This is a genomic window from Gordonia sp. GONU, assembly GCF_024733855.1.
GTDB lineage: Bacteria > Actinomycetota > Actinomycetes > Mycobacteriales > Mycobacteriaceae > Gordonia > Gordonia amicalis.
This window is the reverse complement of record NZ_JANRHB010000003.1, coordinates 288,358-344,991: the sequence shown is the minus strand read 5'-3', so window position 1 is coordinate 344,991 and position 56,634 is coordinate 288,358. Positions and strand designations below refer to the sequence as shown.

Genomic DNA, 56,634 nt, shown 5'->3' with positions numbered 1-56,634 from the left:
TCCAGGGCGGACTGAACCCGCATCGTCTCGCCGAGGGCGATGACCATCGGGATCAGTTCGCGCCGTTCGTCGATGACCTCCTGGACCTTCAGCAGTGCCTGCGTCGGCTTGTCGCGTTGCTTCGGCCCTTTCGGCAGGGTGTCGATGAGCTCGTACAGCTTCGAGCCCGCCTTGGCGAGATCGTCGATGTCGACGAGATGTTCGGACATCTCGCCGTACAGCTTGAGGACGGATTCGGTGACGGAGGCCGGAACCTTCTTGGTGTTCAGTTCCCCCGGCCACGACGACACGAGCGAGAACGCGAGCTGCCAGAGTTCGGTCTCGGTGAGCAGCGTCGACGACGGTTCGACGGGCAGGAGCAGGCCGTAGTCGGCGATCAGCCGGCCGGCGTACGCGTGATAGGTGCTGACCTCGGGGTCCGCACCGCGCAGGCGCGCGGCCAGCGAGCCGTCCGGGTCCCAGGTCCGCAATGCCGGTGCACCCGAGAGCATCGACAGCCGGCGTCGGATGCGCGCACCGAGTTCACTGGCGGCCTTGCGGGTGAATGTGAGTCCCAGGATCTCGTCGGGCGCCACCACCTGGTTGGCGACGAGCCACACCACGCGCGACGCCATCGTCTCGGTCTTGCCCGCACCGGCACCGGCGACGACGAGCATCGGTTCGACCGGCGCCTCGATCACCGCGACCTGTTCCGGGGTCGGGTCCGGGAGGCCGAGCGCCGCAGCCAGCGACTTCGCGCCGATCATCGCCCTGCCGGTCGCGAGTCCATCGGTCTGGGTTCCACTAGTCATCGGTCACCGCTTTCCCGGGGATCTTCGCGGGGCAGCTGGTCGAGAGGTTGCAGTGCACGCAGCCCGGGTTGGGTGTCGCGGTGAAGGTCGGACCGATGCTGGCCCGGGCCGCCCGGCGGACCACGCCGATCCACTCGTCGAGCAGCTCCGGCGTCAACGGTGACTGGACACGTTCGGCCGCACCGGAATTGCGGTTCGCGGTGGACACGTAGACAAGGCGCGCACCGCCCGGTGGGACATCACCGAACTGCGGCACTCCCCCGTGCGCCAGCGCGACCTGGTAGGCGGCCATCTGTGCGTGTTCGTCGGCGTCGGCCTTGGTGATCGGGGTCTTCGACGTCTTGACGTCGACCACCACCGGACGGCCGGCCGAATCGGTCTCGAGGCGGTCGACCCGGCCGCGCAGCCGCACGTCGGGGGCGTCCTCCTCGCCGGGTTCGCCCGTGGGACCACCGGGAATGGTTGCGTCGACGGGTAATTCGACGCCCACCTCGTCGAGGTCGGCCCGCGAGATCCGCAGCCAGTCGCGGAAATGGCCGAGCATGTTCTCGGCACGTTCGAGTTCCCGCGCCGAATACCAGCCCGCACCCGTGTCGACCCGGTCCCAGATCCCGCGTAGCGCCGCGGTCACCTCGGCCGGATCCAGCTGTCCCGCGACGGCCTGCACCAGCGTGTGCACCAGGCTGCCGGTGAGCGCCGGTGTCCCGTCGCCGTCGCGGCCGCCGTTGCGTTCCAGCACCCAGCGCAGCGAACAGCGGTTCAGCGCTTCGACATTCGACGGCGACAGCACGACGGGTCCGTTGTCCGGTGTCCACAGCGGCGCGTCGGTGCTGGGTGCGGCCAGCCCGAACCAGTCGCGCGGATGGGCACCCGGGATGTCGGAGTCGGCGAGCACGGCGAGCAGGCGGGCGGCCGCGCGCGTCCGCTCATCGGGTTCGTGCGCACCGGCCATCACGACCGACCGCAGCGTGGCGACCAGCGACGGCAGCGACAGCACGCGGTCGACGCCCGGGTCGAGCTGGAGTTCGGCCTGCGGCGACTCCTCGTCGGGATCGTCCACGAGGTCGGCCAGTTCGGTGAGAAAGCGAGACGGCGAGGCGTCGCCGCTGCCGTCCTCCACGGCCGTCACCAGCAGCCTGCTGCGCGCACGCGTACACGCGACCAGGAACAGCCGCCGCTCGTCGGCCAGGGCCGTGGCGCCACGGGCGACGGTGTCGACCGCGCCGGCGTCCATGCCGTCGAGGATGTCGACCAGCGCGCCGGTGGAGAGCACGCCGCCCCGGCTGCGCAGCGACGGCCACAGACCGTCCTGGACACCGGCCACCGCGACGACCTCCCACTGCCGGCCCACCGCGGCGTGCGCGGACAGGACGGTCACCGATTCGGTTGCCGCCGTGGCGGTTCGGCTGTCACGCGGGATCTGCAGCTGGGAGAGGTAGTGGACGAACCCGGCCGGCCCGGCGGCGGGCAGCGTGTCGGCGAAGTTGGCCGCCGCCTCGAACATCGCCATCACCGCGTCGAGGTCGCGGTCGGCCTGCTCCCCGGCCGGACCGCCGCGGACCGCCGACGCCGCCCAGCGCCGCTCCAGACCGGTGGCCTGCCATGCGGCCCACAGCGTCTCCTCGACGCCACGGCCGGCATCGTGGGCCCGCTGTCCGGCCGCAACCACGTCGAGCACGCGTGCCAGTGGGGCGGCCTCGGTCTCGGTGAGGGCGCGCTGGTACCGTGCGCCGAGCTCGGGGTCGAGGAGGGCGCGGGTGAGCGAGGTCAGCGACTCCGGTTGTGCCGTCGGGTCGCGCTTCTCGTCGAGGCGTCGGATGCCGCGCCGCAGACGCCGCATCGCGCCGGGATCGGCGGCACCGACCGGACCCGACAGCAGTGTCAGGGTGTCCTCGGTGGTGAACAGCTCGAACTCCGGGATCGCCTCACCACCACGTGCCGTCGGATCCTCGCGCCGGGCGGCGACCACCCGCAGCACCAGCATCAGCGCGATCACCGCGCGCTGCCGGTGCAGCGGCAGATCGCTCGCCGGTGTCGTGACCGGGACACCGGCCGACCGGAACGCGCGTCGGAGCGGGGGCAACGCCAGCGACACCGACCGCACGATCACCGCCATCTGCGACCACGGGACACCGTCGAACAGATGCGCCCGGCGGAGGAGGTCGGCGATCGCGGTGGCCTCCTTGGCCGTCGAACCGTAGACGCGTACGGCGGCGACGTCGCGCGGCACGTCGGCATCGTCCTCGGCCCGTACCGGCTCCGGGTACGCGTGGGGGCGCGCACCGGGAAGACGCGCGGCGATCGCACGCCCCAGGCGAGCGAGGTCGGGGTGGGAGCGGAAGTCGTGTTCGAGGACGATGTCGCGATCCGATCCCGGGTCGGCGAGCTCGTCGGCGAAACGCGGACTGGCTCCGCGGAAACCGAAGACCGACTGATCGGTGTCGGCCGCGATGACCGTCGAGGTGGTGCCGGTGCCGACCAGCCGGATCAGCTGTGCCGCCTGGGGATCCAGATGCTGCGCATCGTCGACGAGAAGGTGGCGGATGCGGCGGCGTTCACCGCTCAGCAGTTCCGGGTCGGTGGCGAAGGCCGACAACGCCGAACCGATCAGCTCGGCCGCGTCGACGGCCGGCGCCGATGCACCGGGGGTCTCGAGTCCGACTGCGCCGCGCAGCAGCATGTTCTGCTCGTACTGGGCGTAGGCGCGGGCCGCGGCGGTCCACTCGGGGCGTTTGTGTTCACGGCCCAGCGCCGCGAGTTCCTCCGGTCCGACGCCGCGTTCGGCGGCCCGCATCATCAGGTCACGCAGGGCCTGCGCGAAACCGTCGGTTCCCAGGGCCGGCCGTAGATGCGCGGGCCAGTAGTCCGCCCCGTCCTCGATGTCGCCGGCGAGCAGCTCACGCAGCACGACGTCCTGCTCCGAACCGGTGATGAGCCGCGGGGGCGGGTTGCCGTGTGCGCTCGCCTGCAGGCGCAGGATCGCGAAGGCATAGGAGTGCACGGTGCGGACGAGGGGTTCGCGGAGCGCACCGCCCAGCACCCGCCGTCCGGCTGCGTTGGCCGAGAGCACGCGCCGGGTGATCTCCTCACGCAGCGCAACCGCCGCACGACGACTCGACGCCAGGACGAGCACCGATTCCGGATCTGTCGCGGGGTCGAGCAGGCGCGCGACGGCGGCGTCGACGATCAGTGCCGTCTTGCCGCTGCCCGGTCCGCCGTGGACCCGGATCGGCCGCCAGGCCTGCTGTTCCGCGCTGCCCGGACTGCTCGCGGCCGGGTCGATGACCTGCGCGATCACCGGCGGCCACGTCCGGGGACGGTCCGTCGCCTCCGGAGCCGCGACGAGTCGTGCGCGCAGGGCGCTGCGTGGCGCCGTGGTGCCCGGTTTCCGACTCATGGGCTCCATCGAATCATGTGCCACCGACGCACCCGTCGGCCCCGAGGTGTCACGCGGGTGGGTCGGGCTCCGGACCCGCGCATACGGCAGGATGGACGGGTGACAGCTCTCAACACGTATGTCTTCGGCGGCGGCTCGGCGGAGAGCACCCCGACGGTTCTCGCGATCCACGGGCTCACCGGCCACGGTCGCCGCTGGGAGCCCCTGGCCCAGCACCTGGGTGGCGTCCGCATCGTCGCACCCGATCTCATCGGCCACGGTCGTTCACCGTGGCGTCCGCCGTGGAGCATCGAGCACCACGTGCGTGCTCTGTCGGCGGTCCTCGACGAACACGTCCCCGACGGTCGTCCGATCGTCGTCGTGGGTCACTCGTTCGGCGGTGCGCTCGCCCTGCATCTGGCGAACCGCCGGCCCGATGCGGTCAAGGGGCTCGTCCTCCTCGACCCCGCGCAGGGCCTCGACCCCGAGTTCGCGCTTCAGGTCGCCACCGACAGTCTGGACAACTGGGACTACGCGGACGTCGACGCGGCACGCTCTGCCAAGCGGTCCGAGGGCTGGGCGGATGTCCCCGACGACATCATGGAGGCCGAGCTCACCGAGCACCTGATCCCCCGCCCGCACGGCCGGGTGGGCTGGCGGGTCAGCGCCCCGGCGGCCGCCGCGTCGTGGAGTGAAATGGCCAGGCCCGCAGTACTTCCGCCGCCGGGCGTGCCGACGAAGATCGTCGTCGCCGACCAGGTGCAGCCGTCGTTCGTCCGACCCGCGTTCCTCGAGGCCTGCGCGAGCGAACGCGGTGGCGACGTCACGGTGCACCACGCCGACTGCGCGCACATGGTGCCGTTCCTCGAACCGGAACTGACCGCGACCCTGATCCGCTCACTGCTCTGAGGGCCTGCGCCGATGGCTGCGATCACCGAGGAGCAGGTGGAGACCGTCCGCGCGCTGGTCGCGGCCATCCCGGCCGGGCAGGTGAGCACCTACGGCGACCTGGCCGGCGCGGCCGGACTGTCCAGCGCGCGGATCGTCGGCTGGATCATGCGCACCGACACCGCCGACCTGCCGTGGCACCGGGTCGTTCCCGCGAGCGGTCGTCCCGCACCGCATCTCGCCACGCGCCAGCTGGAACGACTTGCCGCGGAGGGCGTTCCGATCCACGACGGACGGATCCGATTGCGCGAGTGCCGGTGGGAGATCCCCTGACCCGTCAGGCCGGGGTGCGCCGATACGGGCTGATCGCCGCACGCATGCGCGTGACGATCAGGTCGACGATGCGCGGGTCGGGGCCGAGAGGTGCGGCCACCGCGTCGGCGCCGCAGGTCTCCAGACGCTGGTGGAAGAGTCCCGGCGCGAGCAGGTAACTCGCGATCACCACGCGGCGACCCGTGCGGCGCGCACATGCGACCGCCTCCGGCACCGACGGCTGCGCAGTGGTGATGAATCCGACCTCGACTCGCCCACCGATCAGCGATTCCAGTTGCCGCGCAGCCAGATACACCTGTCCGCAGGCACTGGAGTCCGACGATCCGGCGGCCGCGAGGACCACCGCGTCGCCCGGCTCCCAACCGGCCTCGGCCAGCCGCAGGCGGGCCACCGCCGCGATCGACGGGTCCGGGCCGAGCGCGCGGGTCACCACGGTGTCGGACCGGCCCGTCAGCGCGACGTGTTCGGGGATGTCCTTGCGGACGTGGTAACCCGACGCCAGAAAGGCCGGCACCAGCACGGCCGGACGGTCGAGGTCGGCGATCACCTCACTGGGCGTGGGCCCGAGTACGTCGACGAACGCGGTGCGGGTCACACCGATCCGCGCGCTGACAGCCTCGGCGATCTCGGCGATGACGTTGACGCCGTGCGGATTACGGGTGCCATGGGCGACCAGCACCGGACTGACGTCGCGCAGGCGGTCGCCGTGCGGGAGCCGTACGTGGTTGTCTCGCATGTGTTCTCCCCAGGATGTGTCATTCGTCTTCGGCGTCGTACTCGAGGTCGACGGCCAGGCGGTAACCGCGTTTCACGACGGTCTGGACCATCTTCGAATCCCCCAGTGCCGCACGGAGCCGCGCGACCGCGACCTCGACGGCGTGGGTGTCGGAGCTGTCGCCGGGCAGCACGGCGAGCATCTCCTGCCGGGACACCACCCGACCGGGATTGCGCGCGAGCAGTTTCAGGAGCAGCAGGCCCGTCGCCGACAGGTCTTTCAGTTCGCCGTCGACGACGACGGCCTGCCCGCGGATCGCGGTGTCGTGTCCGGCGACACGCAGCACATGGGTGCGGCGCGGGAGTTCGTCGGTGATCAGGCGCGCGAGCGCACCGAGCCGGAACCGGCGCGGATATGTCGTCGGGATCTGCAGCGCCTCCAGCGGACTGGCCGTCACCGAGCCCACACACATCACCGGTACCGCGGTACGCAGCGCGTGGACGAACTGCTGCAGCTTCCCGAGTTCCTTGGCGCGGGTCAGGATCGACGCCGCGGCCGGCGCACTGGTGAAGGTGATCGCGTCGAGGTCGCCGCGCAGCACCGAGGCGATCATCTTGTCGATGCGCGCCACATCCGGATGCATGTTCCAGCGGTAGACCGGGATCGGTACGACCTCGGCCCCTGCGGCGCGCAGGACGGTGCAGAAGTCCGGCAGCGGTTCCCACTCGCTCGTCGCGCCGTGGAGTTGCACGGCGATCCGTACACCTTCGACGCCCTCGGCGAGCAGGTGATCGAGCACCTCCGAGGAGGATTCGCTCTCCGGCGACCACTCCTCCCGCAGTCCCGCGGCGCGGATCGCGCCCTTTGCCTTGGGGCCGCGCGCGATCAACCGGCTCTGCGACAGCGAGTGCAGCACGTCCTCGGCCCTGCCCCAGCCGTCTGCCGCCTCGATCCAGCCCCGGAACCCGATACCGGTGGTGGCGACCATGATCTGCGGCGGCGAGACGATGATCTCCTCGGTCACCCGCTCGAGTTCGGTGTCGTCGACCAGCGGCAGGATGCGGATGGTCGGCGCCTGCACGACCCGCGCACCGCGTCGTTCCAGCAGCGCGGCGAACTCCTCGGCCCGGCGGGCGGCGGTGATACCGATGGTGAATCCGGTCAGTGGCAACGGGTCTGCGGGCAACGGGTCGTTGCCGGTCGCGTCACCGGGATTGATGGCGTTCACGCGGGAAAGAACACCTCGACGATCCGCTCGACGACGCGCACTCCGTAGCTCGCCACGGAGACGGACTCATCGTCCAGGCAGACACCGGTCCGCAGCGCGAACACCTGCTTACCGAGGGGCGAGGCCACCGTCGGCTCGCCCGCGCGGTCACCGGTGAGTCCGCGCGAGAGCACCGCGGCGCGGCCGAACGGGTCGATGTTGCCGATCGCGTACAGGCGGGAGCGGCCGGGTGCCGCCTCCCGGTCGGTCTCGGCGGCGGGCAGCCGGAACAACGCGGCCTGCTCTCCGCGAGGACCGAGCACCGCGACCCCGCGTCCGACGATCAGGTCGTCGATCGAACAGGCCCTCACCCAGATTCCCTCGACCGCGCCGGACCCGTCGACAGCGAAGGGACACTGTCCGGTCTCGTCTGGTGCGATGGTCATGTCGGCACTCCTTCCTTCACCGGCGCCGCGTCCACGACCGCCCCGGTGTTCGCGTCCGCTCCCGGACGTACCTGCGGCATGTCGAGCAGCACCGGCACCTTGCGCTCGTACTCCGCGAACCGGATGGTCGGGTCGACCACGTCGGGTGCGTTCACGAACGACACGAACCGCCTCAGCTTGTCCTCGTCGCCGAGCACCGCCGCCCATTCGTCCTGGTATCCGGCGACGTGCCGGGCCATCGCGTCCTCCAGTTCGGCAGCGAGTCCCAGGCTGTCGTCGCAGACCACCGCCTTGAGATGGTCCAGACCGCCCTCCAGAGACTCCAGCCACGGGGCGGTGCGCTGCAGTCGGTCAGCGGTACGGATGTAGAACATGAGGTACCGATCAATGTAAGCGACCAGGGTGTCGTCATCCACTCCGCCGGCCAGCAGCTGCGCATGCTTGGGGGTCTGCCCCCCGTTGCCGCCGACGTAGAGGTTCCAGCCGTGTTCGGTGGCGATCACGCCGACGTCCTTGCCGCGGGCCTCCGCACACTCGCGGGCACATCCCGAGACCCCGAACTTGATCTTGTGCGGCGACCGCAGGCCCCGGTACCGCTTCTCCAGGAAGACCGCCATGCCGACCGAGTCCTGCACGCCGTACCGGCACCAGGTGGAGCCGACGCAGCTCTTCACCGTGCGCAGGCTCTTGCCGTAGGCGTGGCCGGACTCCATCCCGGCCTCGACGAGGCGTCGCCAGATCTCGGGCAGCTGGTCGACGCGGGCGCCGAACAGATCGATGCGCTGACCGCCGGTGATCTTGGTGTACAGGCCGTAGTCGCGGGCGATCTCGCCGATCACGATGAGCTGCTCGGGCGTGACCTCACCTCCCGGCATGCGCGGCACCACCGAGTACGACCCGTTCTTCTGCATGTTCGCGAGGAAGTGGTCGTTGGTGTCCTGCAGTGCGGCCTGTTCGCCGTCGAGGATGTGCTCGCTCGACGTGGAGGCGAGGATCGAGGCGACGGTCGGCTTGCAGATCTCGCAGCCCTGCCCGGTGCCGTAGCGGTCGATGAGCTCGGAGAAGGTCCGGATGCCGGTGACCGCGACGATCTCGAACAGCTCGGCGCGAGACTGGGAGAAGTGGTCGCACAGCGACTTGCTGAGCTCGACGCCCGACGCGGAGAGCAACTGCTTGATGCTCGGCAGGCAACCGCCGCAGGTGGTGCCGGCCGAGGTGCAGCCCTTGATCGCCGCGATGTCGCAGGCCCCCTCGGCGATCGCCGAGCAGATCGATCCCTTCGACACCCCGTTGCAGGAGCAGATCTCGGCGTCGTCGGGCAGCGCGTCCATTCCGACGCCGGTGCCGCCCTCCGGCGCGATCAGAGCCGCCGGGTCGCCGGGGATCTCCCGGCCCACCATCGGCTTGAGCAGGGCGTAGGCCGAGGCGTCGCCGACGAGGATGCCGCCGAGCAGGGTCTTCGCGTCGTCGCTGACGACGATCTTGGCGTAGCGGCCCGCCACCGCGTCGTGGTAGGTGATCTCGAGGGCGTTCTCGGTGGTCGCGAACGCATCGCCGAAGCTCGCGACGTCGACGCCGAGAAGCTTCAGCTTCGTCGACATGTCGGCGCCGGGGAAGGTCGACGAGCCGCCGAGCAGGCGGTCCGCGACGACTTCGGCGGTCGAGTAGCCGGGAGCGACCAGCCCGTAGCAGCGCCCCTCGACCGCGGCGACCTCGCCGATGGCGAAGATGTTCTCGTCGTCGGTGACGCAATCGGTGCCGACGAGCACGCCGCCGCGCTCGGCGACCGCGAGGCCGGCGTCGCGGGCGAGCTGATCGCGGGGCCGGACGCCGGCCGAGAAGACGACCAGCGAGGCGTCGATCAGCGACTCATCCGAGAGCGTGACGCGCAGCCCGCCGTTCTCGGCGTCGGCGATCTCGGAGGTGCCGACCCCGGTGTGGACCTCGAGACCGAGGTCGGTGACGAGGTTCTCCAGGATCGCCCCGCCGCCTGCGTCGATCTGCATCGGCATGAGCCGCGGCGCGAACTCGACCACATGCGGCTTGAGGCCCATCAGCCTGAGCGCGTTGGCCGCCTCGAGTCCGAGCAGGCCACCGCCGACGACCACGCCCGTGGCCCCCGGGCCGGCCGCGTCGGCGGCCGCCCGGATGTCGTCGAGATCGTCGAGCGTGCGGTAGACGAAGCACCTGGGGTTGTCGTGACCCGGGACCGGCGGTACGAAAGCATAGGAACCCGTCGCGAGCACGAGTGCGTCGTAGGCGATCTCGCGTCCCGACGACGTGACGACGCGGCGCTGCGGCCGGTCGATCGCGGTGACGGCCTCACCCAGATGGGTGACGACGAGTTCGTCACCGTCGTAGGTGTTGCCGTCCAGTGCCAGCGAATCCCGCTGCCATGCGCCGACGTAGGAGGACAGACCCACGCGGTCGTAGGCCGGTTCGGTCTCCTCACAGACGATCTCGACGCGCCACCGGTTGTCGGTGTCACGCTGCCGCATCTCCTGCACGAAGCGGTGTCCGACCATGCCGTGACCCACCACGACGACGGTGCTGCATCCCGCGTTGGTCTCGCTGCTCATTGTCTACTCCCTGTGCCTTGCCTGGTGGTCGAGTTGCGCCGCGCGCGATCTCAGGCCAGCGCTTCCTTGGTGACCGGCTCGCCGGTGGTGGCGGTGCCGGCGCTCACGGTGTCCGCGACCGGCAGATCGGTGGTCTCACCGACGACGATCGGGCGCCGTGCGTAGAACCACCAGGTGACCACCGCGGCCACCACGTAGAAGGTGAGGAACACCCAGAATGCCTGTGTGGCCGACTGATTGGACTTGTAGCTGGACCGCAGTACCAGGTTGATGCCGACACCGCCGAGGCCGCCGGCCGCACCGGCGATACCGATGAGCGCGCCGGACATGCTGCGCGACCAGGTGGTCTTGCCGAAGGCGTTCAGACCCGACAGCGACTGCGCCTTGTGCTCCCAGATCGTCGGGATGATCTTGTACACCGAACCGTTGGCGATCCCGGAGAGCAGGAACAACAAGATGAACCCGGTGATGAAGGCCGCGAGGACACCTCCGCTGATCACCTTGCCGTTCGCATCGGCCGACATACCGGCGATCACGAGGATCGACGCCGATGCGGCCATCGCGATGAAGCAGTACAGCGTCACCTTGCCGCCGCCGATGCGGTCGGCGAGCTTACCGCCGTAGGGACGTGCGACCGAACCCAGAAGCGGTCCGATCCAGGCGATCTGGGCCGCAGCGAGGGCGGGCTTGGATGCGCCGGCCGAGGTGAAGCTGATGTTGAGGACCTGGCTGAACGCGAAACCGAAACCGATGAACGAGCCGAAGGTGCCGACGTAGAGCAGGCAGATGAGCCAGGTGTCGCGGTACTTGAGGCAGTCGATCATCGACTTGCCGCTGGCCGTCTGATGGTCGAGGTTGTCCATGTAGATCGCGGCGCCCACACCTGCGATGGCAAGTGCCACAAGGTAGATCGCGCAGACGATCTCGGGCTGGTCGGCGAAGAGCCAGATGACCAGCAGACCGATGACCTGGACGACCGGGACACCGATGTTGCCGCCGCCGGCGTTGAGTCCGAGCGCCCAGCCCTTGAGACGCTGCGGGTAGAAGGCGTTGATGTTGGTCATCGAGGAGGCGAAGTTGCCGCCGCCGAACCCGGTGATGGCCGCGACCGCCAGGAACCAGCCGAACCCGAACTCGCCCGGGTTCATCATCAGCATCATCGTCAGGCCCGTCGGGATGAGGAGCACGATGGCCGAGAAGATCGCCCAGTTGCGTCCACCGAACTTCGCGGTCGCCTGGGTGTAGGGAATGCGCAGGCACGACCCGACGAGGGTCGCGGTCGCGGCGATGACGAACTTCTGATCCATGCTGATGCCGTACTCGGGGCCCATGAACAGGGCCATCACCGAGAACAGCGACCAGATGGAGAATCCGACGTGTTCGCAGATCACCGACCAGACGAGATTGCGTTTGGCGATCGCGGCGTTGCCGTTGTCCCAGGCGACGCGATCTTCCGGATCCCAGTCGGTGATGGTGTGGTCACGAGTGAGCTGTGCTCTGAGGTCTGCGAAGGCCATGCGTCCCCGTCTTCCGATGCTTGGTGGTCACTGCACGAGCAGTGCGGGCGGTCATCTGTGACACGACAGCGGGCTGTCGTGTCGGACGCCGACACCGATGTCGTGCGACTGACACCAAGCATGTGGGGAGCGTGTTGCGGGGATTTTCCGCGAGGTGACCGGACCGTCACGTTGTTCTCACTTCGCCGCAGAGTGGGTGTGAGAACACTGACAGACCCGATGCAGGGCTGTGAGCTGCGGTTATACGAGCAAACGTACCAGCTCGACGACCCGCTGCAACCCGGGCAGTGCGCCGGAGGTGGAGCGCGGGTGCAGCGCGTGGACCGCCAGCCGGAACATCGTCGCCCGCAGCATCATCTGCGGCCACTCCGGCTGATCCGACCACCGCTGGACGAGTTCGGTGTCCGCGCCACCCCAGGCGAGGGCGTCGACCACCGCGACCGCGGCCGCCCAGGGGGCGGGCCGCCAGTACGGGACGATGTCGGTGATGCCGGGTGCCGCGGCACCGGCGAAGAGTACGGTGCCGAACAGGTCGCCGTGCACGACCTGAGACGGCAGGTCGACCGGCTTGCGAAGCTTCGCAAGGGTTCTCAGCATCTCGACGCTCTGCACGCCGTCGGGTGCGGTCGGCTCGGCCATCCCCGCGGCCCGCGCCGACCGCAGCGGGACGTCCTCCCACGCGGCACGGTCGGCCGCGGTGAAGACGTCGACGTCGGTGTGCGGCGGCGCGGGGGGCTGCAGGAGGAAGCGCGGACGTTCCAGTGCGGCGGTGGCCTCGTGCAACCGGTCCGCGACGAGGACGACCTCGTCGTGCCGCGGCTCGGGGGTCCCGGCGATGTAGGTGTCGGCACGCCATCCCGAGACGACGTAGCGCCCGTCGGTCGCGCGGAACGGCCGTGCGATCCGCATACCCTCGACGTACAGCGTCTCGCGGACCGAGGCCGACCAGGCGGCGCGCGCGTGATCGGGCACCAGCGACAGCACGACCTCACCGACGCGCCAGCCACCGACCCAGGAGTCGCCCATCGCGACGGGCGGATGCGCGGTGAGCCCGAACGTGTTCAGCACATGTTCGGGCGGCTCGACGGTATTCACCAGGCCAGATTACCGAGCGCCGTGGACCGATTCGGTGAGGCACGCGGTGCCGCACCCGAGATGCGGCGACCGCTGCCCCGACGCGGACACGGTCAGTAGACCGGCAGCGTCTTGTCGACCTGGTTGGCCCAGGCGGTCACCCCGCCCTGGAGATGCGTGGCGTCGGCGAAGCCTGCCCGCTTGAGTGCGGCGAGCGCCTCGGCCGAGCGGATGCCGGTCTTGCAGTACAGAACCGTCGGACGATCCTGCGGCACCTTCGCCAGGCCCTCGCCGGACAGGATCTCGCCCTTCGGGATGAGGGTCGCTCCGTCGATCCGGACGATGTCCCACTCGACCGGCTCGCGTACGTCGATGATCGCGAGCTTCTCCCCCGCGTCGATCCTCTGCTTGAGTTCGACGGCGGTCAGCGTCGATCCGGCCGCGGCGTCGGAGGCCTCACTGGACACCACGCCGCAGAAGTCGTCGTAGTCGATGAGGCCGGCGATGCGCTCACCCTCGGGGTACTTGCGGATCTTGATGGTCCGATAGGTCATGTCGAGGGCGTCGTACACCATGAGCCGGCCGAGCAGCGGCTCGCCGATGCCGCAGATGAGTTTGATGGCCTCGGTGCCCATGATCGAACCGATCGAGGCGCACAGGATGCCGAGGACACCGCCCTCGGCGCACGACGGCACCATTCCGGGCGGCGGGGCCTGCGGATAGAGGTCGCGGTAGTTGATGCCGCGGCCATCGGGGGCGTCCTCCCAGAACACCGACGCCTGACCCTCGAAGCGGTAGATCGACCCCCAGACGTACGGCTTGTGCGCGAGTACCGCGGCGTCGTTGACCAGGTAGCGGGTCGCGAAGTTGTCGGTGCCGTCGAGGATGAGGTCGTACTGCGAGAACAGCTCGACAGCGCCTTCGGGTTCGAGACGCTCGTCGTGGAGGTTCACCGTGACGTACGGATTGATCTCGAGGATCGAGTCCCGCGCGCTCTCGGCCTTCGGGCGCCCGATGTCGGACTGGCCGTGGATGACCTGGCGCTGCAGATTGGACTCGTCGACGATGTCGAATTCGACGATGCCGATGGTGCCGACACCCGCCGCGGCCAGATACAGCAGCGTGGGCGAGCCGAGTCCGCCGGCGCCGATCACGAGCACCTTCGCGTTCTTCAGGCGCTTCTGACCGTCCATCCCGACGTCCGGGATGATCAGGTGGCGGCTGTAGCGGGCCACCTCTTCATTGCTCAGTTCGGCTGCCGGCTCCACGAGGGGTGGCAGCGACCCGGTGAGCGACCCTTGCGACGACACGAACGCCTCCAGTATTCGGCGAGTACACGGACTCTTGGCACAACCACTGCGGTGGCCGGCTCATTCCCGTGGGTCAGCGACTGGGAAACGGCCAGGGGTTGGGACGACAGACGAACGCGCGATTGGCCTTCATGTCCGGATCGAGGGCCATGATCTCGGAGTTGGCGGTACCGAAGGACTGCTGCATCATCACCGGCGCGAGCGCGCCGTCCTCGCGGCACGGCTCATGTGCGGCGTAGCCGAGTCCGTGCCCGACCTCATGATTGACGAGATACTGCCGGTAGGCGACGTCGTCGCCCTCATAGGACAGTGCTCCGCGAACCCAGCGCGCCTCGTTGAGGGTCACGCGACCCTGCGGCGGGTAGTAGCAGGAGGTCTCCAGCTTGATCTGGTACCCGCACAGCTCGCGGGTCGTTCCGGTGGAGACCAGGGTGATGCGCAGGTCCGGCTCGCCGCGATCGATGCGCCGGAAGCTCACGCGCCCGTCGCCGATCCAGCTGCGCGGATTGGTCAGCGTCGTGTCGACCATCTTCGCGAAGGTCGGGTCGCCGCCGTAGTCCTGAGGGTTGAGACCGTTCTCCACCTCGACGGTGTAGGTGTATTCCTGGCCGCCGGTGCCGACCTTCTCGCCCGCACCCCGCAGCACCCGGAAGGTCTGCCGGCCCTGCGTGGTGAACGGGCCACCCTGGGGGAGCGTGCCGGCGGGCAGTGCCGCCGCCTGGATGTCGCCGGTCGGGGCACCGATCGGACGCGTCTCGGTGCTGATGTCCGGGTTGCGTGCGGCGGAGTCGGGGTTGACCGCGGCGGTCGGTGCCAGATCGGCGTTCCGGCCGTCCTCGATGGTCACGACTATCAGCGCGATCGTGAGGATCGTCAGAACCGGGATGGCATAGGCGCGCCAGCCGTAGGTCGAGACGAATCGGCCGAGAGCCGACTGCTTCTTGTACTCGGGCTGTGCATCGCGATCCACGCGGGGACGGCCGCTGTCATCGGTCGGGTCCCAGCGCGCACGCAGCGGCTGGTCCGGCTTGGGACGTCCCGACGATCTCGGGCCGACATCCTTGGTGCGCACCGGTCCCTGATCCAGGCCGGGGCCACCATCCTCTGCGCGGCTCACGGACTAACTTTCTCACAGCGGACCGCAGATACTGCGTAGGAAGGTCTCCCGAGTACGATCTTGCCCATGTCGACCGCAACCAACGCGTCCGCAGTGCCCGGACGCAGTACGCGCCTGCCGCGCAGCGCACGGCGGATGCAGTTGCTCGACGCGGCCAGTGAGATCTTCGTCGAGCGCGGCTACCACGCCGCCGGGATGGACGAGATCGCGGTGCACGCGGGAGTGAGCAAACCCGTCCTGTATCAGCACTTCCCGTCCAAGCTGGATCTCTACATCGCGGTCGTCGACTCCCATGCCGAGAAGCTGGTGAGCGATGTGAACACCGCCCTGCGCACCACCACCGACAACCGCAAGCGCGTGCGTGCGGCGGTGGAGGCGTTCTTCGACTTCATCGACCAGGACAACTCCGGCTACCGGCTGATCTTCTCCTCCGACGCCTCCGATCCGGCCGTCATCCGACGCGTCGAAGGTGCCACCGAGGCGTGTGTGGATGCGGTGTACGGCCTGGTCATGCACGATTCCGGACTCGATCCGTACCGCTCGCGCATGCTCGCCTCCGGACTCGTCGGAGCCAGTCAGGTCAACGCGCGCTACTGGCTCGAGGCCAAGCGGCCCGTCGACAAGCAGACCGCCGTCGACACCACCGTCGCACTCCTCTGGGGCGGTCTGTCCCACTTCCCGCGTCAGGCGCCCCAGAACACCGAGACCCAGAACGACGCCGAGACCCCGGCGGAGGACACCGACTCCGGTCCCGCCTGAGAACCACGGACATACGAGAAGGGTCCTGCGCGCACCTCGCGATCATTCGCGGAGGGCGCACAGGACCCTTGTTCGTTGGCTTGTGTCCGGTCAGGAACCGAATCCGACGCGACGGTTCTCCGACGCACCGACCTCGACGTAGGCGATCTTGGTGACCGGGATCAGGTAGCGGGCGCCCTTCTCGTCCACCAGGGCCAGCAGCTGCTGCTTGCCGCCGAGTGCCGCCTCGACCTCGGCGTAGGCCTTGTCGCTGGTCAGCGACGTCGCGATGGTCAGCTCACGCGGGCTGTCGGTGATGCCGATCTTCACTTCCACGGCCATGTGCCGCCCTCCTCCGGTGTCAACAACGCTTGCCGCACAAGGCTAGTCCAGCAGCCGTCAGACGGGACAGCCGCTCCGCTGACAGCGAAAAGCAGCGGGGTGCGCGAGCCCGGTCAGTCGAGTCCGAGATCGGCCATGCGCGTGGCGTGTTTGGCCGCGACCGCGTCGAAGAACCGAGCGACCCCCGACAGCGACGAGGCCCCGGAGAACAGCAGATCGGTGACCTCCTCCTCGGCGGCGAGCACCCATTGCGCATGGGTGATGGCCTCGCCCAGCAGGCGGCGACCCCAGAGGACCAGCGCCGACTTGATCGACGGATCCGCCTCGACCGCGGCCCGGACCTGATCGCGGGCGAAGGCCGAGTTCGCGGTCTCGGCCATCACCTCGGCCATCACCGAGCGGGAGTCGGGCGGGAGCATGTCGGACAGTTCGACGTAGAAGTCGGCGGCGAGCCCGTCGCCGACATAGGCCTTGACCAGAGCCTCGTACCAGGTCTTCGGGGTGGTGGCCCGGTGGTACTGGTCGAAGATCGACCGATAGCGTTCCACGGCCTCGGCGGCGGTGAGACCGGTCATCGTCTCCACGCGCTCGGCAAGCCGGTCGAAGTGGCCGACCTCGGAGGCGGCCAGCCGCGCGATCGCGATCTTGCCGGGCACATCAGGAGCCATCGCCGACTCCTCGATGAGCCGGTGGAAGGCGGCGAATTCGCCGGCGAGCAGCACCGCGAACAGCTTCCCGATCACGCGGTCCTGGCTCTCGATCTCAGCAACCGGCGTGGACGACGGGACGGGCTCAAGGGGGTCGGATGCATGCGCCATGAGGTGATGGTAGCGGCCGCTCCGGAAGCACCAAGTACACTCGACGTCGGTGCACTCCGACGGGACCCCCCCGTCGCTTGCCCGCTGAGCTGCGTGATCATCGCGTGCTCTCCGGCGCGAGCGTGTGGATGCGGCCGATGGGATGTGACGACAACCGCTCGCGAGATTCTCGCGGGATCGAAGAGTTCGTGTCACGACGCCCCGGCCGGATCCCCGGTGCCACTACGACATTTGCGCGCGCACTTTCGAGCTTTCCTCGTGCGCGCAGGAATCACACGCGCGCAAGAGACTGCCCAGAAAGGCAACCACCGCATATGAGCGATTCGGCCGTGCAGACGACCATCGTCGACGACACCCACACCGCCCCCACCTTCGCCGAACTCGGCGTGGACGAGCGTATCGTCTCGGCTCTCGCCGACGACGGCAAGACCCACACCTTCGCGATCCAGGAACTGACCCTCCCGCTCGCCCTCGAGGGTCACGATCTGATCGGTCAGGCCCGCACCGGCATGGGCAAGACCTTCGGTTTCGGCATCCCGCTGCTGCACCGCCTGGCCCACGCCGAGGCCTCCGGCATGCGGCCCCTCGACAACACCCCGCGCGCGCTGATCATCGTGCCGACACGTGAGCTGTGCGTTCAGGTGACCGGCGACCTCCAGGTGGCGGCGCCGTCGCTCGAGGTCACTCTCGCCGACGGCACCCGTCGGCCGCTGAAGGTCACCTCGATCTACGGCGGTCGCCCCTACGAGGCGCAGATCGCCGAGCTGCAGTCCGGCGTCGACGTCGTGGTCGGTACCCCGGGTCGCCTCCTCGACCTCGCCCAGCAGGGACACCTCGTGCTCGGCAAGGTCTCGATCCTCGTCCTCGACGAGGCCGACGAGATGCTCGACCTCGGCTTCCTCCCGGACATCGAGCGGATCATGTCCGCGCTGCCGACGCCGCGCCAGACGATGCTGTTCTCGGCGACCATGCCCGGACCGATCGTCACCCTGGCCCGGACCTTCCTGCACCGGCCGACCCACATCCGCGCCGAGAACGCCAACGACTCGGCGGTCCACGACCGCACGAAGCAGTACGCCTACCGCGCGCACGCACTCGACAAGGCCGAGCTCGTCGCCCGCATCCTGCAGGCCGACGGCCGCGGCGCGACGATGATCTTCACCCGTACCAAGCGGACGGCCCAGAAGGTCGCCGACGACCTCGCCGAGCGCGGGTTCAAGGTGGGCGCCGTGCACGGCGACCTCGGTCAGATCGCCCGCGAGAAGGCCCTCAAGCGGTTCCGCGACGGCGCCATCGACGTCCTGGTCGCCACCGATGTCGCCGCCCGCGGCATCGACATCGACGACGTCACCCACGTCATCAACTACCAGTGCCCCGAGGACGACAAGACCTACGTGCACCGGATCGGCCGTACCGGGCGCGCCGGCCGCACCGGCATCGCGGTGACCCTGGTGGACTGGGACGAGCTGCATCGCTGGGAACTCATCGACAAGGCCCTCGGTCTCGGCATCCCCGACCCCGCGGAGACCTACTCGACCTCCGAGCACCTGCACGAGGACCTGTCCATCCCGGAGACGGCCACCGGCCGCATCGTGGCCGCCAAGCCCGAGCGCGACCCGAACGAGACCCGCGAGACGCGCGAGGACCGGGAACCTCGTAAGCGTTCGACCCGCACCCGTCGTCGTACCCGCGGCGGCCAGACCTCCGAGGGCGACGCCGCGAGCACCGACAGCACGAGCACCGAGACCGCCGAGGAAGCCAAGGGCAACGATTCCGAGGCCTCGGACGAGGGCGGCGAGGGCGCCTCGAAGCCGCGCCGTCGTCGCCGCCGCCGCGGTGGAGCCAAGGGCAAGCCGGCCGGTGAGGGTTCGGGCGACGCGACCCCGGTGTCCGCTCAGTCCGCACCGGCAGCTGCCGAGTAACCCACCACGAGTCCACGCGTGGCACGCGTCAAACCGGAGCGGCGCCGGCCGATCGATCTCGCGGTCACCGCGATCATCGTCGTGCTCGTCGCCGTGTCCGGGCTGATCGCCTGGCTGGTGAGTCCGGTACGTGGGACCACCAGCGTCCAGGCGCAGTCCGCCCCACCCGAGGTCGAACAACCCGCGGCGGTTCCGGACTCCTTCGCGCCACGCTGGCACGCCGCCTCCGACGCCACCGTCACGCCGGCCATCGCCGCTTCGGTGGTCGTGACCGGCAACGGCGGCACCGTCACCGGGCACGACCCGGCCTCGGGGGCGGAGCTGTGGTCCTACCGGCGAGATCTCGACCTCTGCGTTGTCGGCACCGCGTGGACCGCCAGCACCGACCTCGCGCTCGCGGTCTACCGCAACTCCCGCGGCTGCTCGGAGGTCACCGCGCTCGACGCGAAGACCGGGGCCCGCAAGGGCGCCCGGACCAGTGACGCCGACGACCGGCTACGGCTGGTCAGCGACTACGGGTACGTGGTCGCCCAGGGCCCCCGCCGGCTCGAGACGTGGGGCTCGAACCTGGTGCGCGGAATCGAGTACGGCCGGGTGGAGGCGCGCGTCCGCCCGGAGGACGAGGCCAAGCGCAAGGACTGCGTCATCTATTCCTCGGCCATCTCCGGCGACCGCATGTCCGTCACCGAACGCTGCGCCGACGATCCGGGGTATCGGCTGACCGTGCTCGGCGTCCTCCTCGACGACGACGAACGCGTCGAGCAGTACGGGTCGACACTGATCACCGGTGACGTCAGTGGCCCACCGCCGGTGGTCATCGCGATGTCGTCGTCGGGTATCGCCGTCTACGACGGCGGCGCGAGTCCCGCCGAGCCGCCGGCGCTCGGCGGCGACAGCGGACCGTCCATCCGACGCTTCGACTCCGAGGGCGTGGCGACCGGCTCGAACACGGTGTCCGGGGATGCGACACCACCGTCGGGAAGCGTCCCGCTCGACGGGAACGGCATCGTCACCTATTGGACCGGCAAGTCGACGGTCGTGCTGGATGGACAGAGCCTCAAACCGATCTACCAGGTCCCCGGCACGCTCGGACCCGGCCAGGTGATGGCCGGGCAGCTCCTGCTGCCGAGTACGGCCGGGATCAGCGTGCGTGATGTTGCCGGCGGCCGCGAGATCCGTTCGATCCCGCTGACCCGCAACGCCCCGCCGGACGGAGTGGTGAGCCTGCGGGTCCTCGGCGACGTGGTCGTCGAACAGCGCGGCACGACGGTCGAGGCCTTCGGTCCCGCCTGACCTCACCCCTCACGACGCCTCAGAAGTCGAGGGTGCGCACACCCTCCCCCGCGTCCCAGTGCTTCCACAGGTTCTCCGCGAGTTCGCGATATGCGGTGGCGCCCTTGTTCTTCCGTCCGCGCATGACCGAGCTTCCGGAGGCCGAAGCCTCCGCGAACCGGACGGTTCGCGGGATCGGCGGGTTCAGCACCGGGAGCTCGTAGCGATCGGCGACGTCGGAGAGGACGTCGCGGCTGTGCGTGGTCCGAGCGTCGAACAGCGTGGCCACCGCACCCAGCATCGTGAGGTTGGGGTTGGTGATCTGCTGGACCTCGCGGACGGTGCGCAGCAACTGCCCGACACCACGATGCGCGAGCGTCTCGCACTGGAGCGGGACGATCACCTCGTCGGCCGCGGTGAGCCCGTTGAGCGTGAGCACGCCCAGCGACGGCGGGCAGTCGACGATGATGACATCGAAGTCCTGCCCGACCTCGGCCAGCGCCCGCTTCAGTGCGTACTCCCGCCCGGGCCGCATCAGCAGCAGCGCCTCGGCCCCGGCCAGGTCGATGGTGGCGGGCAGCAGGGTCACCTTGTCCTCGGTGTCGAGGAGCACGTCGGCGATCTCCTCGTCGCCCAGGAGCACGTCGTGCACCGAGGACTCCAGCTGGTCGGGATCGTGCCCCAGGGAGAACGTGAGACAGCCCTGCGGATCGAGATCGACGACGAGCACCGACACGTCGAGGTCCGCGAGAGCGGCTCCGAGGGACTCGACCGTGGTGGTCTTGGCGACCCCACCCTTCTGATTGGCAATCGCGAGGATGCGCGTCATGGGCCCCACTGTACGGCTGGTCGGCGCCGAGTCGACATATTAGAGTCGGCGTCGCGGTAACAACTGGGTCAACTGATCGGAATGCCCGATTTCCGCCTCGATCAGGTCAGGGGCCGGGTTCGAGGTCGCCGGCCAGCCACCGGACCGAGGCCGGACTGAACAGCATCACCAGCACCGCGAGGGCCGCCAGGGCCAGCGGCACGCTGAAAACCGGGAGGCCGCTGGTGAACAGGTAGTACGCCACCGGGAGCAGCAGGATCTGGGCGATCATCGCGATCGAGCGTCCCCAGCGCCGCCCCGTCCACAGCGCGATCCCACCGGCGAGGACACCGCCGCCGATGATGCCGAACCAGGCCGCGGTGCCGTAGCCGCTGATGGTCGTCTCCTCATGCCCGGCGAGCGCGCGGATCACCAGGATCACCGCCACCACCACGCCGATCAGGCCCTCGACGGTGGTCACCGCCCCGGCCACCTTGATCTGGGTGGGCGTCGCCGACGGATCGGCGTCGATCTCAAGCCGGTCGTGCTCCGGGCGGTCCTTCTCCGTGCTCACCCGTCCAGGGTATTCGGCGCGGGTCGGGAGAGGCTGTGCACCCCACGCGGGCACATCCCCCGGGCCGGCGGACGCAGGGCGGATGCGCGCCCATGCCACCCACCCCATATCCTCGGGTGTCGTGCGCGTCATGCTCATCGTCAACCCCTTCGCCACCGCGACCAGTCCGGCCGGTCGCGATGCTCTCGTGCACACGCTGAGCGCACACTTCGACCTCGACGTCGAGCTCACCACCCACCGCGGGCATGCCTTCGAACTCGCTGCCCGCGCGGCGGCCGAGGACTTCGACACGGTCATCGTCCACGGTGGCGACGGCTCGGTGAACGAGGCCACCAACGGTCTCCTCGATCCGCCGGGGACGAGTGACCCCTCGCGTCACCGGCCCGCCCTCGCCGTCATCCCGGGCGGCAGCGCCAATGTCTTCGCGCGCACCCTCGGCATCGACCCCGACCCGTTGCTCGCGACCCGGCAGATCATCGAACTCCTCGACGCGGGGGCGAGCCGTCGGATCGGCCTCGGTCACACCGACGACCGGTGGTTCCTGTTCAACACCGGAATGGGTATGGACGCAGTCGTGGTGCATGCGATGGAGGACAAGCGCCATGCGGGCAAGGCCGCCACACCCGCCCGGTATCTGTGGACCACCGTCACCAGCTTCCTCAAGCAGGCGGGCAGTTCGGCGACCTTCGACGTCGAGATCCCCGGCCGCGACCGGATCGTCGGCGCCCGTTTCGGTTTCGTCTCCAACACAAGTCCCTGGACCTATCTCGGGCCGCGCGAGATCCGCACCAATCCGACCACCGGTTTCGACACCGGTCTGGGCGTGTTCGTGGCGACATCGACCGGCGTGTTGCGCAACCTTCCCCTGGCCACTCGATTGCTGACACAAGCAGATCCCAAGGCGCACCATCTGTTTCGGGATGACGACGTCGACGAGGTCCGCTTCGTCGCCGAGGCCCCGATCGACGTGCAGATGGACGGCGACTACATCGGCGCGTTCCGCGACATACGTTTTCGCCATCGTCGCGACGCCCTCAGCGTCATCGCGCCGCCCGCCACCGCATAGGGCAGCGCGGCGATCGCGAACAGTGCCGCCGGGCCCAGATGTGCCGAGCCCGCGGCCCATCCGGCGAACGCCAGGAGCGCGACCACCTCCTCCCCCACGCCGGCGATCGACGTGACCGTCGCCCGCGACGCCGAAGTCAGCCGGTCCTGCAGCACGGCGTCGGCGGCGACCAGCGCCCAGCCGAAGATCCCGAATGCGACGGCCACGCCGAGGACACCGGCCGGGTGACCCCACAGCGCGGCGAGGATCAACAGGACCGCACCGGCTCCCACCGCGGGGCCGACCGCGGCGGAGTCGCGGACGCGCCGCGCCGCGAGGGAACCGCAGATGTCCCCGGCGGCGACCACGATCATCAGCAGTGCGACCGACTGTGGGGTCGGGGCACCCGAGACCGAATCGGCCAGGAAGGACTCGACCAGCAGCGGCAGATACTCATCGAGCGCCGCGACCCAGGTCAGAGCGACGACGAGCATCAGCATCCGGCGGGCGACCGGCTGTTCGCGCACATCGCGCAGCCCACTGCGGAGAATCGCGAGCCACCCCGTCGGCGCATCGTCGACGGCAGCGATGACGGCGCCCGGTGCCACATCCTGTTCGGTGCGTCGCGACCCGGTGCGCCGGGTCTCGGGCAACGCCGCGGATGCGACCGCGCAGAGCACGCATGCCGCGACGCTTGCGATACCGACCGCCGCGTATCCGCCCCACGCGAGCAGGGGCACCGCCAGCGCCGTGCCGCCGATCAGCCCGACCGCGGCGGCCGCGCGCATCGCACCGGCCAGACGCGCATAGTCCGGTGACCTGCAGAGATGCACGAGTTCGTCGTAGACGAGCGCCTGGCTCGTGCCGGAGCGCAGCGAGCCGCCGATCGCCCACAGGACGAAGCCGGCCCCGAAGGAGAGGAACGAGGGAGCGAAAGTCCAGAGCGCGAAGCCGGCACCGGTGACCAGCGGCCCCGCGACGAGCAGGCGGCGCCGTGAGAACCGGTCGGCCAGGATTCCGGTGGGAACTTCGACGACCACCGTCGAGACCGACCAGAGCGCGAACAGGGCGCTGATCTCGACGGCCGACAGCCCGGCCCCGGGAACGGTGGCATCGGCGAACAGAATCGCGTAGACCGGGTAGAGCGGTATCAGGTCCTCGAAGAGGGCGGCGCTCACGGCCGCGGCCGTTAGTCGCCGTTGTGGACTCGGGCCGTCATGGCCGGATCGGCGTGGTGTGGATCAACATCGTCGACGCATGTGAGCAAGAGTACTCGATGGGTCTGTCCACGTCACGGGCTATTTCGTGCCATGTCAGGGGCGCGACCTGCGGAAACTCATCGACAGTTGTCGCGGGGTGCGCGTAGGCTACTACACGGGCGGTGAACCTGCTGTCCGTACCCCCCGTGGGCCCCGCTCTGGCCGGAGTGGTAGGCGCGAGACGTGATGTTGCCCACGTGTTAACCGAGAACCATTGACTTCGGCCGGATTCGTGAAAGTATTCACAAGCAACAACGCGGAAACATACGGTGCGCCCGCGTGAACTGAGAGTTACCAGCCAACAAATCAGCAATCAGCCAATCGAGTGGTGCGCGGAAACGCGCCTGAAGGAGTAGTGGAATGGACTGGCGTCACAAGGCCATCTGTCGCGACGAGGATCCGGAGCTGTTCTTCCCCGTGGGAACCAGCGGTCCGGCCATCGCACAGGTCGCCGACGCGAAGCTCGTCTGTGCACGGTGCCCCGTCACCGCCGATTGCCTCTCGTGGGCCCTGGAGTCGGGCCAGGATGCAGGCGTCTGGGGCGGCATGAGCGAGGACGAGCGTCGCGCACTGAAGCGTCGTACCGCACGCACCCGCACCCGGAGCAGCGTCTAGAGCTCATCCGAGTCGGCGTTCGCCCGGATTCGAAGAAACCCGGCCACGGCCGGGTTTTTTCGTGCCCGGCAACGGTTTTGCCGACCACCCCTCATGACCGCAGGGGAATGTTCACTCCGACTTCGGTTCCCACGCCCTCGGGATTGGCACGGACGTCCAGTTCGCCGCCGAGTTCGATCGAGACGAGCGTCTTGACGATCTGCAGTCCGAGGTGATCCGAGGTGGACAGGTCGAAGTGCTCGGGTAGGCCGGAGCCGTTGTCGCGCACGGCGATCCGGAGGTTACGCACGTCACGTTCGGCGATGACGGCGATCTCGGCGTCCGACCTGGGTGAGCCGTCGAAGCCGTGCTCGATCGCGTTCTGGATGAGCTCGGTGAGCACCATCACCAGCGGCATCGCGAGCTCCGCGGTGAGCACCCCGAGACGGTCGCGATGACGCACCGTCACCCGCGACTCGTTCGACGCGACATCGACCAGGATCGGAACCAGACGATCGACCACCTCGTCGAGATCGACCTCCTCGTCGACGCTGCCGGACAACAGCTCGTGCACCAGGGCGATGGAGGCGACGCGGCGCACGGCCTCGTTGAGGGCCTCCTGCGCGTCGGTGTTGGAGGTGCGCCGGGCCTGCAGACGCAGGAGCGCCGAGACCGACTGCAGGTTGTTCTTGACCCGGTGGTGGATCTCCCGGATGGTCGCGTCCTTGCTGATCAGTGCGCGGTCGCGCCGTTTGACCTCGGTGACGTCACGGATCAGGACCACGGTCCCGGATTCCTGGCCCTTCGGGCGGAGCGGCACCGCCCGGATGAGGACCGTCGCGCGTCGGGCGTCGGCCTCCACGCGCATGCCGATGTCGCGGTACGGCCCGGTCGGTACCTGGGCGACCCCGGCGGCGATGTCGAGCATCATCGCGACGTCGTCGGCCTCGAACGGCTCGGTGACGAGTTGTTTGACGACGTCGGACAGCCTGGTGTGGTTGAGCTCCGCCGTCCAGCCCATGCGGTGGAACGCCGAGAGCGCGTTGGGGCTCGTATAGGTGACCGTGCCGGTCCGGTCGAGCCGGATGAACCCGTCACCGGCCCGAGGCGTCGACAGACCCCGCGGATTGCCCTCCTCGTGCGGGAACGTGCCATCGGCGACCATCTGGCACAGATCGTCCGCGGAGTCCTGGTAGGCGAGCTCCAGGGGCGACGGCAACCGCGGGTGGGTGAGGTCGACGGCCCGCGTCAGCACGCCGATCACCGCCCCGTCGAAACCGACCGGAACCGCCTCCTGCCGCATGGCGGTCGCCCCGAACCAGGTGGGGTCCTCGTCGCGGAGCACCTTGTCGGAGTCGAAGGCGCGGAGCACCTGCGGATGCACCGCGGTGTCGATGACGCGGCCCACCTCGTCGGTGGGAAAGACGGTCGACGCAGTGTTGGGCCGGCACTGCGCGACGGTGACCACGGCGCCGTCATCCGTGCGGACCGACAGGAGGAAGTCCGCGAAGGAGAGGTCGGCCAGCAACTGCCACTCGGCGACCAGACGCTGCAGGTGCGCGGCAGCCGCGTCGGAGAGCGTGGTGTGCTCGGCGAGCAGGTCGGAAAGGGTCGACATGGGGATGCTCCGGGGTCGCGGACCGGCGGGCGGGCGGTGGCGGGCTACTCGAAGGTCGCGATGACGTCGCCGGCCTGGATGACATCGCCCACCTGCACCTTGATGTCGGCGATCGTGCCCGGTTCTTCTGCGAGAACAGGGATCTCCATCTTCATCGACTCCAGCAGCACCAGGCTGTCACCGACCTCGATCTGCTGTCCGGGGACGACCAGGACTTCGAGGACACTCGCGACGATCTCTGCCACCACGTCTTCTGCCATGCACATAAGTTAGCCCACGTGATGACGGCCGACGATCGGTCGGGGCCACGTCGGCGCCGGGCGATGACCGACCGGGTTTTGGCACGTGGGAGAATGCCTGAGACACTGTGATGTCCCCATCCGCCGGCAAAAGGAGATGCGTCATGGGAAAGCGCGGACGCAAGAAGCGCGCTCGTAAGAAGAACGCTGCCAACCACGGCAAGCGTCCCAACGCCTGATCTTCGCCTCTCGGCGGGGTTCGGCGAACGAGCACCAAGAAAAACGCCCGGGTACGGCCACCATGGCCGCCCGGGCTTTTTCGTGTCCGGCCTCCGCGCGGACGGAGGCCGGATCGGGTTCAGCGGTCGGTTTCGGCGATCTCCTGGACGATGACTGTCTTACGGATCTCCACTCGAAGACGATCGCGCAGCCCCTGGGGTGCCTGGTCTCCGCCGCACTTGCGGTTGACGAGCGCCTTCAGCTGCAGCTCGATGCCGTAATGGGCGAGGCAGGACGGGCAGGTGTCGAGGTGCCCCTGGAGCCGCCTGCGGGCGTTCTCGTCGCATTCGTTGTCCAGCAGCAGCCAGACGTCGGCGATCACCGCGGAGCAGTCGAGCTGGGTGAGTTCCGGATCGATGTCGCTCATCGCGCCACCTCCGCACCCTTCGCGCTGGCGGATCGGTTGAAACCACGCTCCCGTGCGACGTCGGCCAGCAGTTCACGCAGCTGACGGCGTCCCCGGTGGAGTCGGGACATGACGGTGCCGATGGGGGTGTCCATGATCTCGGCGATCTCCTTGTACGGCAGGCCTTCCACGTCGGCGTAGTACACGGCCATCCGGAAATCCTCCGGGAGCTCCTGCAGCGCGGCCTTGATGTCGTCGTCCGGAAGGGCGTCGAGGGCCTCGATCTCCGCCGAGCGCAACCCCTGTGAGGTGTGCTCGGCAGTCGACGCGAGCTGCCAGTCGGTGATCTCGTCGGTCGGGTACTGCGCGGGTTGGCGCTGTTTCTTGCGGTAGCCGTTGATGTAGGTGTTGGTCAGGATCCGGTAGAGCCACGCCTTGAGGTTGGTGCCCTCCCGGAACGACGCGAAGGCGGTGAACGCCTTGATGTAGGTCTCCTGGACGAGGTCCTCGGCATCGGCGGGATTGCGGGTCATCCGCAGGGCGGCACCGTACATCTGGTCGAGCAGCGGCAGGGCGTCGCGCTCGAACCGTTCGGTGAGCTCCGCGGGCGACTCGCTCGGATCGGTGCGCCGCGGCGCACCCTTCTCGGCAGACCCCTTCTCGGTGTCGGCTGACTCGGCTTCGGCCACTACGATCCCTTCGATGAGAGGCGTCACTGGGACGTTGCCGGTCAAGCTTACCGACCTCGGCCCGGGCAGGAGAGGCCTCGCCTCCACGAGTTCCGGTGGTTCGAGTACCGCCGTTGCGCTCATATCGGTTCGACCTCCTCGCATGCGCTCCCGATCATCACGTCGCAACCAGTCACAACAGGCCGGGACGGGAGGTTTGTTCCCGACGTGATCCGTCACATCGGCGGATGTCGACCCGAGCAGGGCACCTCCGCCGACAACGGTGCACCGGGGCGGCTCGCATACGCTTTCCCCGTCCCGACTCCGTCCCCCAGGAGGCTCCCGACCATGGCGGCAACACCGGCGATCGCTGCACTCGAACGCGCGAAGGTCGTGCACACCGTGCACCGCTACGACCACGACCCGCGGTCGGAGGCCTACGGGGCCGAGGCCGTCGAGGCCCTCGCCGACTCGCTCGGGGTGGTCGGCGAACAGATCTTCAAGACGCTCGTCGTCGAACTGTCCGGCGGCGATCGCCCCGGGCTCGCCGTCGCCGTGGTCCCGGTCCCCCGCAAGCTGTCGGTGAAGGCGGCCGCCGCCGCACTCGGTGCGTCGAAGGCGCAGATGGCCGAGGCCAAGGCCGTCACCCGCAGCACCGGTTACGTCCTCGGCGGCGTCTCACCCGTCGGCCAGCGCACCGCCCTGCCGACGGTCGTCGACTCCTCGGCGCTCGAGTTCGACCGGGTTCTCTGCAGCGCAGGCAGACGCGGACTCGAGATCTCCCTCGCACCGGCCGACCTCGTAGCGGTCACCAAGGCAGTGGTCGCCGACATCGCCGTGTGAGGTCCCTTGTCTCGCAGGCGTAGGGCAGCATGGTGACCATGTGCGGACGCTATGCGGTGACCACCGATCCGGCGAAGCTGGCGGCGGAGATCGACGCCGTCAACGAGGTACCCGAACCCCCGGCGGAGGACTCGGCCGACCTGGACTCCCCTGGTCGGAAGTCCTCTGGGCCACGATCCCCCGGTCCGAACTACAACGTCGCGCCCACCACCACGGTGATGACCGTGGTCAAACGGCATTCACCGGAGGACCCGCACGACGACCCGCTGCTGCGCATCCGCGCGATGCGGTGGGGGCTCGTGCCGCCGTGGACCAAGGAGGTCGGCAAGGGTCCGCTGCTGTTCAACGCCCGGGCCGAGAGCGCCGCGGAGAAGAGTTCGTTCCGAGCGTCGGTGAAGTCCAAGCGATGCCTGGTGCCGATGGACGGTTGGTACGAGTGGAAGAAGGGTCCGCCCGACAGCAAGGGCAAGCCCACCAAGATCCCGTTCTACATGTCCCCGCAGGACGGCACCCGGTTGTTCATGGCCGGTTTGTGGTCGGTGTGGCACGACAAGAACTCCGAATCCGCCCCGCCCCTGCTGAGCTGCTCGATCCTCACCACCGATGCCGTCGGCAAACTGCGCGAGGTCCACGACCGGATGCCGCTGATCATGCCGTTCGACAACTGGGATGCCTGGCTCGATCCCGACCACCGGGCACCGGACGACCTGTTCGCGGCGCCCGCCGAGCGTCTCGCCGAGGCGATCGACATCCGCGAGGTCGCCCCGCTGGTCAACCGCGTCGCCAACAACGGACCGGAGTTGCTCAACCCACTGTGACGCCGCCTCACGCGTCCGCGACCAGCACGGCGGCCCCGTCGAAGCGTCCCGCCGCGAGGTCGGCGAGTGCGCGATCGGCCTGCGACATCGGGTACCGGTGGGTGGTCGCCCGGACGCCATGCTGGGCGGCCAGCGTCAGGAACTCGGCGCCGTCGGCGCGAGTGTTGGCGGTGACGGAGCGGATCTCCTTCTCGTAGAACAGCTCCCGCTCATAGTTGAGCGGAGGGATGTCACTGAGATGGATGCCGGCGATCGACAGGACGCCGCCACGGTCGAGTGCGCGCATCGCGACCGGGACCAACTCGCCGACCGGGGCGAAGGTGATGGCCGCGTCGAGCAGCACCGGCGCGGCGGCGGTGGCGTCTCCCACCGACGCCGCGCCGAGGTCGGCGGCCAATCGCCGGGACTGCTCCCCACGCGTCAGGACGTGCACCTCGATCCCGAGCGCGATCGCCAGCTGCGCGCACAGGTGGGCGCTACCGCCGAAACCATACAGTCCCAACCTCTTCGGATGCCCCGTTCCCGGGTCGTCGAGCAGGCCGGTCCGCCGCAGTGCGCGATATCCGATGATGCCCGCACACAGCAGCGGAGCCGTCGAGACATCGTCGATCCCGGACGGCAGCGGATACGCGAACGCCGCAGGCACGGTCACGAACTCGGCGTAGCCGCCGTCGACCTCCCATCCGGTGTACACCGATGCCGCACAGAGGTTCTCGGCACCTCGGACGCAACGATCACAGGTGCCGTCGGTGCTGTGCAGCCAGGCCACGCCGACCCGGTCACCGACCGCGAAACCGTCGGCGTCGCGACCGAGTTCGACGACCTCCCCGACCACCTCGTGACCAGGTGTCACGCCTGTGCGGCGGACCGGCAGATCCCCCTCGGCGACATGCAGATCCGTACGGCAGACACCGCAGGCACGAACCCGCACCAACAACTCGCCGGTCCCGGGCCGCGGTTCCGGTTTGTCGACGAGCCGTAGTGGTCGGGTGTCGATCGGACCAGGCTCGGCCACTGCCCAAGCACGCATGCTCTTCAGGCTAAACCCGGCCGCACCGCATGGCGCGGTGTTGCGCATGACCGGTCTCACACCGGACCGAGGACAACATCCCGACACAGTGTCGGTATCGTTGCCGACATGGTGTCGGCAAACTTGCGAGGGCAGTGACATGTTCCTCGCACTACGTGAACTCTCATTCGCACGCGGACGATTCGCCCTGATGGGCTCGGTGGTCGCGCTCATCGCCATCCTGATGGTGCTGCTCAGCGGACTGTCGGTCGGTCTGGTGAACGACGGCGTCTCCGGCCTGAAGAAGTTGCCGGTGACCTCCTTCGCGTTCCAGAAGGACGTCGCCACCGATTCCGCTTTCTCGCGCTCCCTGGTGCCGACTTCGGCCGTCGAGAAGTGGACGCAGCAGTCCGGGGTCGAGGACGCCGCCCCGTTCGGCAACACGTTGATCAACGGCCGGACCAACACCGGCGTCGACATCGACCTCGCGCTTTTCGGCGTCGAACCGAGCACCTTCGTCAATCCCACTGCGGCGGTCGGCGACTCGCTCTCCGGTGCACCGGGAGAGCTCGTCATCAGCCAGACCGCCGCCGAGGACGGCCTCGCGATCGGCGACACGGTCACCGTCGAGCCGCTGGGCACGCAGCTTCGCGTCGTGGGAATCCTCGACGGTCAGAGCACTTTCGGACACGTCGACGTCGCCTATGTGCCGCTCGGCACCTGGCAGGAGATCCGCGCCGGGTCGCGTCCCGGCGAGCCGGTGCCGCCTCGCGTCTACGAGGACATCACCGCCGTCGCGGTGAAGGCGGGCAGCGGCGTCGACCTGGCGGCCGGTGACGCGGCCGCGAACACCACCTCGCTCACCCTCGACGAATCCTTCGGCGCCTCACCCGGATACACCGCCGAGACGTCGACCCTGACGTTGATCGAGGCTTTTCTGTACGCGATCTCGGCACTCGTCGTCGGGGCGTTCTTCACCGTCTGGACGATCCAGCGCAGACAGGAGATTGCGGTGATGCGGGCGATGGGCGCCTCCACCGGATATCTGCTGCGCGACTCGCTGATGCAGTCGTTCATCCTGCTGCTCGTCTCGGCCGGGGTGGGTATCGGCATCGGCGTCGGCCTCGGGGCCGCCATCGGCTCCACCCCGATGCCCTTCGCCCTCGAGACCGGTTCGGTCGCAGGGGCCGGCGCCCTGCTCGTGCTGTTCGGCATGATCGGCGCCGCCGTGGCCGTCCTCCGCATCACCCGCGTCGATCCCCTGACCGCCCTGGGAGGCAACCGATGAGCGCACTCACCCTCTCCGAGGTCAGCCTCGTGCACGGTGACGGCGAGGACGTCGTCACCGCACTCGACACCGTGAGCCTCGACGTCGCGCCCGGTGAGTTCGTCGCCGTCATGGGACCGTCCGGTTCGGGTAAGTCCAGCCTGCTGGCCGTCGCGGGCGGTCTGATCACTCCGACCTCGGGGACGGTCACCGTCGACGACACCGACCTGAGCACCGCGTCGAAACAAGAGCTGACCCGCATCCGGCGCGAACACATCGGATTCGTCTTCCAGAGCGGCAACCTCCTCGACGCACTGACCGTCGAGGACCAGTTGCGGTTGCCACTGACCTTCGGCCGCGTCACCGACCCCCGCTCGCCCGACGAGCTCCTCGCCGACGTCGGCATGTCGCACAAGGCCAAGCGTCGTCCCCACCAGCTCTCCGGAGGTGAGCGGCAGCGTGTCGGCATCGCCCGGGCACTGATGACCCGGCCGGATGTACTCCTCGTCGACGAGCCCACGGCCGCGCTCGACCGCCGGCGCAGCCACGAGATCGTCGAGCTCCTGGCCCATGAAGCCCATGAGCACGGCGTCGCGACGGTCATGGTGACCCACGACCACGAGGTCGTCGCGCATTGTGACAAGGTGTACGAAATGGTCGACGGAAAGCTCACGCCGGGATCGCCGGCATCCAGATGAGCTGAGGAGGTGGGCGTTTGCCACGCATTCAAGCGCCCACTGTCGCCGAGCATCGACGACAGCAGATCCAGGCGATCCTCGCCGGCGCGAAGGCCATCCTGGCCGAGACCGGCGAGGCGCCGACCCTCGCCGCGGTCGGCAAGCGCGTCGGACTCGCCCGCTCCAGCGTCTACCAGTACTACTCGTCGAGCGAGGAACTCCTGGCCGCGGTCGTGGCTGATCTCTTCCCCAGCTGGGGCCGGTTCGTCCGCGATCGTGTCGGTGCACAAGCCGAACCCGGACAGCAGATCTGGGGTTACATCTGCGCCAACGTCGAATTGTTCGTCGGTTCGGAGCAGGCTGTGGCGAATGCGCTTGCCCGGGTGGTCGATCCGAGTGTCCTGCAGGAACCGATGCAGCGGTTCCATCGGGAACTGCAGGAGCCGCTCGTCGAAGCCCTCGTCGCGCACGGCGAGCAACGTCCACTCGAGGTGGCCCAGCTGATCGACGCGGTGATCGTCCAGGCGTGCAGGTCACTGGGTGCCGAGCATTCCGAGACGGCGACGTCGCCACCTGCGAACGCGGACGGGGCCGAGATCACCGCGATGATCCGCCGGTTACTCGGCGGCTATCTCGGACTCCCCGACCACTGACACGGGCTCCGGTCAGCGGAATACGTAGTCACTCAGAGGGAATGAGTCCATCTCGCGCAGGGTGCGCAGCGTGGAGGCAGGACGCAGGAGCGTCGCCTCACCGTGCTGATTGAAGTAGTAGCTCCGCGACGTCGTGCAGTCGCCGTTGTAGAACACCGACGACTGCAGGCGGCGGGTCGCCTCGTCGAGGAAGGCGGCGTTCGCCGCCTCGGTGACCTCGAAGGTGTCCCGGCCGCGGCGTCGGAGTTCACCGAAGAGGCGGGTGATGTGTTTCATCTGCCCCTCGATGGTGGTGAAGTAGGACAGACCGCTGTAGGAGTACGGACTGTTGAGCGAGATGAAGTTGGGGAACTTCGGCACCGCGACACCCTCGTAGGCCTGGAATCGGCCCTCCCGCCAGAACTTCCCGAGGTCCCGGCCCTCCCGGCCGATGATCTCGAAGGCGGGAAAATTGACATCCCACAGGTTGAATCCGGTGGCCAGGACCAGGGTGTCGATCTCGGTCTTGGTGCCGTTGCCGGCGAGGATGCCGTCCGCCTCGAGGCGGGCGATCCCGCTGGTCTCCAGCGTCACATTCGGTCTGGTGAAGCTCGGGAAGTAGGTGTTGGAGAAGGTGGGACGCTTGCATCCGAAGTCGTAGTCCGGCGTCAGCTTTCGTCGCAACTCCGGGTCGGGGACCTGTGATCGCAGGTGCGCCTTGCCGAGTCCCGCAGCCAGCTTGTTGCCCGGCTTGAACTGCTTGAAGTGGAGGACGCCGAAGACCATCAGCATTTCCAGCAACGAGGTGTTGACCAGCCGTGCTGCGCGCTGGGTCAACGGGATTCGCCGGAACAGCTGCTGCACCGGCGACGGGATCGCGAAGTCGATCTTGGGCACCACCCAGATCGGCGTCCGCTGAAAGACGGTGAGCGCATCGGCGCGCTCGGCGATCTCCGGGATCAGCTGGACGGCGGTGGCGCCGGTGCCGATGACCGCCACCTTCTTACCGGTGAAGTCGAAGCCGTCCTGCCACGCCGCGGTGTGCAGGATCGTGCCCTGGAAGTTCTTGATCCCCGGGAAGTCCGGGACGTGCGGCTGGGAGAGAAAGCCGGTCGCGGTCACCAGGTACCGGGCGGTGCGCTCGGTTCCGTCACCGGTGCGCACCCGCCAGAGACGCGCGGTGTCGTCCCACTCGGCGCCGTCGACCGTCGTCTGGAATTCCATGTGCCGTTTGAGGTCGTACTTGTCCGCGACGTGATGTGCATACCGCTTGAGCTCGGGACCGGGGGCGAACAGTCGAGACCAGTTCGGGTTGGGCTCGAAGGAGTACGAGTAGGTGACCGAGGCGATGTCGACGGCGAGACCGGGATAGTGGTTCACGTGCCAGGTCCCGCCGAGATCGTCCTCCCGCTCGAGGATCGCGATGTTGCCGATGCCCAGGCGTTTGAATGCGATGGCCGCGCCCATCCCACCGAATCCCGCGCCGACGATCAGGACGTCGTGGACAGGAGCCTTATGAGCAGGAGCGTCGTGTGCAGGTTGCATGGAAAATCCCCGATAACTGTTACCGACAGTTACCGTAACGTAGCACACACTCAGGCGGCCCGGAACCGCTCCGGATCGCCTCAGAAAGGCGCCGGACCGTCCGCCCGCTGACGACGTTCCCGCTCGCGCTGGTTGCGGGCACGTTCGGCTCGCCGCCGGGCGTGTTTCGCGGCGGTTCGATCAGTCGGCGGCGGGGCGTCGGCGCCGGTGATGGCCCGGGGTGTCCAGTTGCGCAACAACCGAATTCGCCGAGTTGACGTCGCATGCGATATCGGTCCGGCTCCGCGAACTCGGTGGAAGTCGCGCCACCGGAATGACATCGCATGGCGCTCATCGCCGTCATGCGATCGCGGTCCCGTCCCACAGCACGTCGAAGAACTGCGTCGCCATCAGCTCCTCGCTCGTGTCGCGGTTGAGTCCGAGCTCCTTGCGATAGGCCAGGATGTGTTGCAGGGACAGTGCCGAATAGAGCAGCGGTAGGTGGTCGTGCGGCTGGTCGTAGACACCGCCTGCACCTTTGGCCGCGGCCAGGTCCCTGCGCAGATGCGATGGATGCCTGAGCGCATCACGCAGTACAGCCGCCGTGATCATCTTCTTGCGCCCCGCGGGGACGACGACCAGTTCACCCGGGTCGAACAACGCGGTGTCGAACTCGTCGGCGGTGGCGACGGTGCACCCGGCGGTCGGCCGCGGATTGCATTCGACCATGTGGTGGACGCCGTCGTCGGTGACGAGGTAGTCGAAACTGATCTGCCCGTGCCAGTTCAGTTCTCGCGCGAGGCTCTGTGCGGCGGCGAGCGACTCCGGGGAGTCGACCGACTCGAAGACGATACCGCCGCGGTCGTCGATGGCGAGGGGATGCTCGTAGCAGGAGTGCAGCACGATCTCCCCGTGATGCGCGACGCTCCAACTGCACCGGTCGACACCGGTGAGGTATTCCTGGACGAGCCACGGATCGTCGCGGGTCGGGGTGATGTCATCGATCGAGGACTCCCCGGCCAGCGGGCCGGTGTTGGTGAGGACGTCGAGTCCGCCACGGCCGTAGGCGGCCCGGGCGAACCAGTGCGGCCAGCGCTGCGTGGCCTCGCGCAGTTCGTCGCGGTTCGTCGTGGTCACCGACTCCGCGGCCGGAAGCCCGAGTTCGCGGCACAGTGCGGTGAATTCGACCTTGTCGTGGACGCGGGCCAGGGTCTCGAAGTCGGGGAAGAACAGTTCGGTGGCCGGATGCGCCGCCGTGATGCGGTCACGATGCCTGGCGAGGTAGAAGACCTCCTCGAACATCGGGAGCAGCCAGTTGATGTCGTGATCGCCGATCGCTTCGATCACCGCGTCGATGAAGGCCGCGGTCTGCTGGGTGGGGGCGGGGAACACCAGATGCCTCCGCGCGCCGCGCGAATGGCTGCCCGGCGCCGCCGCGAAGGTGTCCGCGGCGGTGACATCGCGGCCGGTCTCGCCGAGTTTGTGGATCTCGTCGACGGCGAACGGCATCCGTGACGTGGTCACCAGGACACGAGGTTCAGAAGCCTGCATGCCACGGACCATAGGCGACGCGACGGCGCCCGGTCCGGCGATGCGCCGAGACGTCGAGGATTTGTTCCCGGTGAACGCTCGGAACCGGTCCGGCGGTAGTTTGGCAGTCTCATGTCTGATCGATCGAGCACCCCGTCGTTCATCGCGGCGGTCTACGCATTCGCCGTTGTCATGCTCGGGACCACCCTGCCGACGCCGCTGTATTCGATCTACAGCGAGAAGCTCGGATTCGGGGTCGCGACGACGACGGTCGTCTTCGGGGTGTATGCGGCCGGCGTGATCGCCGCACTGATCGGATTCGGCCGCTGGTCCGATGTCGTCGGCCGACGCAAGCTGCTCCTCGCCGGCGCACTGCTGTCCGCCGCGAGCGCCGTCGTCTTCCTCACCGCGGGACCGGTCTGGCAACTGCTGGTGGGGCGGGTGCTGTCCGGGCTGTCGGCGGGCATCTACGCCGGGGCGGCGACGACCGCGGTCATCGAACTGGCCCCACCGTCGTGGCGGGGTCGTGCGCCGGCGGTGGCGACCGCGGCCAACATCGGCGGTCTCGGACTGGGACCGCTGGTGGCCGGCCTGCTCGCCGAATACGCACCGTCACCACTGCGCACCCCGTTCCTCGTCGATCTCGTCCTGCTGACGCTCGCCGGCGTCGGGATCTGGCGACTGCAGGAGACGGTCGACGTCAAACCCGGTGCACGTCTTGGTGTTCAGCGACTGTCCGTGCCCGCCGACATGCGCGGGGTGTTCGTGCGCGCGTCGATCGCCGCCTTCGCCGGTTTCGCCGTGATGGGGACGTTCACCGGCGTCATGCCCTCTTTCGTGGTGAACATCCTCGGCATCGACGACCGCGCCTTCACCGGATTCATCGTCTTCGTGCTGTTCGCCTCGTCGGCCGTCACGCAGATCGTGGTGCGGCGCATGCCCACCGACCCGGCACTGATCGCCGGCTGTGCGATCCTCATCGGCGGCACCTGCCTGTCGATCGTCGGTCTGACCGCCGCGTCGACTGGCGCTCTGCTCGGTGGCGCCGTGGTGTGCGGTGTGGGGCAGGGCATGTCCTTCAGCAAGGGACTGGCCTCAGTGGTGGCGGCGAGCCCGGCGGATCGGCGCGCGGAGGTCACCTCGACCTATTTCGTGGTCGCCTACGTCGCGATCTCGCTGCCCATCGTGGGACAGGGCGTGGCCGCGCAACAGTGGGGTCTGCGCCCGGCCGGGATCGCCTTCAACATCGGTGTCGCGGTGCTCGCGCTGGTGGCGCTGATACTGACGATCTTTGTGGTCAGGAGCCCGGCACACCGCACTCGTTGAGCACGTTCACCAGGCGACGGAACCGCACGCTGCTGACGAGGTCCTCGACCAGCACCACCTCGCCGTCGGCGTTGGCCAGCGGGATGCACCAGTTCGGGTACTGCTCGGCGCTGGTACCTGGCTGGTTCTGAATCCGCCGCTCCCCCACCGCATCCACCAGGGCGACGCTCAGCAGCACCGACGGCGAATGGGCGATGACGGCATACAGGGCATCGACCACCTTGGGGTCCGACAGCGGGGTGTCCCGGGACAGCAGCCCGCGCTCGTAGGCGAGTTCGAGGACGGCGTCACGTTCGCGTTCGTTGCGCTCCCGTTCGGCCTCTTCGCCTGTCTCTAGGAGGCCCAACCGCGCTCGAAGCGCGATGTGGTCGCCGGCCAGATAGCCCGACGTCGGCGGCAGATCGTGGGTCGTCACCGACGTCAGGCACAGCTCGCGATAGCGCTCCGGCGCGATCGCGGCTGCGCGGTCCTGCTCGAACCACAGGATGGACGTGCCCAGGATTCCGCGCTCGCGCAACGTCTCCTGCACCGTCGGCTCGAAGACGCCGAGGTCTTCGCCGACGACCACCGCGTCGGCCCGCTGCGCCTCGAGCGCGAGGATTCCGATGAGGGCCTCGCTGTCGTAGTGCACGTAGGTGCCGCCGGCCGGAGTCATGCCGTCGGGAATCCACCACAGCCGGAACAGGCCCAGAATGTGGTCGACGCGGACGCCGCCCGCATGCCGTAGCACGGTGCGGATCATGTCGCGGTAGGGCTCGTAGCCGGCCTCGGCGAGACGCCGCGGATGCCAGGGCGGCTGATCCCAGCCCTGTCCCTGCTGGTTGAAGCCGTCCGGCGGCGCGCCCACCGTCGCCCCCGACGCGAGCACGTGACCGAGCGCCCAGGCGTCGGCGCTGTGCCGGCCCACTCCCACGGCGAGGTCGGTCATCACGCCGACCGACATCCCGGCGGACTTCGCCGCATGCGCCGCAGTGGCGAGCTGCTCGTCGCAGATCCACTGCAACCAGATGTGGAAGTCGATGCGCCGCGCCAGTTTCCGGCGCTTCTTCTTCAGGTGGACGGGATCGAGGAACTTGTCCTGCCAGCGCGGGTCGTCGGCGTCGTAGCGTTCGGCCAGCGCGCACCACGTGGCGAAACGTTTGAGGCCCTTGCCCTCCCGCCGGCGGAACTCGCGCAGGGCGGTCTTCCGCTCCGGGCTCAGTGGCACGTCGTAGATCAGTTCGAGCGCCTCCAGCTTGGCCCGGTAGGCCTTGTTGCGCCGAATCCTGTCGGTGGCGGTGTTCTCGCCCATGAACCCGCGGGCGAGCTTGCGCACCCACTTGCGCTGCGCCTTCGACAATCCGTCGAGTTCAGGGATGTCGGTGACCCGGATGTAGAGCGGGTTGAGGAAGCGGCGGGTCACCGGCAGATACGGCGAGGCCTCGATCGGGGGGTGCGGTTGCGCCGCGTGCAACGGGTTGACCTGGACGAAGTCGGCGCCGAACGCGCTGCCCGCGACCTCGCAGATGCCCGTCAGATCGGCGAAGTCGCCGACGCCCCACGAATGCGCCGAGCGAATCGAGTACAACTGCACGGCCAGACCCCACCGCTGCCGCCCGAGCAGCCGGTCAGCGGTGTGGAGCCGGCGCGGGGTGACGATCAGCGGTGCACTCGACGCCGTCGAGTCGTCGAGGTCCAGGGCCTTGATGTGGTGGTATCCGGGTTCGAGGTCGTCCGGGATCGCGAAGGTGGCCCGCCCGACGAGCGCGCCGTCGATCTCGCGCGGCTCCACCCATACGTCGAGTTGTTCGGGTGCGACGTCGCGGCCGTCCTCGGTCGCGATCCACACCTTCACCAGATTCCCGTGCGGGACATGGACGCAGAAGGTGTGGCCGGTGCCTTCGGTCACCACGGTGACCGAGGGCACGAACTCGCGCCACGGCCGCTCGTCGACCTCGCGGATCGACTCCTCGACCGCCTCGGCCGAGTCCGCGGCGACATCGAGGGCGCCCAGGACGGCGACGAGCGTCTCCGCGCTCACGTCGTGGGTCTCCTCGTCCCAGCCCACATACTCGGTGGCCACACCGTGACGATGCGCCAGCTCGGTCAACCTGTCGGGGTTCACGTCAGCCACCTCGCCATCGTCTCAGGATTCAGATGGGTCTGCTGACTGTCCCTTCGATACGCCCTCCGCATGCTCCGGGCTACTCAGGGAACGGTCGACGCCTCCGCACGCTCCGGGCTGCTCAGGAAGCAGGAGCACCGAATATGACGCCCGGATTCAACAGCCCTTGCGGATCGAAGGACGCCTTGACGCGCCGCATCGTGTCGAGGTCGACGTCGGACCGGCCGAGGTGCGTCCAGGCGGTCTTGGCGCGGCCGATGCCGTGTTCGGCGCTGATGGACCCGCCGTTGGCCGCGACGATCCCGAACACCCGATCAGTGACCGTCCCGGTGTGTTCCTCGGGGACGTCGAGCAGGTTCACGTGGATGTTGCCGTCGCCGATGTGACCGAAAAGTATCGGCCGGCAGGGGAATTCGCTCATCTCGCCGACCTCGGCCAGTTCGGCGAAGGCCTCCGGCAGGGCCCTGATCGGTACCGAGATGTCGAGTTTGACCACCGGCGTCGTACTCGACCGTGCGATCGTCTCGGTGTGACTCTCGCGCGCGCCCCAGAGCGCACGGGCGGGCGCGGGTTCGAGCACGGCGTCGATGAGTCCGTCGGTCTCGCCGAACAATTCGGCCATGGTCGACTCGATGTCGCCGACCCCGGACACCTCGAGCAGAACGTAGGAGGGGCCCGGTGTCGCGGTCGGGCGACGCTGTCCGTGCTCGTGGACGAGTTGGATGCCGGCCTCGGTCATGAGTTCGGCCGCCTCGACGGTGAGGCCGCGTGACGATGCGGCCCCGATCAGCCCGATCGCGTTCTCGACGTGCTCGACGGCGGCCACCGCGACCGTCGCCGCCGACGGCGGCACGACGAGTTTGAACAGCACGCGCGTGATGACCGCCAGAGTGCCCTCACTGCCGGCCAGGAGTGCCGGGAGGTCGTATCCGACATTGTCTTTGACCAGCGACGTCCACCGGCGCAGGACGCGACCGTCGGCGAGGACCGCCTCGATCCCGAGCACCTGGGAACGCGTGTTACCGCGACGGATCATGCGGATGCCACCGGCGTTGGTCGACACCACCCCGCCGGCGGTGGCCGACTCCCTGGAGGCGAGGTCGACGGGGAACGCGAGACCGGCCTCGGCGGCCCGGCCGTCGATCGCGTCGATCGTCGCCCCCGCCTGGGCGCCCACGCAGCGTCCGACCGCGTCGACCTCGTCGATGTCGGTCATCCGGACCGTCGACAGCACGATCACCGGTCGTCCCGTGTCGTCCCGGGCCGGCGGGACCGACCCGCCCACCAGTCCGGTGTTCCCACCCTGCACGCAGATCCGCGCACCGACGGACGCGCATTCACCGACGACCCGGGAGACCTCCTCGGTGGTGCGCGGCCGCACGACCGCATCGGCCTCGCCCCGGTACCGGCCCGTCCAGTCGACGAGAAAGCCCTCGACCGCTTCGGGATCGGTGAGGACGTGGCCCTCACCGACCACGTCGCGCAGCTGCGTCACCAGAGCATGCGCACGCGCGGGCATCGTGTCAGACCTGTGCCACCGCGTCGGCGACCGGCGTGGGTCCGTCGTTGAACTCGATCACCTTGTGTACGGTCTCGGGCCGCGCGAGAACGGCTGCGGCAACCGCGGCGACGTTGTCGCGGCTGACCTCGTCACCCCCGCCGCGGGTCCCGCCGACGGCGATCCTCCCCGTCCCCGGCTCGTCGGTGAGCCGGCTGGGTCCCAGGATCGTCCAGTCGAGATCGCCCGACTTGAGGTAGGTGTCGGCAGCCGCCTTGGCCTCGGCGTATGCGTGAAACGAATTGTCCTCGGGAACACCATGATCCGGGCGGGCGCCGAAATAGGAGACCATCACGTACCGGTTGATCCCGACCTTCGCCGCGGCGTCCATCGAACGGATCGCGGCGTCACGGTCGACGGCGAAGGTCCGTGCCGGGTCGCCTCCGCCCGCACCCGCCGACCACACCACGGCATCGTGTTCGGAGATCGCCGTGGCGATCCCGGTCGTGTCGAGGGTCTCCACGTCGGCGACCACGGGCACCGCGCCGGTCTCCGCGACGTCCTGGGCATGTTCGGGATTGCGGATGATCGAGGTCACCTGATCGCCTCGGTCGGCCAAGATCTTCGCCAGGCGCAGCGCGATCTTGCCGTGTCCACCGATGATGGCCACTCGGGTCACTGGTTGCTCACTTTCGCAGTCGAGGAACACACGTACTTCTCCCAACGTACTCACCCGCGAACGGCGCCGCCCCGGCCCGAACGCGTGGTGCGTCGGGAACCGGGGCGGGGTCACGGTCGGGTCGGTCAGACGCGTGTGCGGCGTCCTCGCCCGGTCACGAGCTTGACCAGGAACAGCAGGATGCACGCACCGACCAGGCACGTGATGAAGCTGAAGATCCATCCGGCGCCTTCGACGTCCACGCCGAAGAGTGTCAGCAACCAACCGCCGAGCAGACCACCGATCACACCGACGACGATGTTGAGGATGATCCCCTGCTGCGCATCGGTCTTCATGATCTTGCTGGCGATCCAGCCGGCCAGGCCACCGATGATGATCCACGCAATGATGCCAATTCCCAGCATGTCTGCCTCCTAGGTCGTCGTTGATCCTGCGTGTGTAAATCGTCCGAATCGTCCAGATCGTGCGATTTGCTACAAGGCTGAACGTACCCAGATCGCGCACCCTTCACACCTGAGCCCTCGATCTGTATGCGCATCGAGACCCTCGGATGCCTCAACCGACACCTCCGAGCAGCCCAGACGCGGCCCGGTCCGAGGTCAGCCGTTTCCGGGGGTCGGCGGAGTGACCGGAGTCAGGGGCAGGTCACCTTGATCTCGTACGACTTGGTCACCTTCTGGGTCGGGTTGGCGAGGTCGATTCCGGTCGCGTCGCCGGTGATCGTGTAGGTGTCGCCGTCCTTGGAGGCCTCGGCTTTGCCGTCGCCCAATCCCTTCTGGAAGCCCAGCGTCACGCCGTCCACCGAACCGAGCCCGACCGATTCCACCTCGGGCGAATCACCCGACGACAGCACGACGCCCACACCGGAGGTTCCCGATCCGGAACCGATCCCGATGGTGACCTTGTCGCCGGCGTTGGTGCAGCCGACGCTCTTGTCCGCCAGCTCCACCTCTTTGCCGTCTACGGTCACCGAAGCCTCCGCGTCGGTACCGTCGGAACCCGAGTCGTCCGAGCCGCATGCGGTGACGGCCATCGCCAGTGCCGCCGCGCCGAGGACTGAAGCGATGTGCACCTTGTTCATCATGGGAACTCCTGGGCAGTCGTGAATGCCGCCGGGCGGCGGACTGAGACGAATCTAGCCGTTGAGCTGCGGGTTGGAACCGAAACGTGGGGATCTCGCCGTCGTTGGGCGTAGCAGGGCGGCTCAGCCGATGGGCAGCAGTTTGGCCCCGGCTTCGACCATGACCGCACGCGTCAGATCCCGAAATTGCTCGTAGTGTCCGTGATACCCGTATTTGGCATGCAGACTCGGCCACCGCGTGTGGGCGGCGGCCGCGCCGATCGCGTTGGCCTCGTGAAGGTATGCCGGCAGGATGTTCTGGATGGTCGGATCGCGCCGGAGCCGGTGGACGGTGTCCCGGTGCAGCGACGACGACGACCGGTACTTGGTGATGACGACACCCAGTTCGACGATCGTTCGGCCGATCTCGGCGCCGAAATCGGCGACCTGCCGCTGGATGCGCGGAATCGCGTAGGTGGACAACACATCCGGGATCGTCGGGAGGAGATATCCACTGGCCATGAACAATCCGTTGAGACTGAACGGGCCGACGTTCGGCGGGCAGTCGATGAGCACGTAGTCGTAGCGGGACATGGCCGGCGCCAACGCACCCCGCAGCACCCCGACCGCGGCGAGATGATCGTCGGCGACGACCCGGTGCGCGCTCATCTCCTCCTGTAGGTCGATCAGATCGAGCGACGAGGGTACGAGGTCGATTCCCGCGACCCCGTCGATCGACGAGACACCGCGTTGCACGGTGCGTTCGAGATCGAAGCGACGGGTGCCGTCGAGGACGTCGGCGAAGAGGGTGGCGACGGTGTGGCCGCGCGCGTTGCACGCCTGCCAGGTCTTCTCCCCGATCATCATCGTCGTGAGGTTGGTCTGGGCGTCGAGATCGACGAGGAGCACCTTCTTGCCGAACACACCGGCGAGAAAATCGGCGAGACCGGCCGTGAGCGTGGTCTTCCCGACCCCACCCTTGAGGCTGATGGTCGCGATCACCGTCGGCATGGGAGTCCCCGGTCTGTTCGGTGGTGCCCGTCGCGAGACAGACTAACCGGGTGGCTCTCGGCGCGCAGTCGGCCGGCCGAAGTGGATGCCGTCGGTCTCGGGGAGACGGTCCGGCACGTCGACCCAGCCGTCGAGGAGCCGACGACGAGCCGGCGTCCAATCCGGTTTGAACCTCGGCCGTGCAGTCGGCGCCGGCCGCAGCGGACTCGACGCCGGTGGTCGTCCGTCGCATCGCGCGGAACAGTGAAAGTGGCGATTATTCGAGCGGCCGGGAAATTCATATCGGCCCCGATTCTGCCGACCGACGAGAAATCTGTAAGAATGACGTTCGCCGAACATTCACGCCGAGACCGTGCGGAGATCATCGGCATATTTCGTGAACCGCGAGGAAACTCGTCCCGATTTCCGTTTCCTTCGTTTGCGGAGTACCCACACATTCACCGACCGCGGCCGCCCGACTTCCGCGAGGGAAGGACGATCATGACCACTCGCCTCCGAACGCTCACCGCTGGAACGGCTTTCATCGCGGCCGCAGCATTCGCGACGGCACTGGCACCGGTCGCGACGGCAGCTCCGGCCGACGTCACCGTGTCACCGTCGGTGTCGGGAAACACGATCACGCTGAACGTCGTCAACAAATCGGCCAAGCGCATCGGCTGCGAGATCTTCGGCGTGGCGGCGAATACCCCTCCGGCCGCGTCGGGTGTGGCTTTCGGCTATCAGACCCCCGAAGAACTCGGCGCCCTCATCTCGCCCGGCACGTCGAAGAATGTGACGATGCAGGTCGCCACGGGCACGCCGCCGAAGCCCACCGGGTCCAGCACCATCCCGAACGGGACCTACGACATCTACTGGGGTTGCGCCACCATCACCCTGCCTCCGGGTTCCGCCCGCGAAGAGTTCTGGGGCACCAACCCGCCGCTGACGGACATCACCCCGACGGCGGGCGCACCGATCCGGGTCACGGTCACCGGTGCCGGGCGCGCCGCGCCGACACCGGAGAAGCCCGCACGTCCCTCTGTCCCGGGATTCCCGCAGATCCAGGTTCCCGAGCAGATCTGCGTCCCGTGGGCCTGCTACCCGGTCCCGGCTTTCTGACGCGTCACCGGACGAACGTCACAGGGGCGTCGGATGGTTGCCCTTCGACTTCGAGCGGAACAGCATGTAGCCGCCGTAGAGGGCCAGTGCGATGAGTGCGATCCAGAAAAGCCCCTTGAGGAGTGGGCCGATCACCGCCAGCGCGATGAGGACGACCGCGATGATCCCGAGGACCTTCCAGAACGTGGTTCCTGAATCCGTTGATGTGCTCATGCCTCGAGTCTCCGCCGCCGTAGCCCGGAAATCGACCGGCCGGCCGGGATATGGGGCGAAGTTCAGGGACTTCCCTGAGGTCGGGCCCTACCGCTGAAACCAGGCCTCGGGATTGCCGCTCAGCGCCTTGGAGATCCGCAGACGCGAGGTGTCGGTGAGATCGTCGGGCAGCGCGTCGGGCGCGAACCAGTCGACATCGGAGTTCTCGTCATCGGCGGCCCGCGGTTCACCCTCGAGGTACCGCGCCAGGAAGCAGACGTCGAGGTAGCGCGTCTGATCGCCGTTCGGGTAGGTGATCAGAGGCGTAACGTCGATGCTGGTCAGCCGGATGATCTCGGCGGTCACCGCGGTCTCCTCGGCGACCTCGCGCAACGCCGCACGAGCCGGTTCCTCCCCTGGTTCGAGGACCCCGGACACCACCGCCCACTGTCCGTTGTCGACGCGTCGGGTGAGCAGCAACCGGCCGTCGGCGTCGCGGACCACGACGCTGACACCGGACAACCAGAGTTCGCGATGGCCGACGTGGGCGCGCAGGTCTCGGATGAAGTCGGGAATGGGCATCCCCACATCCTGCCCGCCCGCACGACGTGGCGAGCATCGGCCGTGCGCACAATGGAACTCATGAGGATCTCCCGACGAGCCGAAGGGATCGCCCCGTTCTACGCGATGGAGTTCGCGCGGAACGCGGCCGAGCTGGAAGAGCAGGGCCACCACGTGGTCAAGCTCAACATCGGCGAACCCGACTTCGGACCGCCGCCGGCGGTGCTCGCGGCGGCTCGTGAGGTCAGCGACGGCAGACCTCTCGCGTACACCGGCGCACTCGGACTGCCCGAGCTGCGGATCGCGATCGCCGACTTCTACGGACGCCACTTCGGCGCCGATGTGGACCCTCGACGGGTCGCCGTCACCTCCGGCGCCTCTGCGGCACTGCTCATGACGTGTGCCGCGCTCATCGATCCCGGCGACGGAGTGCTCATCGGGGATCCGTCGTACCCGTGTAACCGCCAGTTCGCCCACGCCTTCGGGGCACAGGTCAGCCTGATCGAGACCAGCGCCGAGACACGGTTCCAGCTGACCACCGACGACGTCGAGCGGGCGTGGACAGACACCACGCGGGGCGTCATCGTCGCCACCCCCTCGAATCCCACCGGCACCTCGGTGCCCTACGACGAGCTGGTCGCGATGACCGATCTCGTCGCCGCCCGTGGCGGCTGGACCATCGTCGACGAGATCTACCTCGGGCTCTCCGACCCCGGTCCGGACGGACGCGCACCGCGCAGCATCCTGGCCGTCGATACCCCGGGCACGGCCGAGACGATCGTGGTCAACAGCTTCTCCAAGTATTTCGGCATGACCGGCTGGCGCCTGGGCTGGTGCATCGTGCCCGACGAGCTGGTCGGGGTCGTCGAACGGCTCGCACAGAACTTCTACGTCTGTCCGCCCACCCCATCCCAGTACGCCGCACTCGCGTGCTTCACCCCGGAGTCGCTGGCCGTCGCCGAGGACAACCGGCGGGAGTTCGCACGTCGTCGGCACCTCGTCATCGACGGACTCGCCCGCATCGGGCTCGACGTGCCGGTCGTCCCCGACGGCGCGTTCTACGTCTACGTCGACGTGAGTTCGACCGGATTGACCGCGGCCGAGTTCTGCGACCGCGCCCTGCGTGAGGCACACGTCGCCCTCACACCGGGCAAGGACTTCGGACTGGCCGGCGCCGACCGGTTCGTCCGGCTGTCCTATGCGGCCTCGACCGAGGATCTCGCCCTCGCCGTCGATCGTCTCGGGGCGTTCGTCGGCGTGCGTTCGGGCAGCGACACCGAGATCGCGTGACGCGAGCGGCGGAAACGCCGCCGGTACCGGCGCGCGACGCCAGACGGAAAAGGACCGCAGGACGACACCTGACCGGTCCGGCCGGGAAGCGCGTCACGCGACGTCCCCGGGACCCCCAGAGTTCTGGGGGTACGACTCATCCAGAATGCTGGCGAGGAGATTTCCGGCGTTCGAGGGATGGCGGGAACAAAAGGCGTTCAGCGACTCTGAGTGCCATGAACACACCGATCACCTCCGAACCCATCGACTTCGCCGACATCGACGCCCTCGCGACAACGGTCGCCGGCCCCGTCCTGACAGCAGCCGACGAGGGCTACACCGCCGAACTCACCGGCTTCAACCTGGTGGCAACCCCGGCCGCACAGGTCGTCGTCGGCGCGACCACTGCCGAAGACGTGGCCGCCGCAGTGCGATACGCGCGTTCCAACGGACTGCGAGTCGGCGTGCGGGCCACCGGGCACGGGGCACCGATCGAGGGGCGCGGCACGGTCGTCGTCACCACGTCGCGGATGACCGAGATCGTCGTCGACCCGGTCGCCAAGACCGCCCGCGTCGGCGCCGGCGTCCGCTGGCGCGACCTCGCCGCGGTGACCGCCCCGCACGGACTGACCGGCATCGTCGGGTCCGCATCGTCGGTCGGCGTGGTCGGCTATCACCTCGGAGGCGGCCTCAGCCCGCTCGGACGCCGATTCGGCTGGGCCGCCGATCATGTCCGGTCGATCGAACTGGTGACCGCGGACGGGATCATCCGAACGGTCGACCCCTCGGCCGGGTCGGATCTGTACTGGGCGATCCTCGGCGGACGTGACGGCTTCGGCATCGTCACCGCCATCGAGTTCGAACTCTTCGAGCTCCCCACCGTCTACGGCGGCGGCATCTTCTTCGCCGGCTCGGCCGCGGCAGACGTCCTCCACGCGTGGCGTGAGTGGGCGCCGACGCTCCCGGACGAGGCCGGCACCTCGGTCGCCATCCTGCGTCTCCCGCCGGACCCCAACCTGCCCGCCCCGCTGCAGGGTCAGCTCGCCGTGCACGTCCGCTACACCCACACCGGCGACCCGGCAACTGCGGCAGCGCTTCTCGCGCCCATGCGGTCGGCCGGCCCCATCCTGCTCGAGAACATCGACGTGCTGCCGACCGCCGCACTCGATGCCGTGCACATGGACCCGCCCGGGCCGATGCCGAGCGCCGAGCGCGGCAGCCTCCTCAGCGAATTCCCGGCGTCGGCCGTCGACGCCCTCCTCGAAGCGGCCGGACCACAGGTCGCGAGCCCGCTGGCCATCGTCGAGGTCCGGTTGATGGGCGGCGCGTTGCAGCGACCGCAGCGCGTGCCCAACGCGGTCGCCGGGCGGTACGGCGCCTTCAACGTCATCGCGATCGGTGTGCCCGCAGGCCCCCTCGGCGCTCAGGTGGGAGCACACCTGAGCGCCGTGACCGCGGCTCTCGCCCCGTGGTCCTGCGGTGCACTGCTCAACTTCTGCGGCCTCGGCGCCGCCGAGCGGGCGGCATTGTGGACGCCCGAGCAGCGGATGCGCCTCGAGACGATCCGGCGCCGCCACGACCCGACCGGTGTCCTCCGAGTGGATGATCCCAGCTTTGTGGGATAGACATCGCTGCAGCTCATGCCGATGATTGTCCAATGACCTCGAGCCTGACCGCCGAACGCGTGCGCCGCGACATCGACGTCGTGGCGCACGCGGGTCTCGGTCTCGACGACTTCTTCGCGGAGGCGGTGGATTCGCTGCGTCGCGCGGTACCGATCGACGCCGCATGCGTCGCGACCTTCGACCCGAACACGGTCATGCTGACGTCCGCCCGCAAGTACGGCGATCTCCTGGGGCAGGACCACAAGGACCCCGAATTCGGACTCCTCGAATACGGCCGGGTCGAGCCCTCGGCGTTCCGGGAACTCGTGGCGCACAAGCGTGACGCCATCGGCATGAACCTGCTGACCCGGGGCGAGCCCCATCGTTCGGATCGCATGGCGCAGTTGATGATTCCAGAGTACTGCTTCCACGACGAGGCACGTCTGGCAGTGCGCGACGGGGACCGGGTGTGGGCCGGGGTCGCCATGTTCCGCAGCGGCGCCGGATGTCGTCCGTTCGACGAGGACGAGATCGGGTTCCTCGCTTCGCTGTCGCAGACGCTGGCCCACGGGGTCCGGATCGGGCTGCTCACCGCGATCGTCGCCGAGGAACGCACGTCGATCGCACAGGGCCCGGCGGTCCTGATCATCGACCGCGACAACCAGATCGCGCAGATGAGCGCCGGAAGCCAGGAACGCATCGACGACCTGGCGGCCGGGCCGAACACCGCGTCGCCGGGCAACCCGATCTTCGGACTCATCGGTGCCGCACGGCGCTACGGCGCGGGCGAGACCGACGTACCACCCCGCCTGAGGGTCCGCGGCAAGTCGGGTATGTGGCTCGTCATCAACGCTTCTCCGCTGTCCTCGGCCGACGGACGGTCCGGCGAGGTCGTCATCACGATCGAAGAGGCACGGCCACCGGAGATCATCCCGCTGGTCGTCGAGGCATTCGGGCTCACCGCGCGGGAGCGTGACGTGACCCAGATGGTGTTGCAGAGTGTCGCGACCAAGGACATCGCCGCCACCCTGCACGTATCGGCGTACACGGTGCAGGATCACCTGAAGTCTATTTTCGACAAGGCCGGCGTCCGCAGCCGTCGTGAACTCATCGCACGCGTGTACTTCGACCAGTACGCACAGCGGCTCAACGAGCCGCTCGCCCCGTCGGGCTTCTACGCCTCCACCCCATAACCGCAGGTCGACGTCACATCGACGAAGAGGGTCCGCGCTGCGGGCCCTCCTTTTTCGTCGCGAGACGCCGGCCAGGTAGGTCGTCCGTCTCACAGTGAGACGTTTGTTACCTGCATCACAGGGTTGTATCGAAGTCGCTCCAGTCCATGCGGGCCGGCACATCCGTCGGCTCCCTCTAAGAGGAGGCGCACTTTGAGCAGGCAGAGCTTGACAAAAGCCCATGCGAAGATCACCGAGTTGTCCTGGGAGCCCACCTTTGCGACCCCGGCAACCCGGTTCGGAACCGACTACACCTTCGAGAAAGCTCCGAAGAAGGACCCGCTGAAGCAGATCATGCGGTCGTACTTCCCGATGGAGGAGGAGAAGGACAACCGCGTGTACGGCGCCATGGACGGCGCGATCCGCGGCAACATGTTCCGCCAGGTCCAGGAACGCTGGCTGGAATGGCAGAAGCTGTTCCTGTCGATCATCCCGTTCCCCGAGATCTCCGCGGCTCGCGCGATGCCGATGGCCATCGACGCGGTACCCAACCCCGAGATCCACAACGGCCTGGCCGTGCAGATGATCGACGAGGTTCGTCATTCGACGATCCAGATGAACCTCAAGAAGCTGTACATGAACAACTACATCGACCCGGCGGGCTTCGACATCACCGAGAAGGCCTTCGCGAACAACTACGCCGGCACCATCGGACGCCAGTTCGGTGAGGGGTTCATCACCGGCGACGCCATCACCGCCGCCAACATCTACCTCACCGTGGTCGCCGAGACCGCCTTCACCAACACCCTGTTCGTCGCAATGCCCGACGAAGCGGCCGCCAACGGCGACTACCTGCTGCCCACCGTCTTCCACTCGGTCCAGTCCGACGAGTCGCGGCACATCTCCAACGGTTACTCGATCCTGCTGATGGCCCTGGCCGACGAGCGCAATCGCCCTCTGCTGGAACGTGATCTGCGGTACGCGTGGTGGAACAACCATTGCGTCGTCGACGCGGCGATCGGCACCTTCATCGAGTACGGCACCAAGGACCGACGCAAGGACCGCGAGAGCTACGCCGAGATGTGGCGCCGGTGGATCTACGACGACTACTACCGCAGTTACCTTCTGCCGCTGGAGAAGTACGGGCTCACCATCCCGCACGACCTGGTCGAGGAGGCCTGGAACCGGATCACCAACAAGCACTACGTCCACGAGGTGGCGCGGTTCTTCGCGACGGGCTGGCCGGTCAACTACTGGCGCATCGACGCGATGACCGACAAGGACTTCGAGTGGTTCGAGGAGAAGTATCCCGGTTGGTACAACAAGTTCGGCAAGTGGTGGGAGAACTACAACCGCCTCGCCTACCCGGGCCGCAACAAGCCGATCGCCTTCGAGGACGTCGACTACGAATACCCGCATCGATGCTGGACCTGCATGGTGCCCTGTCTCATCCGTGAGGACATGGTGGTCGACAAGGTCGACGACCAGTGGCGCACCTACTGCTCGGAGACCTGTCACTGGACCGACGCAGTCGCCTTCCGCGACCACTACGACGGCCGGGACACCCCGAACATGGGTCGCCTCACCGGTTTCCGCGAATGGGAGACCCTGCACCACGGCAAGGATCTCGCCGACATCATCACGGATCTGGGTTACGTCCGCGACGACGGCAAGACCCTGATCCCACAGCCGCACCTCAACCTGGACCCGAAGAAGATGTGGACGCTCGACGACGTCCGCGGCAACGTCTTCAACAGTCCCAACGTGCTGCTCAACGAGATGTCCGACGCCGAGCGGGATGCGCACATCGCGGCGTATCGCGCCAATCCCAATGGGGCCGTGCCGGCCTGACGGCACACGGGCGGGGGCGTCCCCCTGGCGCCCCCGCCTCCCCGTCCTCCCGTCGTCACCGTCCGAAGGAGTTTTCGTGGCCGACACACATCGCATCAACTTCGCCCCCGTCGACATCGAGATGGAGGTCACCGAGGACGAGTCGATCCTCGACGCCGCGTTCCGGCAGGGCATCCACCTGATGCACGGGTGCCGCGAGGGCCGGTGTTCGGCCTGCAAGTCGTACATGCTCGACGGCGACGTCCAGATGGATGACTACTCCACCTTCGCCTGCAACGAGGCGGAGGAGGCCGAGGGCTATGTGCTGCTGTGCCGGTCCTACGCCTACAGCGACTGCGAGATCGAACTCCTCAACTTCGACGAGGACGAATTGCTCGGCGGCGCACCGATCCAGGACGTCCGCACCCGGGTCACCGCCATCGAGCCGGTCACCTCCGACATCGTGTCGCTGCGCCTCGACGTGGTCGAACCGGAGACCTTCGAGTTCAAACCCGGCCAGTACGTGGACCTCTCGGTCCCCGGCACCGACGAGAAGCGTTCGTTCTCCATCGCCACGACCCAGGCCACCCCGGACAAGCTCGAGTTCCTGATCAAGAAGTACCCGGGCGGTCTCTTCGCCGGCCTGCTCGAGGAAGGGCTCGCGCCAGGCGACGAGATCATGGTCAACGGTCCGTACGGGTCCTGCACCCTGCGCAACGGCCATGTGCTGCCGATCATCTGCATCGGTGGCGGGGCCGGCATGGCCCCGCTGCTCTCGCTGCTGCGTCATGTCAGCGAGACCGGCCTGAACCGGCCGGTGCGCTTCTACTACGGCGCCCGGACCGCGGCGGATCTGTTCTATCTCGACGAGATCGCCGCGCTCGGCGAGAAGATCGCCGATTTCCGGTTTCTCGCCTGCCTGTCGGAGTCCGCCGACGGCGCCCCCGACGGGGTCGAGGTCGCCGAGGGCAACGTCACCGACATCGTCAACGAGCACGAATCCGATCTCGCCCGAACGGAGGTGTATTTCTGCGGCCCCCCACCCATGGTCGATGCGGCACTCGCTCTCGCCGACCAGCATTCGGTCCCCCGGGACCAGATCTTCTACGACAAGTTCACCAGCCCGGCTTTCGACTAGAAGTCGCCGAACGACAGGAACGAAAGGTATGTCCGCACCTACCGCACCGAAGTCCTCTCCGGGATCTCCTCAGCGCGAACGTAGTTTCCCGACCATCGAATTCACCGACGCCGAGGCCGGCGCCAAGGAGTTCCCGAGCAGCAAGAGCCGCAAGTACAACTACTATCAGCCGGCCAAGAAACGGGCGACCGTCTACGAGGACGTCACCGTCGACGTGCAGCCCGACCCGGAACGCCACCTGACCCAGGGCTGGATCTACGGCTTCGGCAACGGTCCCGGCGGTTATCCGCAGGAGTGGACGGCGGCGAAGTCCAGCAACTGGCATGCCTTCCTCGACCCCAACGAGGAGTGGGAACAGACCATCTACCGCAACAACTCGGCGGTGGTCCACCAGGTCGACCTGTGCCTGCAGAACGCCAAGCGGGCGCGGGTCTACGACGGATGGAATCCCTCGTGGCTCAAGTTCATCGAGCGCAACCTCGGCGCCTGGATGCATGCCGAGAGCGGAATGGGGCTGCATGTCTTCACCTCGATCCAGAGGTCGGCACCCACCAACATGATCAACAACGCGGTCGCGGTGAGTGCGGCGCACAAGCTGCGCTTCGCCCAGGACCTCGCACTGTTCAACCTGGATCTCGCCGAGGCCGAGGAGGCCTTCGACGGATCGGCACACAAGGAGGTGTGGCAGTCCGCGCCGGAGTGGCAGCCCACCCGGGAGGCCGTCGAACGGCTGACCGCGATCGGCGACTGGGCGAAGTTGTTGTTCTGCACCAACATCGTCTTCGAGCAACTCGTCGGGTCGCTGTTCCGGACCGAACTGATCATGCAGGTCGCGGCACGCAACGGTGACTACATCACGCCGACGATCGTCGGCACCGGTGAGTACGACTACGACCGCGACCTGAACTACACGCGGGCCCTGTTCCAGATGCTCTCCCGCGACGAACAGTACGGCGCGCAGAACCGCGAACTGTTCGGACAGTGGCTGTCGGAGTGGGTGCCGCGTTGCCTCGACGCAGCGCGTGGACTGCAACCGATCTGGTCCCAGCCGGCGGACAAGTCGGTCACCTTCGCCACGAGTCTCGAGGCGGCGACCGAGAAGTTCCGCGACGTCCTCAAAGCCATCGAAGTAGACATCCCCGAGGAGTTGAACCAGTGAGCACCATGCAATTCGGCGCACAGACCGAGTTCTCCAACATGTGCGGCGTCACCCTGATGAACACGCCCATCGGCCGCGTGGTGGCCGACGTCATGGGCGCCAAGGACGGCGTCGAACTCACCGAGTACCCGTCGATGATCCGCGTCGACGGCGTCAACCGGCTCGAGTTCGACTACGACGAACTCACCGACGCCCTGGGCCAGGAGTTCGACGGCTCGGTCTTCGAGGAGATCAGCTCCACCCATTACGGGCGGATGGTGCACCTCGACGATCGGACCTACCTGTTCGCGAGCCCCGAGGACGCCGCCGAGTTCATCGGGTTCGATCTCACCGCCGAGAGCTGACGCGAGGCGAACCGAACCGACGCCCCACACGACTACGTCGTGACCGCCGGTGACCGAGCCCGGCGGTCACGACGTACCCACCACCAGCTCATCATCATCCATCCCCGCCAACACCTTTCATCACCATCCCCGCCCTCGAAACCAGCCCACGACACAAGGGAGTCATCGATGTACGAGAAGAATGGCGACAAGTACTTCATCGTCGACGCACACGTCCATCTCTGGGACGGCCGTGAATCCAACCAGCGCAACATCCACGGCAAGCAGTTCATCGATTGTTTCTACGACTACCACCGCAATCTCAGTCCGGAAGAGGAGGTCTGGGACTACGACACCTACACCTATTACGGTCCCGAACGCCTCATGAGCGACCTGTTCGAGAACGGCCCGGCCGACCATGCGATCTTCCAGGCGACGATCCTGAAAGACTTCTACGTCAACGGTTTCGCCCAGGTCGACGACTCGCTGAAGCTGTGCGAGGACAACCCCGGGCTGCTCACGTACAACCACGCCTACGACCCGCGCCACGGTGAAGCCGGTCTCGAGCAGCTCCGCAAGGACGCCGAGAACATGAATCTGAAGGGCGTGAAGCTCTACACCGCCGAATGGTTCGGCGACTCGCGGGGTTACAAGCTCGACGACGCGTGGTCACGCCGCTACCTCGAGGAGTGCCTCAAGCTCGGCATCAAGAACATCCACGTCCACAAGGGGCCGACCATCCGGCCGCTCGACCGGGACGCCTTCGACGTGGCCGACGTCGACAAGGTGGCCACCGACTACACGGATCTGAACTTCATCATCGAGCACGTCGGCCTGCCGCGTCTCGAGGACTTCTGCTGGATCGCCACGCAGGAGTCCAACGTCTTCGGCGGTCTGGCCGTGGCCATTCCGTTCATCCACACGCGGCCCCGCTACTTCGCGCAGATCATCGGTGAGCTCCTGTACTGGATCGGCGAGGACAAGATCCTCTTCGCCAGCGACTACGCCCTGTGGACGCCGCAGTGGCTGGTCGAGCGGTTCGTCGACTTCCAGATCCCGGAGGACATGACCGAATACGCCCCGATCACCGTCGAACAGAAGAAGAAGATCCTCGGCCTCAACGCGGCCGCCCTGTACCCGCACATCGAGGTTCCCGAGGAACTGAAGCTCCCGACCAGTGCGGCCGATCCGGAAGTCGAGGTGGCCGCCGGCGCGAAGGACGCGGTGACGGCATGACCGCGGTCGCACCTCTTCCCGGATATGTCGCCGGTACCGCGGTGGAACTCGAGCGCGACGTCCTCGCCGCACTCGACACCGTGCTCGATCCCGAACTCGACCAGCCCATCACCGGACTGAGGTTCGTGCGGTCGATCCTGATCGACGAGGCGGGTGTGACCGTCCACCTCCGGCTCCCGACGTCGTTCTGTTCGCCCAACTTCGCCTATCTGATGGGGTCGGATGCCCTCGACGCGCTCGAGGACGTCAACGGCATCGGTCAGGTCCGGGTGCTGCTGGACGATCATCACGACAGCGACAAGATCAACGCCGGCCTCGACGCCCGTGCCGGCTACAAGGGGACGTTCGGCGTCGAAGCACTCGATAGCCTCGACGAACTGCGCCTGACGTTCCAGCGCAAGGCCCACACGGCCGCGATGGAACGCGCCGTGGCCGCCGAGATCTCCGCGGGACGGGCCACGGTGGCCGAGGTGGATCGGCTGGCACTGCGCGATCTGCCACGCGGACACCACAAGTCGGCGCTGCTGCGACGACGCATGGAACTGGGCCTCAGCATCTGCCCCAACAGCCTCGTCGTCGTCGACGAGGAGGGGCACGCACTGCCGGCCGATCAGGTCCCCATGCGGTTGAGATTCGCGCGCTCCGTGCGTATCTCGATGGAGGGCAACAGCCACTTCTGCCGCGGCCTGCTCGCCACCCGCTACGCCGACGACGACGAATGCGACGGGGCCAGCGGCCCGGTCATCACCAATCTCCGCGAAACCCCTCGCGCACACCACCGAAGCGAACAGGAGTAAGCCATGCGCGCAGTCCAGGTCGTCGGCTATCACGACAAACTGCAACTCAACGAGGTCCCGGCACCCGAGATCACCGGACCCCACGACGTCATCGTCCGAATCGGCGGCGCCGGTGTGTGCCGCACCGATCTGCATATCCTCGAGGGTCAGTGGGAGGCGAAGAGCGGTGTCGCGCTTCCCTACACGATCGGTCACGAGAACGCCGGCTGGGTCGAGTCGATCGGTGACGCCGTCACCAACGTCGCCGTCGGCGACAAGGTGATTCTGCACCCGCTGATCACCTGCGGTCTCTGCCGGGCCTGCCGATTCGGCGACGACGTCCACTGCGAGAACAGCCAGTTCCCGGGTATCGACACCGACGGCGGTTATGCGGAGTTCCTCAAGACCACCGCCCGCAGCGTG

General features: G+C 68.1%; 55 protein-coding genes (2 of these 55 cut by a window edge). 25 read left to right on the top strand and 30 right to left on the bottom strand.

Annotated features, from left to right (window positions below; all coding sequences use genetic code 11):
* Window positions 1-791: the start of a UvrD-helicase domain-containing protein gene (locus NWF34_RS05090; RefSeq protein ID WP_309148627.1), read on the bottom strand. Its footprint begins 2,620 nt before the window's first position; only the first 791 of its 3,411 coding nucleotides appear in the window; its start codon is at window positions 789-791; the stop codon falls past the left edge of the window.
* Window positions 784-4,188, bottom strand: coding sequence for an ATP-dependent DNA helicase (locus tag NWF34_RS05085; RefSeq protein WP_258324344.1), 3,405 nt, complete (start codon window positions 4,186-4,188; stop codon window positions 784-786). The genes NWF34_RS05090 and NWF34_RS05085 overlap by 8 nt, the downstream gene beginning before the upstream one ends.
* Window positions 4,189-4,287: 99 nt before the next feature.
* On the opposite strand from NWF34_RS05085, the gene NWF34_RS05080 reads away from it, so the two are divergent.
* Together NWF34_RS05080 and NWF34_RS05075 are read left to right on the top strand one after the other, a co-directional pair.
* Window positions 4,288-5,076 (top strand): alpha/beta fold hydrolase, encoded by a 789-nt coding sequence (locus NWF34_RS05080; RefSeq protein WP_258324343.1) that lies wholly within the window; start codon window positions 4,288-4,290, stop codon window positions 5,074-5,076.
* A gap of 12 nt (window positions 5,077-5,088) precedes the next feature.
* On the top strand, window positions 5,089-5,388 hold the full coding sequence (locus tag NWF34_RS05075) for an MGMT family protein (RefSeq protein ID WP_258324342.1): 300 nt from the start codon (window positions 5,089-5,091) through the stop codon (window positions 5,386-5,388).
* A 4-nt stretch (window positions 5,389-5,392) separates the two neighbouring features.
* On the opposite strand, the gene NWF34_RS05070 is transcribed toward NWF34_RS05075, so the two are convergent.
* The 8 genes from NWF34_RS05070 to NWF34_RS05035 form a co-directional block, all read right to left on the bottom strand.
* Window positions 5,393-6,124, bottom strand: coding sequence for a sirohydrochlorin chelatase (locus tag NWF34_RS05070; RefSeq protein ID WP_258324341.1), 732 nt, complete (start codon window positions 6,122-6,124; stop codon window positions 5,393-5,395).
* A gap of 19 nt (window positions 6,125-6,143) precedes the next feature.
* Window positions 6,144-7,331: a uroporphyrinogen-III synthase gene (locus NWF34_RS05065; RefSeq protein ID WP_258324340.1), complete on the bottom strand. Its 1,188-nt coding sequence runs from the start codon at window positions 7,329-7,331 to the stop codon at window positions 6,144-6,146.
* On the bottom strand, window positions 7,328-7,756 hold the full coding sequence (locus tag NWF34_RS05060) for a nitrite reductase (NAD(P)H) small subunit (protein ID WP_258324339.1): 429 nt from the start codon (window positions 7,754-7,756) through the stop codon (window positions 7,328-7,330). Before NWF34_RS05060 ends, NWF34_RS05065 begins: the two co-directional genes overlap by 4 nt.
* On the bottom strand, window positions 7,753-10,335 hold the full coding sequence (gene nirB, locus NWF34_RS05055) for a nitrite reductase large subunit NirB (protein ID WP_258324338.1): 2,583 nt from the start codon (window positions 10,333-10,335) through the stop codon (window positions 7,753-7,755). Before nirB ends, NWF34_RS05060 begins: the two co-directional genes overlap by 4 nt.
* A 50-nt stretch (window positions 10,336-10,385) precedes the next feature.
* Complete coding sequence (locus tag NWF34_RS05050) at window positions 10,386-11,852, bottom strand: NarK/NasA family nitrate transporter (RefSeq protein ID WP_258324337.1); 1,467 nt, start codon at window positions 11,850-11,852, stop codon at window positions 10,386-10,388.
* A gap of 240 nt (window positions 11,853-12,092) precedes the next feature.
* A complete protein-coding gene (locus NWF34_RS05045) occupies window positions 12,093-12,947 on the bottom strand; it encodes a TIGR02569 family protein (RefSeq protein ID WP_006437396.1) in 855 nt (284 codons plus the stop codon).
* Between the two features lie 92 nt (window positions 12,948-13,039).
* Complete coding sequence (gene moeZ / locus NWF34_RS05040; protein ID WP_258324336.1) at window positions 13,040-14,236, bottom strand: adenylyltransferase/sulfurtransferase MoeZ; 1,197 nt, start codon at window positions 14,234-14,236, stop codon at window positions 13,040-13,042.
* Window positions 14,237-14,309: 73 nt separating this feature from the next.
* Complete coding sequence (locus tag NWF34_RS05035; protein ID WP_258324335.1) at window positions 14,310-15,353, bottom strand: DUF3152 domain-containing protein; 1,044 nt, start codon at window positions 15,351-15,353, stop codon at window positions 14,310-14,312.
* A 66-nt stretch (window positions 15,354-15,419) separates the two neighbouring features.
* Here NWF34_RS05035 and NWF34_RS05030 point away from each other — a divergent pair, with 66 nt between their 5' ends.
* Complete coding sequence (locus NWF34_RS05030; RefSeq protein WP_258324334.1) at window positions 15,420-16,112, top strand: TetR/AcrR family transcriptional regulator; 693 nt, start codon at window positions 15,420-15,422, stop codon at window positions 16,110-16,112.
* A gap of 90 nt (window positions 16,113-16,202) precedes the next feature.
* Here NWF34_RS05030 and NWF34_RS05025 read toward each other — a convergent pair whose 3' ends face one another.
* On the bottom strand, window positions 16,203-16,433 hold the full coding sequence (locus NWF34_RS05025) for a DUF3107 domain-containing protein (protein WP_005197051.1): 231 nt from the start codon (window positions 16,431-16,433) through the stop codon (window positions 16,203-16,205).
* A 113-nt stretch (window positions 16,434-16,546) separates the two neighbouring features.
* Window positions 16,547-17,251: a ferritin-like domain-containing protein gene (locus NWF34_RS05020; RefSeq protein ID WP_258324333.1), complete on the bottom strand. Its 705-nt coding sequence runs from the start codon at window positions 17,249-17,251 to the stop codon at window positions 16,547-16,549.
* Between the two features lie 314 nt (window positions 17,252-17,565).
* Here NWF34_RS05020 and NWF34_RS05015 point away from each other — a divergent pair, with 314 nt between their 5' ends.
* Window positions 17,566-19,173 (top strand): DEAD/DEAH box helicase, encoded by a 1,608-nt coding sequence (locus NWF34_RS05015; RefSeq protein ID WP_258324332.1) that lies wholly within the window; start codon window positions 17,566-17,568, stop codon window positions 19,171-19,173.
* 18 nt (window positions 19,174-19,191) lie between these two features.
* Window positions 19,192-20,466, top strand: a complete 1,275-nt coding sequence (locus NWF34_RS05010; RefSeq protein ID WP_258324331.1) for a hypothetical protein — start codon at window positions 19,192-19,194, stop codon at window positions 20,464-20,466.
* A 19-nt stretch (window positions 20,467-20,485) separates the two neighbouring features.
* Here the strand turns inward: NWF34_RS05010 and NWF34_RS05005 are convergent, their stop codons facing one another.
* Complete coding sequence (locus NWF34_RS05005; RefSeq protein WP_258324330.1) at window positions 20,486-21,274, bottom strand: ParA family protein; 789 nt, start codon at window positions 21,272-21,274, stop codon at window positions 20,486-20,488.
* Between the two features lie 106 nt (window positions 21,275-21,380).
* On the bottom strand, window positions 21,381-21,827 hold the full coding sequence (locus tag NWF34_RS05000; protein WP_258324329.1) for a hypothetical protein: 447 nt from the start codon (window positions 21,825-21,827) through the stop codon (window positions 21,381-21,383).
* 130 nt (window positions 21,828-21,957) lie between these two features.
* Between NWF34_RS05000 and NWF34_RS04995 the strand changes: the two genes are divergently transcribed.
* Window positions 21,958-22,893 (top strand): diacylglycerol kinase family protein, encoded by a 936-nt coding sequence (locus tag NWF34_RS04995; RefSeq protein WP_193748679.1) that lies wholly within the window; start codon window positions 21,958-21,960, stop codon window positions 22,891-22,893.
* On the opposite strand, the gene NWF34_RS04990 is transcribed toward NWF34_RS04995, so the two are convergent.
* Window positions 22,812-24,050 (bottom strand): MFS transporter, encoded by a 1,239-nt coding sequence (locus NWF34_RS04990; RefSeq protein ID WP_024498900.1) that lies wholly within the window; start codon window positions 24,048-24,050, stop codon window positions 22,812-22,814. The genes NWF34_RS04995 and NWF34_RS04990 overlap by 82 nt on opposite strands.
* A 441-nt stretch (window positions 24,051-24,491) precedes the next feature.
* Between NWF34_RS04990 and NWF34_RS04985 the strand changes: the two genes are divergently transcribed.
* Window positions 24,492-24,746 (top strand): WhiB family transcriptional regulator, encoded by a 255-nt coding sequence (locus tag NWF34_RS04985; RefSeq protein WP_004023450.1) that lies wholly within the window; start codon window positions 24,492-24,494, stop codon window positions 24,744-24,746.
* 91 nt (window positions 24,747-24,837) lie between these two features.
* Here NWF34_RS04985 and NWF34_RS04980 read toward each other — a convergent pair whose 3' ends face one another.
* Window positions 24,838-26,343, bottom strand: coding sequence for a sensor histidine kinase (locus tag NWF34_RS04980; RefSeq protein ID WP_024498899.1), 1,506 nt, complete (start codon window positions 26,341-26,343; stop codon window positions 24,838-24,840).
* Between the two features lie 44 nt (window positions 26,344-26,387).
* Window positions 26,388-26,603, bottom strand: a complete 216-nt coding sequence (locus NWF34_RS04975) for a biotin/lipoyl-binding carrier protein (RefSeq protein WP_024498898.1) — start codon at window positions 26,601-26,603, stop codon at window positions 26,388-26,390.
* Between the two features lie 143 nt (window positions 26,604-26,746).
* On the opposite strand from NWF34_RS04975, the gene NWF34_RS25420 reads away from it, so the two are divergent.
* The gene (locus NWF34_RS25420; RefSeq protein WP_369758845.1) at window positions 26,747-26,821 is read left to right on the top strand and encodes a 50S ribosomal protein bL37; all 75 of its coding nucleotides are present in this window, start codon (window positions 26,747-26,749) and stop codon (window positions 26,819-26,821) included.
* A 119-nt stretch (window positions 26,822-26,940) separates the two neighbouring features.
* Here NWF34_RS25420 and rsrA read toward each other — a convergent pair whose 3' ends face one another.
* The gene (gene rsrA, locus NWF34_RS04970) at window positions 26,941-27,228 is read right to left on the bottom strand and encodes a mycothiol system anti-sigma-R factor (RefSeq protein WP_024498897.1); all 288 of its coding nucleotides are present in this window, start codon (window positions 27,226-27,228) and stop codon (window positions 26,941-26,943) included.
* Window positions 27,225-28,019, bottom strand: coding sequence for a sigma-70 family RNA polymerase sigma factor (locus NWF34_RS04965; protein ID WP_152528533.1), 795 nt, complete (start codon window positions 28,017-28,019; stop codon window positions 27,225-27,227). The genes rsrA and NWF34_RS04965 overlap by 4 nt, the downstream gene beginning before the upstream one ends.
* Window positions 28,020-28,223: 204 nt before the next feature.
* On the opposite strand from NWF34_RS04965, the gene ybaK reads away from it, so the two are divergent.
* Both ybaK and NWF34_RS04955 read left to right on the top strand, forming a co-directional pair.
* On the top strand, window positions 28,224-28,718 hold the full coding sequence (gene ybaK / locus NWF34_RS04960; protein ID WP_024498895.1) for a Cys-tRNA(Pro) deacylase: 495 nt from the start codon (window positions 28,224-28,226) through the stop codon (window positions 28,716-28,718).
* A 38-nt stretch (window positions 28,719-28,756) separates the two neighbouring features.
* On the top strand, window positions 28,757-29,536 hold the full coding sequence (locus tag NWF34_RS04955; RefSeq protein ID WP_035760468.1) for an SOS response-associated peptidase: 780 nt from the start codon (window positions 28,757-28,759) through the stop codon (window positions 29,534-29,536).
* A gap of 7 nt (window positions 29,537-29,543) precedes the next feature.
* Here NWF34_RS04955 and NWF34_RS04950 read toward each other — a convergent pair whose 3' ends face one another.
* Complete coding sequence (locus tag NWF34_RS04950; protein WP_024498893.1) at window positions 29,544-30,566, bottom strand: zinc-binding alcohol dehydrogenase family protein; 1,023 nt, start codon at window positions 30,564-30,566, stop codon at window positions 29,544-29,546.
* Between the two features lie 139 nt (window positions 30,567-30,705).
* Between NWF34_RS04950 and NWF34_RS04945 the strand changes: the two genes are divergently transcribed.
* From NWF34_RS04945 to NWF34_RS04935, 3 genes are read left to right on the top strand one after another with little or no spacing between them, the layout of a single operon-like run.
* Window positions 30,706-31,833 carry an ABC transporter permease gene (locus NWF34_RS04945; RefSeq protein WP_024498892.1) on the top strand — a complete coding sequence of 376 codons (1,128 nt, stop codon included), beginning with the start codon at window positions 30,706-30,708 and terminating at the stop codon, window positions 31,831-31,833.
* A complete protein-coding gene (locus NWF34_RS04940; protein WP_024498891.1) occupies window positions 31,830-32,510 on the top strand; it encodes an ABC transporter ATP-binding protein in 681 nt (226 codons plus the stop codon). The genes NWF34_RS04945 and NWF34_RS04940 overlap by 4 nt, the downstream gene beginning before the upstream one ends.
* 17 nt (window positions 32,511-32,527) lie before the next feature.
* The gene (locus NWF34_RS04935; protein WP_258324327.1) at window positions 32,528-33,142 is read left to right on the top strand and encodes a TetR/AcrR family transcriptional regulator; all 615 of its coding nucleotides are present in this window, start codon (window positions 32,528-32,530) and stop codon (window positions 33,140-33,142) included.
* Window positions 33,143-33,154: 12 nt separating this feature from the next.
* Here the strand turns inward: NWF34_RS04935 and NWF34_RS04930 are convergent, their stop codons facing one another.
* Together NWF34_RS04930 and NWF34_RS04925 are read right to left on the bottom strand one after the other, a co-directional pair.
* Complete coding sequence (locus tag NWF34_RS04930; RefSeq protein ID WP_258324326.1) at window positions 33,155-34,666, bottom strand: NAD(P)/FAD-dependent oxidoreductase; 1,512 nt, start codon at window positions 34,664-34,666, stop codon at window positions 33,155-33,157.
* 339 nt (window positions 34,667-35,005) lie between these two features.
* Entirely contained in the window at window positions 35,006-36,196 is a 1,191-nt protein-coding gene (locus NWF34_RS04925) for an ATP-grasp domain-containing protein (RefSeq protein WP_258324325.1), read from the bottom strand.
* A 111-nt stretch (window positions 36,197-36,307) separates the two neighbouring features.
* Between NWF34_RS04925 and NWF34_RS04920 the strand changes: the two genes are divergently transcribed.
* The gene (locus NWF34_RS04920) at window positions 36,308-37,501 is read left to right on the top strand and encodes an MFS transporter (protein WP_258324324.1); all 1,194 of its coding nucleotides are present in this window, start codon (window positions 36,308-36,310) and stop codon (window positions 37,499-37,501) included.
* Here NWF34_RS04920 and malQ read toward each other — a convergent pair.
* The 6 genes from malQ to NWF34_RS04890 all read right to left on the bottom strand — a co-directional run bounded on the left by malQ (window position 37,473) and on the right by NWF34_RS04890 (window position 43,853).
* Window positions 37,473-39,605 (bottom strand): 4-alpha-glucanotransferase, encoded by a 2,133-nt coding sequence (malQ, locus tag NWF34_RS04915; protein ID WP_258324356.1) that lies wholly within the window; start codon window positions 39,603-39,605, stop codon window positions 37,473-37,475. The two genes, NWF34_RS04920 and malQ, sit on opposite strands and share 29 nt — an antisense overlap.
* A gap of 121 nt (window positions 39,606-39,726) precedes the next feature.
* Entirely contained in the window at window positions 39,727-41,124 is a 1,398-nt protein-coding gene (locus NWF34_RS04910; RefSeq protein WP_024498885.1) for an FAD-binding oxidoreductase, read from the bottom strand.
* A gap of 4 nt (window positions 41,125-41,128) precedes the next feature.
* Window positions 41,129-41,782 carry an SDR family oxidoreductase gene (locus NWF34_RS04905; protein ID WP_024498884.1) on the bottom strand — a complete coding sequence of 218 codons (654 nt, stop codon included), beginning with the start codon at window positions 41,780-41,782 and terminating at the stop codon, window positions 41,129-41,131.
* A gap of 125 nt (window positions 41,783-41,907) precedes the next feature.
* Entirely contained in the window at window positions 41,908-42,186 is a 279-nt protein-coding gene (locus NWF34_RS04900; RefSeq protein ID WP_024498883.1) for a GlsB/YeaQ/YmgE family stress response membrane protein, read from the bottom strand.
* Window positions 42,187-42,416: 230 nt separating this feature from the next.
* Complete coding sequence (locus NWF34_RS04895; protein WP_081712446.1) at window positions 42,417-42,866, bottom strand: lipoprotein LpqH; 450 nt, start codon at window positions 42,864-42,866, stop codon at window positions 42,417-42,419.
* Between the two features lie 120 nt (window positions 42,867-42,986).
* Entirely contained in the window at window positions 42,987-43,853 is an 867-nt protein-coding gene (locus NWF34_RS04890) for a ParA family protein (protein ID WP_024498881.1), read from the bottom strand.
* A gap of 480 nt (window positions 43,854-44,333) precedes the next feature.
* On the opposite strand from NWF34_RS04890, the gene NWF34_RS04885 reads away from it, so the two are divergent.
* Window positions 44,334-44,951, top strand: coding sequence for a hypothetical protein (locus tag NWF34_RS04885; RefSeq protein ID WP_024498880.1), 618 nt, complete (start codon window positions 44,334-44,336; stop codon window positions 44,949-44,951).
* Between the two features lie 18 nt (window positions 44,952-44,969).
* Here NWF34_RS04885 and NWF34_RS04880 read toward each other — a convergent pair whose 3' ends face one another.
* Complete coding sequence (locus NWF34_RS04880; RefSeq protein ID WP_006437429.1) at window positions 44,970-45,164, bottom strand: hypothetical protein; 195 nt, start codon at window positions 45,162-45,164, stop codon at window positions 44,970-44,972.
* Between the two features lie 87 nt (window positions 45,165-45,251).
* On the bottom strand, window positions 45,252-45,725 hold the full coding sequence (locus tag NWF34_RS04875) for an NUDIX domain-containing protein (RefSeq protein WP_024498879.1): 474 nt from the start codon (window positions 45,723-45,725) through the stop codon (window positions 45,252-45,254).
* A gap of 60 nt (window positions 45,726-45,785) precedes the next feature.
* Between NWF34_RS04875 and NWF34_RS04870 the strand changes: the two genes are divergently transcribed.
* From NWF34_RS04870 to NWF34_RS04825, 10 genes are all read left to right on the top strand, one after another.
* Complete coding sequence (locus tag NWF34_RS04870; RefSeq protein WP_024498878.1) at window positions 45,786-46,994, top strand: aminotransferase class I/II-fold pyridoxal phosphate-dependent enzyme; 1,209 nt, start codon at window positions 45,786-45,788, stop codon at window positions 46,992-46,994.
* A gap of 215 nt (window positions 46,995-47,209) precedes the next feature.
* Window positions 47,210-48,598 (top strand): FAD-binding oxidoreductase, encoded by a 1,389-nt coding sequence (locus tag NWF34_RS04865; protein ID WP_096274428.1) that lies wholly within the window; start codon window positions 47,210-47,212, stop codon window positions 48,596-48,598.
* A 32-nt stretch (window positions 48,599-48,630) separates the two neighbouring features.
* Complete coding sequence (locus tag NWF34_RS04860) at window positions 48,631-49,770, top strand: helix-turn-helix transcriptional regulator (RefSeq protein ID WP_096274430.1); 1,140 nt, start codon at window positions 48,631-48,633, stop codon at window positions 49,768-49,770.
* Between the two features lie 192 nt (window positions 49,771-49,962).
* Window positions 49,963-51,600, top strand: coding sequence for an aromatic/alkene/methane monooxygenase hydroxylase/oxygenase subunit alpha (locus NWF34_RS04855; protein ID WP_258324323.1), 1,638 nt, complete (start codon window positions 49,963-49,965; stop codon window positions 51,598-51,600).
* Between the two features lie 76 nt (window positions 51,601-51,676).
* Complete coding sequence (locus NWF34_RS04850; RefSeq protein ID WP_096274434.1) at window positions 51,677-52,717, top strand: 2Fe-2S iron-sulfur cluster-binding protein; 1,041 nt, start codon at window positions 51,677-51,679, stop codon at window positions 52,715-52,717.
* A 28-nt stretch (window positions 52,718-52,745) separates the two neighbouring features.
* Complete coding sequence (locus NWF34_RS04845; protein WP_258324322.1) at window positions 52,746-53,876, top strand: aromatic/alkene monooxygenase hydroxylase subunit beta; 1,131 nt, start codon at window positions 52,746-52,748, stop codon at window positions 53,874-53,876.
* Window positions 53,877-53,881: 5 nt separating this feature from the next.
* On the top strand, window positions 53,882-54,220 hold the full coding sequence (mimD, locus tag NWF34_RS04840) for a propane 2-monooxygenase effector subunit MimD (protein WP_174324744.1): 339 nt from the start codon (window positions 53,882-53,884) through the stop codon (window positions 54,218-54,220).
* A gap of 168 nt (window positions 54,221-54,388) precedes the next feature.
* A complete protein-coding gene (locus NWF34_RS04835) occupies window positions 54,389-55,435 on the top strand; it encodes an amidohydrolase family protein (RefSeq protein WP_096274441.1) in 1,047 nt (348 codons plus the stop codon).
* Window positions 55,432-56,232, top strand: a complete 801-nt coding sequence (locus tag NWF34_RS04830) for an iron-sulfur cluster assembly protein (RefSeq protein WP_258324321.1) — start codon at window positions 55,432-55,434, stop codon at window positions 56,230-56,232. Before NWF34_RS04835 ends, NWF34_RS04830 begins: the two co-directional genes overlap by 4 nt.
* Window positions 56,233-56,235: 3 nt before the next feature.
* Window positions 56,236-56,634 carry the 5' portion of an NAD(P)-dependent alcohol dehydrogenase gene (locus NWF34_RS04825; RefSeq protein WP_258324320.1) on the top strand. It continues 627 nt past the right edge of the window, so the window shows 399 of its 1,026 coding nt (coding positions 1-399); the start codon lies at window positions 56,236-56,238; its stop codon lies off the right edge, out of view.

What these genes read in the sequence shown, in the direction of transcription:
- NWF34_RS04880 (WP_006437429.1), bottom strand. Translation starts at nt 45,164, where the DNA reads ATGAGCACATCAACGGATTCAGGAACCACGTTCTGGAAGGTCCTCGGG.
- NWF34_RS04890 (WP_024498881.1), bottom strand. Translation starts at nt 43,853, where the DNA reads ATGCCGACGGTGATCGCGACCATCAGCCTCAAGGGTGGGGTCGGGAAG.
- NWF34_RS04885 (WP_024498880.1), top strand. Translation starts at nt 44,334, where the DNA reads ATGACCACTCGCCTCCGAACGCTCACCGCTGGAACGGCTTTCATCGCG.
- NWF34_RS04965 (WP_152528533.1), bottom strand. Translation starts at nt 28,019, where the DNA reads ATGAGCGCAACGGCGGTACTCGAACCACCGGAACTCGTGGAGGCGAGG.
- NWF34_RS04920 (WP_258324324.1), top strand. Translation starts at nt 36,308, where the DNA reads ATGTCTGATCGATCGAGCACCCCGTCGTTCATCGCGGCGGTCTACGCA.
- NWF34_RS05025 (WP_005197051.1), bottom strand. Translation starts at nt 16,433, where the DNA reads ATGGCCGTGGAAGTGAAGATCGGCATCACCGACAGCCCGCGTGAGCTG.
- NWF34_RS04995 (WP_193748679.1), top strand. Translation starts at nt 21,958, where the DNA reads ATGCTCATCGTCAACCCCTTCGCCACCGCGACCAGTCCGGCCGGTCGC.
- NWF34_RS04950 (WP_024498893.1), bottom strand. Translation starts at nt 30,566, where the DNA reads ATGCGTGCTTGGGCAGTGGCCGAGCCTGGTCCGATCGACACCCGACCA.
- NWF34_RS04860 (WP_096274430.1), top strand. Translation starts at nt 48,631, where the DNA reads ATGACCTCGAGCCTGACCGCCGAACGCGTGCGCCGCGACATCGACGTC.
- nirB (WP_258324338.1), bottom strand. Translation starts at nt 10,335, where the DNA reads ATGAGCAGCGAGACCAACGCGGGATGCAGCACCGTCGTCGTGGTGGGT.
- NWF34_RS04930 (WP_258324326.1), bottom strand. Translation starts at nt 34,666, where the DNA reads ATGCAACCTGCACACGACGCTCCTGCTCATAAGGCTCCTGTCCACGAC.
- NWF34_RS04910 (WP_024498885.1), bottom strand. Translation starts at nt 41,124, where the DNA reads ATGCCCGCGCGTGCGCATGCTCTGGTGACGCAGCTGCGCGACGTGGTC.
- NWF34_RS05075 (WP_258324342.1), top strand. Translation starts at nt 5,089, where the DNA reads ATGGCTGCGATCACCGAGGAGCAGGTGGAGACCGTCCGCGCGCTGGTC.
- NWF34_RS04845 (WP_258324322.1), top strand. Translation starts at nt 52,746, where the DNA reads ATGTCCGCACCTACCGCACCGAAGTCCTCTCCGGGATCTCCTCAGCGC.
- rsrA (WP_024498897.1), bottom strand. Translation starts at nt 27,228, where the DNA reads ATGAGCGACATCGATCCGGAACTCACCCAGCTCGACTGCTCCGCGGTG.
- NWF34_RS05050 (WP_258324337.1), bottom strand. Translation starts at nt 11,852, where the DNA reads ATGGCCTTCGCAGACCTCAGAGCACAGCTCACTCGTGACCACACCATC.
- NWF34_RS04975 (WP_024498898.1), bottom strand. Translation starts at nt 26,603, where the DNA reads ATGGCAGAAGACGTGGTGGCAGAGATCGTCGCGAGTGTCCTCGAAGTC.
- NWF34_RS05030 (WP_258324334.1), top strand. Translation starts at nt 15,420, where the DNA reads ATGTCGACCGCAACCAACGCGTCCGCAGTGCCCGGACGCAGTACGCGC.
- NWF34_RS04945 (WP_024498892.1), top strand. Translation starts at nt 30,706, where the DNA reads ATGTTCCTCGCACTACGTGAACTCTCATTCGCACGCGGACGATTCGCC.
- NWF34_RS04830 (WP_258324321.1), top strand. Translation starts at nt 55,432, where the DNA reads ATGACCGCGGTCGCACCTCTTCCCGGATATGTCGCCGGTACCGCGGTG.
- NWF34_RS04925 (WP_258324325.1), bottom strand. Translation starts at nt 36,196, where the DNA reads ATGCAGGCTTCTGAACCTCGTGTCCTGGTGACCACGTCACGGATGCCG.
- mimD (WP_174324744.1), top strand. Translation starts at nt 53,882, where the DNA reads ATGCAATTCGGCGCACAGACCGAGTTCTCCAACATGTGCGGCGTCACC.
- NWF34_RS05070 (WP_258324341.1), bottom strand. Translation starts at nt 6,124, where the DNA reads ATGCGAGACAACCACGTACGGCTCCCGCACGGCGACCGCCTGCGCGAC.
- NWF34_RS04940 (WP_024498891.1), top strand. Translation starts at nt 31,830, where the DNA reads ATGAGCGCACTCACCCTCTCCGAGGTCAGCCTCGTGCACGGTGACGGC.
- NWF34_RS04895 (WP_081712446.1), bottom strand. Translation starts at nt 42,866, where the DNA reads ATGATGAACAAGGTGCACATCGCTTCAGTCCTCGGCGCGGCGGCACTG.
- NWF34_RS05085 (WP_258324344.1), bottom strand. Translation starts at nt 4,188, where the DNA reads ATGAGTCGGAAACCGGGCACCACGGCGCCACGCAGCGCCCTGCGCGCA.
- NWF34_RS05015 (WP_258324332.1), top strand. Translation starts at nt 17,566, where the DNA reads ATGAGCGATTCGGCCGTGCAGACGACCATCGTCGACGACACCCACACC.
- NWF34_RS05005 (WP_258324330.1), bottom strand. Translation starts at nt 21,274, where the DNA reads ATGACGCGCATCCTCGCGATTGCCAATCAGAAGGGTGGGGTCGCCAAG.
- NWF34_RS04835 (WP_096274441.1), top strand. Translation starts at nt 54,389, where the DNA reads ATGTACGAGAAGAATGGCGACAAGTACTTCATCGTCGACGCACACGTC.
- NWF34_RS04865 (WP_096274428.1), top strand. Translation starts at nt 47,210, where the DNA reads ATGAACACACCGATCACCTCCGAACCCATCGACTTCGCCGACATCGAC.
- NWF34_RS04875 (WP_024498879.1), bottom strand. Translation starts at nt 45,725, where the DNA reads ATGCCCATTCCCGACTTCATCCGAGACCTGCGCGCCCACGTCGGCCAT.
- NWF34_RS05060 (WP_258324339.1), bottom strand. Translation starts at nt 7,756, where the DNA reads ATGACCATCGCACCAGACGAGACCGGACAGTGTCCCTTCGCTGTCGAC.
- NWF34_RS04980 (WP_024498899.1), bottom strand. Translation starts at nt 26,343, where the DNA reads ATGTCGACCCTTTCCGACCTGCTCGCCGAGCACACCACGCTCTCCGAC.
- NWF34_RS04985 (WP_004023450.1), top strand. Translation starts at nt 24,492, where the DNA reads ATGGACTGGCGTCACAAGGCCATCTGTCGCGACGAGGATCCGGAGCTG.
- NWF34_RS05020 (WP_258324333.1), bottom strand. Translation starts at nt 17,251, where the DNA reads ATGGCGCATGCATCCGACCCCCTTGAGCCCGTCCCGTCGTCCACGCCG.
- ybaK (WP_024498895.1), top strand. Translation starts at nt 28,224, where the DNA reads ATGGCGGCAACACCGGCGATCGCTGCACTCGAACGCGCGAAGGTCGTG.
- NWF34_RS04955 (WP_035760468.1), top strand. Translation starts at nt 28,757, where the DNA reads ATGTGCGGACGCTATGCGGTGACCACCGATCCGGCGAAGCTGGCGGCG.
- NWF34_RS04900 (WP_024498883.1), bottom strand. Translation starts at nt 42,186, where the DNA reads ATGCTGGGAATTGGCATCATTGCGTGGATCATCATCGGTGGCCTGGCC.
- NWF34_RS04870 (WP_024498878.1), top strand. Translation starts at nt 45,786, where the DNA reads ATGAGGATCTCCCGACGAGCCGAAGGGATCGCCCCGTTCTACGCGATG.